Genomic DNA, 57671 nt, shown 5'->3' on the forward strand with positions numbered 1-57671 from the left:
TTCGCGAGGGTAAGGGCTGTGGTCAATTGCAAAATAAAAGGCTCTAAGTATGGGGACTTAGAGCCTTTATAAGCCATCTGTTGGATCGTTCAACCGATCATTTATCTCTTAACTGATCGGCATTAGGCTTCAAGCCCGCTTTTGCTCTTCCCAAATTTAGTTTTACGCTAGTACGTCGGTAGCGACCTTATAGCTTGGATCTTCAATGTGGTTAATTTCAACCAGGCTGCCTGCTTTGGTCAGAAGTGCTAGACAATCCTGCGACAGATGACGAAGGTGCAGTTTCTTACCGGCTTTGTTGTAGCGCTCAGCCAGAGTCTCAATGGCTTCGATTGCCGAGTGGTCAGCGACACGGGATTTGCCAAAGTCGACAATCACGTCCTGCGGGTCGTTTTGCGCATCAAACAGTTCAAGGAAGTTTGCAACAGAGCCGAAGAACAGCGGGCCATTCACTTCGTACACCTTAGATCCTTGGTCGTTGGTGTAGCTTGATGCATAGATATGTTTCGCGTGCTCCCAGGCAAACATCAGCGCAGAAACAATCACACCCACGATAACGGCAATGGCCAGGTCAGTCATAACCGTGACCACGGTAACCAGTACAATCACAAAGAAATCACGCTTCGGTACGCGACGCGCCAACCCGAAAGCCGCCCATTCGAATGTACCGATAACCATCATAAACATCACGCCTACCAGCGCTGCCAGCGGGATCATTTCAATCCACGACGCGGTGAACATGATAAAGCAGAGCAGGGCAATGGCAGAGGTGATGCCGGACAAACGACCACGACCACGACCACGACCACCAGAGTTTACGTTAATCATGGACTGGCCAATCTGATACTTTTTGGGCGCAACGCTGTGGATCACGATAAGGCGCGAAGAAAGACATGGTGTCTGCTGCCGTTGCGATGAGGGCGTTTGCAGGTAAGTAGGAATGAAAAAGGGGGCAATCGGGAGAAAGCCCCAAAGTCACCGAACGGTGATCAATAAAACTCAGTTTCCCCTCTCCGGTAACGGTAGGTTGACCCACTCTTTGTAGAAGGTATCAATGTCCGGCTCAAAATCATGCAAAACGGGATACCATGGGGTAGGCGCTTCAACATCGTGCATGATGCCGCAGGACGGGCAATAATACTCACGGTACACTTGCCACTCCGTATCGGGGTGCATGTTCTCGGGATAGACTTCCAGCATTGAGGCTTTGGTATCGCGCACGTAAATCACTGCGTTAAGCTTCCAGTTGTCGCGGTAGTCACCGAACTCGAAGCCGCATTCGCATTTGTTGACCCACTTATTCGTGTCCGGCTGTTGGGTAATGTAAAGGTGGGGGCCTAGCGGAAGGATGATGCGATCCGGCCAGCTGACTTTAGCCTGCAATGTTTTCAGATACTGCTCAAAGCGGGATACGTCCTTTGGCATGGACAGCATGCGCATGGTGGTTTTCCAGTCCAGCTTGCCATCGACCAGCTTGGTAATTTGTTCATCGGTATATTGTGACATCCTATTGCTCCTGTCTGTTCAAGGCGGCATAGATAGCCCTATGCCGCGTCGATCGGGATTATTCTTCGACCAGCGTGATGGTAGACACGTCCGGCATGCGTGACAGATCCATCCGGTAGTGAGAGCCATAGGAAGGCACACCCAGATCTTCCTCCTTCAACGTCCAGCTGTCCGGCAACTCCCAGAATGCACGGAAGCTGTTGAGGAATTTCTGTGACAGCCCAAAGCTGGTGGCATACATGTGTTTAACCGGTAACGAGGCTTTTTGGGCCAGGATCCGCTCCCTTTCCTTCGCCATCCAGTCGCGGGTAGGAATCGCCCGGGCAAGGCGCGCTTTGCGAATTCTTGCCCGGTTTTTGGCCGTTGCCGCGTCATCCACCGTCCAAATGTTGGTTTCGCCTTCGTGGATAACCGCGCCGTAGACCTTGCGGGCAAATTCCGGCAGCACGAACTTCTCGTTAAGGTCATTGGCGATCGCGTCACAGTCACGGTCAAGGGGGTCACCAAAGCCCGGACCGCCACGTAGGTAGTTCAGGTACAGGTCGTGGTTGTCATAGCAGTCTTCCGTTGTCATACACTGCTGGTCACGCTTGACCCTGGCTCCGGGGGAGAGGTGTTTTTCATACTCGGGCGCGGCAGGGTTGAGATCGGCGCCAAGTGGCAGGGTATCTCCCTGTGCAATACGCTCTTTCAGGCCGGTTGTGTGCGCCTCGAAACGGTATCCAGTGGCTGGGGGATAGCCACCCATCATGCCCCAGTCACTGTTCATGTACCCGTTGCCCATAAAGAACATGGTCCAGTCATGGGAGTTCCAAACCATTCTGAGCGACTCAAAACCACAACCGCCACGGTATTTTCCGTACCCGCCGGAGTTGAATTTCACATTCCGCCCAAGATAGAGAAGCGGCTCTGCCATCTCCCAGATTTCGACATCCCCCATGTCGCCTTCCGGATTCCAGATAGCGGCAGCATGGTTGAGGCCGTCTTTTATCGCACAGGCTCCGGTGCCACAGGAGGACGCTTCAAAACTGTTGACGGCATGGATCTCTCCATCTTGATTGATCCCGCCCCCCTGCAACCAGTTGGACGTATTGGCATTCCCGGCGTTCACTTCTTCCAGATAGCCGCGACTGAAATAACTCTGTCCCAGCCCGCGCCACAGGGCGCTCCAGCCGGAGACAAGGAAATGCCAGGCATAGGCGTGTCCGGTTCTGCGGTCATCAGGGTTCATCCACGCCCCTTTGGGCAGCCGGAATTCGGTGCCATAATACGCGCCATCGTTGATACGCTGGGTGGGCACGAGTGTCTGGGTCATCATTACCCAGATCCCACTGGTAAAGGCTACCTGGTGGGCGTTATAGGAGTGCCAGCCCCAGCGGCTTGCCCCTTCAAAATCAAGCCGCCATGAACCGTCACCACGGATTGTCATTTCAACCGGTGAGTGCATGACAGTATCGAGCTTGGCGAAGGCTGACGGGGTTTGTACGTCAGGGTGGGCGTAGGGCACATCAACAAACGCCACTTTGCGGTAGGTACCAGGGAGTGTCATGGCTTTAATGCGGGTTTGCAGGCCACGGCGGCCATCTTCGACCACTTCATAGGCGAATTTCTGATAGGCCTCGATCCCTTCTTCCCGAATAACTTCCTCTACCAAATCACGTATCATGTGGCACCCAGCAATGCGGGTACGCTCATCAAGGATCCAGTATTTGGGGGTACGCACAGAACGTTGGGATTCGTGCAGCCAGTCGCGGAAGGGTTCGTCATTCACCCCGGTTTTACGGCAGGTTATCATGTAGCCATCGCCAAACCGCTGTACCTGACCGGTAGACATTGACCCCGGTGTGACAGCGCCGGTATCGATAACATGGGTAACGCCGCCCACCCAGCCGATTAACTTGCCATCCCAGAATATAGGCACAATGGTCGCGATATCACAGGGATGCACGTTGCCAATCGAACAGTCATTGTTGGTGAACATATCCCCGTCACAAATGCCCGGATTCATCTCCCAGTTGTTTTCAATCATGTATTTAATGGCTGCGCCCATGGTGCCCACATGGATGATGATCCCGGTGGAAGTGAGAACACAATCACCGGCGGCGTTATACAGGGTAAAGCACAGTTCACCTTCTTGCTCCACGATGGGGCTGGCAGCGATTTTTTTGGCTGTTTCCCGTGCATGTACTAGACCGCCACGGATTTTAGAAAACAGTTTTTCGTAGCGGATAGGTTCACTTTCACGCAGTTCAAGGTGTTCCAGCCCGTTGTAAAACCCTGTTGCTGTTGTTTTGGCCAGGATTTTGTCACGGAAGGTTTTCAGTGACTCGCCAGTACCGAGTAAATCGGCATGGGGACGTACTTGTGTGATGTCATCCATGGTTCAGTCCTCCTTCAGAGACGTGAGGTGGAACAGGCGGTGTTTATCGAGGTAGGTTTCAAATCCATCCGGCACAACGAAGGTGGTGGCGTCAGATTCGATGATGGCAGGGCCGGTGATCCGGTTGCCGGGTTTGAGTAATTCCATCTTGAACAGTTCTGCATCCAGCCACTGCCCGTGACGATAAAACGGACGGTGTCCCAGCCGCGCATTCTCCGGTGGAATAGGACCTTCCTCTTTGTCTTCTGGCAGTGATGGTTTTACGGTTGCAACCAAACCGTGCATGATGGCTCCGGTAACGGAAAAGCCGAGTTCCGGTGAGCGGGCAGCGCTGGCATACACTCGGGAATAGGTATTTTCAAAGGCCTCTACCAGTTTGTCCCAGTCCCCGGCGGTGGCTGCGCTGTTGATAGGGGAATGGATTTCAAGGTCATTCAACTGCCCCATGTACTGCATCCTGAAACCGGGACGGAGAATGACATCTTCTGGCTTGAAGCCGTTGATGACGAACTCTTCGATAACTTTTGCCGCCAGTTCGTTCCAGGCGGATTGCATGATGTCAGCGGCGGCGGTTTTGTCGTCTTCCGGTGCAAACTGTGGCACGGCAATATCGACACTCTTGTCGTAGCGGTATTCAAAATCGGCGCAGGCACAGCCGAAGGCAGAAAAACCGGCGGCCCATGCAGGCACAATGATGTCTTTAAATCCCAGTCCTTCGGTATAGCCATAGGTATGTACCGGTCCGGCACCGCCATATGAGAAACAGACGTATTCCGTAGGGCTGTATCCCTTGGCACCGATATTGGCACGAAGGTATTCGCGAAGCTGCAAATCCAGCAGTTCAATCACACCGGACGCGGCCTCTTCGACGGTAAGGCCCATAGGGTCAGCAATCTGCACTTTGATGTGTTCCCGGGCCCTTTCGACATCCAGTTTGATTGCGCCACCCAGAAAGTTCTGAGGGTTCAGATAGCCAAGTACGACGTGGCAATCCGTCACGGAGACGGTGTCCAGTCCACTGTCTTTCCAGCATGTTCCTACCCGGTAGCCAGCACTGTCAGGGCCAAGGGTGATGGCGTTGCTGTAGGGGTCGATACGCACAAAGCTGCCAGCTCCGGCACCGACAGAGTCCATAACCACCAACGGCAGGGAAAGCACCAGTCTTGCCATGTCAGGGTCGCTGGCGATGGCAAAATTTCCCTTGGTGATCAGCGCCATGTCGAAACTTGTACCGCCAATGTCTGAGCAGGCAATGTTGTCATAGCCCAGCATTTTACCGAGCAGCTTTGAGCCGATAACGCCACCGATGGGGCCGGATACGATAGAGCGTGCCAACTCCTTGGCTTTCCATGAAATGGTGCCACCGTGTGTTGCCATCACCCTGAGATCAAAATGGGCACCATGTTTGTGAAACCTGTCACTGACTTTTTTCAGCGTCTGGCGCGAGGGCTCCGCCGCATAGGCTTCCAGCACTGTGGTGTTCATCCTGTGGCTTTCTTTACGAGAGGGGTAGTAGTCAACTGAAGCAAACACAGGAATATCCACCCCCATGTCTTTGAGCTTTTCCTTGCAGATATCACGCGCAATCTTCTCATTCTGCGCATTTTTATGTGATTGCAACAGACAGATCACGATGGCATCACAACCGGCTTTTACCAGTTGTTCCGTTGCATCGGCGACCTCCTGTTCACGCAGGGGAATGACGATATTGCCCTGCACGTCTGTGCGCTCCGTGACACCGCGGATGCGTGAGAGAGGGATCAGGGGTGGGTCGTATTTATGGGTATTGAGGTGGATACGATCCTCAAGGGCATAACCCAGGTAGCTTTGGATAGCGCGTCCCATTGAATGGGTCTGCTCGAACCCTTTGTTGCAGATCAGACTGACATCCAGCCCTTTGCGTTGTACCACCCGGTTTAACATTGCGGTACCGGAGTAGACGCCGGTAACCAATTCTGGATAAACATCATCTACCTTGCGCTTCCAGTGGGCAAGGGCATCTTCAGATGAGTTGTATATGGCCAGAGATTCGTCGTCTGGGTTGCTTTGGGCTTTCCCAACGACAAAACGTCCGTCCGAACGGACGAAAAATGTGTCTGTCATCGTACCACCGGCATCAATGCCCAGTACCTCAACGGAGCCATCTTGTTGTTGCATGTCGCACTCCTTTTCCCCAGAGGGGAGCTGTAGTCCTTCGGTTAGAGGGCTTACCAAGGTTTAAAACCTGTGGAAAGCGACTCCAGTGCTATTGAGCAAGGGGCGTGCCAGTGAAAAGTATTAATAGATTGATGTTTATAATCAGTGTGTTAATGAATTTTTAGGCGAGATGAAATCGGGAGAGTGTTCGATTGGCGAACGGTATCTGGCTCGGACACCGTCCTGAACCTAGTCGCAGAGTGAGTGGGTTTTGGGGCTCAATGGCCCGCACGGATAGCGTCGACTTCCTGAGTCAGGCCATACTTTTTCAGCTTGAGGTATAGCGTGCTTTTTGCAATCCCGAGCTTTTGCGCCACGAGCGTCAGGTTCCCCTGACATTGATGCAGTGTGGTGCGGATCTGGTGACTTTCCGCTTGCTCAAGCGGCGAGCATTCAGAAAGGCCTGACGCGTGGGCGGGGCGGTTTGTCCAAAGTGGGGTAGCGATTTCTGGTGGAAGGTCTTCGACAGCCAGTGTATCGCTGGTGGACATGAGTAACATCGACTCAATAATGTTGCGAAGCTCCCTGACATTCCCGGGCCAGCTGTAAGCTTCCAACATTGAGAGCACATCCTTGGGCAGGGTTTTTAGTGGCAATTCATGGTGCTGGCAAAGATGCCGGATCAACCAATCAGTCAGCAATGGAATGTCGCCAACGCGATCCTTCAATGGCGGAATACGGATGCTGGTAACGGCAATGCGGTAGAACAAATCCATACGAAACAGCCCTTCATCGACAGACATCCTCAGATCGCGGTTGGTGGCAGCAATCAAGCGGAACCGGACACGTCTGGGCGCATTCTCGCCTAAACGGTAGATTTCCCCCGATTCGAGAACCCGGAGTAAATGCGGCTGGATGTCCATTGGCATTTCCCCGATTTCATCGAGAAACAGAGTGCCTCCGTCAGCGGCTTCGATTTTTCCTGCCAGTCCTCCTTTCCGGGCGCCGGTAAACGCACCGTCAGCATAACCAAACAGTTCACTACTCAGTAAGTCTTTGGACAGGCCGCCACAGTTAAGCGCGACGAAAGGCTCTTTTTCATCCCGGCTGGCCTGGTGTATGCCTTTAGCAAATAACTCCTTACCTACACCCGTTTCCCCCAGAAGAAGCACAGGAACACGTGCTTTTGCCAACTGGTGTGCCTTGTTAAGTGCTTCAATGAGTTGTGGTGACTGTCCTATGATGCCATCTAGGCCAGCAGCATCCGGTTTCCGCCCGGAGGATGATTTGGTTCTGAAGCTGGTCAAGCGTGGAGTGGGGATATGGACGATGCTGCCGATGACGTGACCATTTTTGATGACAGGTTCAACCCATTCAGGAAGCAGCCAGTCAGGGCAGGCTGGGCGCTCATGTTCGGGAGTATCAAGGTTTAGGGCATCAATACGGACGGGGGAGTTCATCGATTTGAACCCTGCCCCGACCAGCACCGGCGTTGCACGTCCATCCGCTTTGACCAGATACCCACGCTGGTCAAACAACAGATAGCCATTGCCGCTTTTTGTTGCCAGCTTGTTGATGCCGCTTTCAACTAAATGGTAGCGATGCTCCATTTCTTGACGGGAGAGCCGGCTTTCAATCCGGGCCGCCGTTGTCATTGCCAGTGCAAGGCTGTGGCGGCTGTAATTCTGGCTCAAGCCGGAAACGTCAATAACGCCCAGAATCGCATTGTCAATCGGATCACGGATCACAGTGGCAGAGCATGTCCATCGCTGAATACCCTCGCAAAAATGTTCCGCAGCATGGATTTGAACCGGCTGTCCGGTCTGGAGCGCGGTGCCTATTGCATTGGTGCCCATTTCCGATTCCGACCACCGTCCTCCCGGCACAAGTCTTGTCGCTTGCAGCGGATCCCTTACCCTGGCGCTGGCATCGCCTTCTACATCGAGAATCGTGCCGTTAGGATCGGTTAATATCATTACCGTCCCGGTGGGAGAGAGGATGTCATGGGATTGTGCCATGCAAGGTGTACTCGCATCGATGAGACGGGCGTGGCGTTGACGAAGCGCTTCAAGCCCATCCTCACTCAAGATAAAACTGGCCTGTGCCAGCATGGGATCAACATGGTCGCTCTGGCAGCGAACCCAAGATTGGTGTATCAGGTGGCGAAGATTGGTTGCTTGAAGCGAAGACGCTTCCAGTGAGGGCATCGCATCGTTAATGAAGGCTTCCCAACTGGCTTTCACTCCGGCGTTTTGTTCTGGGACTGAGTATCTGTCATCCTTGCTTGTCTTTGACACCGTATCATCTCCGTATGGCACACACTGCGGTTACTACGCTGCCTACATCCTGAAGAATATGTGCACTTCGACCTTTGCGCTAATGCTAAGCGGCGTATTGTGAGCCCTTGTATTCAGCCTGTTTTTGTCACTATGCGGGGTAAACTGGCCGCTAGTGACATGAAGCAAAGTCCATTCCATTTATGTGGTTTCTTTAACGTGCTGAATAACCGTATTTTTATTTGTAGGAGCAAACTTCGCTGCGTTCGATTTTTGGTCACTGTCCGATATTCATCCGCGCATCACCATCGTCACTTATCGATGCAGAAAATGGGCATGTGGACTCAATAACGAGAATTATTTGTTGCGGTGCAACAAGTTCCTGAGCGCCAGGCACAAAAAAGCGGGCTTCAAGCCCGCTTTTGCTCTTCCCAAATTTAGTTTTACGCCAGTACGTCGGTAGCGACCTTATAGCTTGGATCTTCAATGTGGTTGATTTCAACCAGGCTGCCTGCTTTGGTCAGAAGTGCTAGACAATCCTGCGACAGATGACGAAGGTGCAGTGTCTTACCGGCTTTGTTGTAGCGCTCAGCCAGAGTCTCAATGGCTTCGATTGCCGAGTGGTCAGCGACACGGGATTTGCCAAAGTCGACAATCACGTCCTGCGGGTCGTTTTGCGCATCAAACAGTTCAAGGAAGTTTGCAACAGAGCCGAAGAACAGCGGGCCATTCACTTCGTACACCTTAGATCCTTGGTCGTTGGTGTAGCTTGATGCATAGATATGTTTCGCGTGCTCCCAGGCAAACATCAGCGCAGAAACAATCACACCCACGATAACGGCAATAGCCAGGTCAGTCATAACCGTAACCACGGTAACCAGTACAATCACAAAGAAATCACGCTTCGGTACGCGACGCGCCAACCCGAAAGTCGCCCACTCGAATGTACCGATAACCACCATAAACATCACGCCTACCAGCGCTGCCAGCGGGATCATTTCAATCCACGACGCGGTGAACAGAATAAAGCAGAGCAGGGCAATGGCAGCGGTGATGCCGGACAAACGACCACGACCACCAGAGTTTACGTTAATCATGGACTGGCCAATCATGGCACAGCCGCCCATCGCACCAAATACTGAACAGGTGACGTTTGCGACGCCTTGACCCACACACTCGCGGTTACCGCGACCACGGGTGCCTGTCATTTCATCGACCACGGTCAGGGTCAGCAGGGATTCAATCAAACCAACTGCGGCAAGGATCAGCGAATAGGGCAGGATGATGTAAAGGGTTTCCAGATTAAACGGCACTGTCGGGATCGAGAAGGTTGGCAATGTACCTGCCAGTGTTGCGTTCTCATCACCACTCATTGAGCGCAGGAAGTCCACCACTGTGCGGGTATCTAGATCGAGCAGGATAACGGCTGCTGTCACACCTACAATCGCCACAAGGGAAGATGGAACCGACGTGGTGAACTTCGGCAGGAAGTGAATGATAGCCATGGTAATAGCAACCAAACCCAGCATCAGATACAGCTGGCTACCCTGAAGCCACTCTAGTTCTCCATTTGCTCCCGGCACTTTGAACTGCCCCAATTGCGCAAGGAAAATCACAATGGCCAATCCGTTAACGAAACCAATCATGACTGGATGTGGCACCATGCGGATAAATTTACCCAGTTTGAATATCCCGGCAGAAATCTGGATGAGACCTGCAAGCATTACGGCAGCAAAAAGGTATTGAACGCCGTGCTCGGCAACAAGACTGACCATGACTACAGCCATTGCACCTGTTGCGCCGGAAATCATGCCAGGGCGACCACCAAGAATAGAGGTGACAAGACCCATAATGAATGCGGCGTAGAGACCCACCATAGGGTCAACACCTGCAACAAAGGCAAAGGCAACAGCTTCAGGTACCAGTGCCAGTGCAACCGTCAGACCTGACAGAATGTCGTTTTTCGCGGAGTGTTGAGGAAACTTGGGAAATTCAAACATCGTGTTCGGTAACTTCTCTGAAAGTGGGGTTGAAGACAAAGGGTGTGATAGTACAGAAAAGTGTGATTTTGTTCAATGTTGGTAACGGTTTTGTAAACCGTACAAGGGCTGGAATAGGTATTCGAACAGGGACTTAGCGCCGTATACACTGGGATGCGGACGGATTTTGTTTCCACGTCAAATAAAAAAAGAGCCATGCAATGCATGGCTCTTTCTGTGCGGTCTACTTCAGATTAGAAGTTAGGCTTGGTTGCCGGAGCCGCTGCGCTGTTAGTCGCAGTCTGGCTTCCCGCTTGGCGCGTTTCTGCACGTTCACTGCGGAACGATGCGATAGACACTTCGATAGCAACGTGGTTGCTTTCCGGTGCTGGCGCTTTTGTCATTGGAGAGGTTGCACGACCCATACGGATTGCGGCAGGTTTTGCCTTTTCAACCGCAGGGATTTCGCTTGCTTCCATCACGCTCTTAACGTTGGTTTCAGCAACAACTTCTTCAACTACTGTTTCTACAGTCGGTGTTTCAACTTCTACTGCAGGCGTTTCCACGATTTCAGGTGCGTTGATCGCGACTGGCAATTCTTCGCTCAGTGCATCTGCGCCTTCTGATTTCGCTTTTTCTTCCAGAATGGTTGGTGCAGGACGGCGAACAATCACTTTACCCATAGCCATTTCAGGGAAGGCAACGCCGCCCAGAGCTGGTGCTTTAACGACTTCAGCAACATCTACTTGCGGTGCTTCAGCTTCCACTTCTGCAACAACAGGTGCTTTCAGCGCCGTTTTTGATGGCCAAACTTTACCCATCGCCATTTCTGGTGAAGCTACGCCTGATTTCAGAACAACCTTGCTACGCTTTTCAACGATGGTTACCGCGGTTTCCATCATGTCCAGCTGATCCAGAGCTTGCTCGGTGTTCGCGCTTTCGTTCTCTTCGCGGTTACCGCGACGACGGCGCTGGCCGCTTGCACGCAGGTGACGAGGAGAGCGACGGTTACGGCGTTTCTCTTCACGTGGCTCGGCGTTGTCAGTTGCTTCAACAACGTCTTTGGTTGCTTCAGCTTTTGCTTCCGCAGCGACAGCTTTACCCATTTCTTGCAGTGGGTTCATTGCTGCTACTTCAGTCTCTTCTGAAACATCACCGACACGGACTTTTTTGTTCAGCTTGCGGCGTTGGCGGCGTTGTTTAACCTTCTCGGTTTTTTCCGCTTTGTCCTGCTTCTCAACCAGTGTTTCTTCTTTTACTGGTTTCGCTGCTTTTGCTTGCTGACGTTGATCTACTTTCTCTAGTTTCTCAGTAGGTTTGCGGCTTTGCTTCTTAGCAGGTTTTTCTTGACGCTCGTTAGCTGCTGCTGCGCGTTCAGTGTTTTCAGGGCGCTCTTTACCGCGACGCTGTTTCTTCTCGCCACGTTCACCGCGCTCGTTACGCTCACCGTTTTTGCTGTTTTCATCACGCTGGTTGTTGCGTGAACCACGGCGGGTACGGTCTTGAGTGCGTTTGTGATCGCGACGGTTACGGTTTTCGCGTTTTGGTTCTTCTTTCTTCTCTTCCTCTTCGCTACCTGCAAACAGCCCGGAGATGAAAGAGACTAAACGTGAAAACAGACCAGGTTTTTCTTCTTCTTTTGGTGCGGCTTTAGCTACAGGCGCAGGAGAAGCTGGTGCTGCAAAGCCTTGAAGTGCCGGCTCTTCGCGTTTCTTCACAACACGCTCTGCTGGCGCTTCATCTTTGCCTTCAGACTCACGCATTGCTTCCAGTTGCTCTGGCAGACGGTAAGACAGTGAAGTCACTTCATCACCACCACGGATACGTACCACTTCAAAGTGTGGTGTTTCCATGTTTGCGTTAGGTACGATGATGACACGAACGTTGTGATATTTCTCAACGTGTTGAACAGAGCGACGCTTTTCGTTCAGCAGGTAAGAGGCAACCGGTACCGGCACAACGGCCATAACCTGAGCGGTGTTCTCTTTCAGTGCTTCTTCTTCAATCAGACGCAGGATAGACAGCGACAGTGATTCGTTATCACGGATAACACCGGTACCTGTACAACGTGGACAGATGTGGTGGCTCGCTTCTGCCAGAGAAGGGCTCAGACGCTGACGCGACATTTCCAGCAGACCAAAGCGTGAGATACGGCCAATTTGAACGCGTGCGCGATCCATACGGACAGCTTCGCGAAGGCGATTTTCAACTTCACGCTGGTGGCGAACTGGTGTCATATCGATAAAGTCGATAACAACCAGACCACCTAGGTCACGCAGGCGCAACTGGCGTGCGATCTCATCGGCTGCTTCCAAGTTGGTTTGCAGCGCGGTTTCTTCGATATCAGAACCCTTGGTTGCACGTGCAGAGTTGATATCGATAGAGGTCAGTGCTTCTGTCGGGTCGATAACAATTGAACCGCCTGATGGAAGACGCACTTCACGCTGGAAGGCTGATTCAATCTGGCTCTCAATTTGGTAGTGGCTGAACAGTGGAACATCACCGTCATAGCGTTTAACGCGGCTCAGGAAGTCAGGACGGGTTGCCTGAATACGCTCACGAGCCTGGTTGTACACTTTCTCGCTGTCGATCAGCACTTCGCCAATGTCACGGCGCAGGTAATCGCGGAACGCACGGGCAATCACATCACTTTCTTGATAGATCAGGAACGGTGCTGCTTTCGACTCTGCCGCACCCTGGATACGTTCCCAGTTGTTCAGCAGGTAGTTCAAGTCCCACTCAAGCTCTTCAGCAGATTTGCCAACGCCTGCAGTACGCACGATCAGACCCATACCTTGCGGCAGTTTCAGGCCAGACATTGCTTCTTTCAGGTCGCTGCGCTCTTCACCTTCGATACGACGGGAAATACCGCCAGCACGTGGGTTGTTTGGCATCAGAACCAGGTAGCTGCCTGCGAGAGAGATAAAGGTGGTCAGGGCTGCGCCTTTGTTACCACGTTCTTCTTTATCAACCTGAACAATCACTTCCTGACCTTCCTTCAACACCTCTTTGATGTTTGGACGGCCTTGATAGCTGTAGTTATCAGGGAAATATTCGCGGGCAATTTCTTTAAGAGGGAGGAAACCGTGACGCTCTGAACCGTAGTCTACAAATGCAGCTTCAAGACTTGGTTCAATGCGGGTGATACGACCTTTGTAGATATTTGCTTTCTTAGATTCGTGACCAGGGCTTTCGATATCCAAATCGTACAAGCGCTGACCATCGACTAATGCGACGCGCAACTCTTCTTTTTGAGTTGCGTTGATCAACATTCTTTTCATATTAAATTGTTCTCGATTATTTGTTGTTATTAGTTGTCGGGTACGAGACAAAGAACTCAATGCTGCCGGGTCCCAAGTCTGATTTAAATGCAGCCTCACGGCTGGAGGATCAGGGACGCACTAGGGCACTACTTTATCCACCCACTGATACGGAAATTTGGATTGTCTCCGATTTACACAGTCGGCTCTTCGCCACAAATGGCGATAGTCTCTATGACACTGGTTATTTATCCCGTCGTGCCAACAAACTAACGGGTGCTATGCTCCTCACGTCTTACGCCGGGTGCTGCGTGATTTAGTTGCCCTTTCTGTCAACTAGTCAGGTACTACAAAGAAATAGTGCTAAGGACAGTCAGGGAACTTGGGCAAAGCGGTAAAGATTTACTCTATTTGTCGGCTTTTTAGCCGTGATGAGCAAAAAAGTTGCAAACTTTTCTGCTTTACGGCGCAACTATAGCAGGGACACTTTTTTGCAGCAAACTACTTTGATGCAATGTAGAATCTACGCCCTATGAATACAGAAAAAACCAAAGTGCAATTCATCGACATCTCCGATGACATTGCGGGCCAACGGATCGATAACTTTCTCCGAAATAGGCTCAAAAACATCCCTAAAAGTATGATTTATCGCGTTCTCCGCAAAGGAGAGGTGCGAGTGAATAAAAAACGTATAAAACCTGAATACAAGCTTCAGGAAGGGGACGTTATCCGTCTTCCGCCTATGCAGATCCCAGAAACGACGCAGGTTGAAGCGCCAAACACCAAGCTCAACCGGGTGGCAGAATTAGAAAAATGTGTGATTTATGAAGATGATCACATGCTGATTCTGAATAAGCCTTCTGGAACAGCCGTTCATGGTGGTAGTGGTCTTCATTTTGGGGCAATCGAGGCGATGCGTGCGTTGCGTCCTGATGCCCGTTTTCTGGAGTTGGTGCATCGTATTGACCGCGATACGTCAGGCATTCTGCTGATCGCGAAAAAGCGCTCGGCACTTCGCCATTTACAGGCACAGTTCCGTGAGAAAACAGTACAGAAGTATTACTTCGCACTCACTATGGGTAACTGGAAGCCTTCTATGAAGAAGGTAACCGCACCTTTGCTGAAAAATGAAGTAAACAGTATTGTGCGCGTTAACCCAAATGGTAAGCCTTCGGAAACCCGCTTTAAGGTTCTGGAGCAGTTTGAACAGGCGACGTTGGTGCAGGCGAGTCCAATTACCGGCCGTACACACCAAATCCGTGTTCACGCTCAATATGTAGGTCACCCTCTGGCTTGGGATGACCGATACGGCGACCCGCGTTTTGATGCATACACGAAAAAATTCGGTTTGAACCGCTTGTTCCTGCATGCAGCGAACATCAAATTCACCCATCCGGGTACGGAAGCATTGATGGATATCTCTGCGCCTATGGATAAACAGCTGGAACGAACCCTTGAAGGATTAAGGAAAGCGCCACGTGTTAACTGACTATAAGTTGGTGATATTTGATTGGGACGGCACCGTGATGGACTCTGTCGCGCGTATCGTTTCCAGTCTTGAGGAGGCTGCCCGTTTGACGGGTGGCCTGCCTTTGTTGTCCGGTGACGAACTCAAGCAGATGATTGGGCTGAGTCTGGATCATGGGTTCGAGTTTCTCTATCCCGGTGTCACATTGGATAAACGGGGTACATGGAAGGCTCATTATGGCCAGCAATTCCGTGTTGATAACACGACGGCTATAGATATGTATGCCGGAGCTAAAGCGTGTTTATCTGAGTTGAAGCAACGAGGCCACCTTCTTGCTGTCGCTACAGGCAAATCCGGTCCTGGCCTTGATAAAGCGATTGCGGACACCCAAACATCACATTTATTCAGTGCAACCCGCACGGCGGATGTCACTGCATCCAAACCTGATCCTTTGATGATCCATGAAATCCTCTCAGAGTTAGGTATCGAGGCAAAAGACGCAGTTATGGTCGGGGACACTACCCATGATATGCATTTGGCACAAAACGCGGGTGTGGATGCGATTGGTATTACCTGGGGCGTGCATGACAGGGATACCCTCAACCGCTTCTCTCCGGTTGCTGTCATCGACAGGCTGGACGAATTACTCTGACGTGAATGGCTTGGGATGGAGCCATCAATCGCGAAGAGACGAAAATGGGGCTGCTTGCCCCTTCGTTTTTATTGGATGAAATCCGCTGATCTAAAGTGTCAGAGCACATCTATACCTTCAGCCCGCAGCATTTCGCACAGGCGAATTAGCGGTAAACCGACCAAAGTGTTTGGATCCCGTCCTTCAAGCTTATCAAACAGAGCAATGCCCAGACTTTCGCATTTAAAGCTGCCTGCACAATCGAGAGGTTGCTCTCTTTTTACATAGCGCGTGATTTCCTCCTCGCTCAGCGAGCGGAAGTAAACATGAAAGGGTTCGACATCTGTTTGAGCAAATCCAGTGGTACTGTTTAACAGGGTTAAACCTGTATAGAAGGTAACATGTTTACCCGCAGCTGCTTTTAACTGCTCAATGGCTTTTTCTTCTGTCCCCGGCTTACCGAGGATCTTTCCATCGATCACACACACTTGATCTGATCCTATGATCAGGGCGTCAGGGAACATTTTTTTGCATGCCTGCGCTTTTTCCAGTGAAAGTCGCTGTACCAGATCTAGCGGTGATTCACTTTCCTTTGCAGATTCATCAATATCCGGAGCGTGGAAAGAGAAGGGAATTGCCAACTTTTTAAGCAATGCTTGGCGGTACTTGGATCCGGAAGCCAGTACAATTGTTTGTTTATTCATCTAACGATGATCCTTACCCTGAATATTCGTATACGCGGGCAAGTGTAATGTTTTACACTTGCGGAGGCGAGTGGGCTTGGTGTGGTATCACAACGATGTCCATTCGATGTTCACAATTGCTAAGTACCTGTAGTACAGAAAGTAACCTTTTTTTGTTTTCGTCAGCTTTCAGGGCTGATGAAAGGAAGTAAAGGCATAAATTTCTTTGACTCAGGCTACATTGGAGGCTAGAATTCGCGCCCTATGCAAAAGGTAAAGCTACCGCTGACGGTTGACCCGTTTAAAAGCGCGCAAAAGCGACTGGACTACGATGGTATCTTCGTAATCAAGCTGCTGGAGCGTCTTACGGAGGCGACTGAAGGTGTGATCAGTGACTGTGAAGCTAAGCTTTCATTTGACATTGATGCTCAAGGGCTGAAGATTGTACGCGGAAACGCCAAGGTCGACGTCCAACTAGAGTGTCAGCGTTGCTGGGAAGTTTTCCCACACCACTGTGAAATCGAATTTATTTACAGCCCGGTTTTCAATGAAGATCAGGTTGGCAATTTACCGGATGCTTATGAGCCGGCATTAGTCGACGAAAATGGTGAGATTAACCTACTTCAACTTATCGAAGATGAGTTGATTGTGGCTCTGCCACAGGTTGCCATGCACGATGAAGAAGACTGTAAAGTTGATTCTGAAGGTATGGTATTCGGGGAAATCCCGCTTGCTGATGAGCGTCCGAATCCATTTGCCGTTTTGAAAAACTTAAAGCAAAGTAACGAGGAGTAGGGTCAATGGCCGTACAACAGAACCGTAAAACCCGTTCTAAGCGTGGTATGCGTCGTTCACACGATGCGCTGGGCACTGCAGCTCTGTCTGTAGATGCAACTTCTGGTGAAACTCACCTGCGTCACAACGTGACTGCTGACGGTTTCTACCGTGGCCGCAAGGTAATCAACAAGTAAGGTTGAGCCTTGACAGGTCTAACCATTGCACTTGATGCGATGGGCGGGGATTTCGGTCCTCAAGTAACAGTGCCTGCCTCCGTGCAGGCATTGTTGCATTTCCCCTCGCTAAAAGTCGTACTCGTCGGTGATCAACCCGAGATCACCCGCCAGCTTGTATCGCTGGGTCAACATACTCATTCCCGCATATCAATCGTTCATGCGGAATCTTCTATCGCCAACGACACAAGGCCATCTCAAGCCCTGCGTGCCAGCAAAGGTACGTCGATGCGTATTGCCCTTGAATTGGTCGCAGAAGGCAAAGCCGACGCCTGCGTCAGCGCAGGAAATACCGGCGCGCTGATGGCACTTTCCCGATCCTTGCTTAAACTGCTTCCTGGTATTGACCGTCCCGCACTGATTTCTGAATTGCCGACGATGGGTAACCATCGGAGCTGGCTCCTTGATTTAGGGGCAAATGTGTCAGTTGACGCGGACACCTTATTCCAGTTTGCAGTCATGGGTTCGGTATTGGCTGAAGAGCAACTTGGTCACAAACCCAGTGTCGGTTTGCTCAACATTGGTGAAGAGGAAATCAAAGGGAACGATTTGGTTAAGCGCTGCGCAGAAATGTTGCAGCAGTGCTCAGCGGTCAATTACATCGGCTATGTGGAGGGTGACCAGCTTTACACAGGAAAAGCTGACGTAATTGTCTGCGACGGATTTGTCGGCAATGTGAGCCTTAAAACCAGTGAAGGTGTCGCCAGACTGTTTTTGGAAAGCCTAAAACTCCATCTATTAGCCAATCCATTTAAGAAAATGATGGCTAAATGGTTATTTGGTGGTCTATTTCAGCGGCTGAATCACCTGAACCCCGACCAGTACAATGGCGCAAGTCTGTTAGGATTGCGCGGCATTGTAGTAAAAAGCCACGGACGTGCTGATACATCCGCTTTCCAACATGCTATTGAGGAAGCGGTCCACGAGGTCGAACGGCAACTACCTAATAAAATATGTGACCGTTTGGAAGCCGTACTACTCGAGAGGCATTATTAGTCTTCATGTACAGTAAGATTCTAGGCACAGGCAGCTTTCTGCCTGCGCAAATCCGCACTAATGCGGATCTCGAAAAAATGGTAGAGACCAGTGATGAGTGGATCACTGCGCGTACCGGTATTAAAGAGCGCCGTATTGCTTCCGAGCAAGAGACGGTTGCAACCATGGGGTATCACGCAGCGTGCCAAGCCATTGATATGGCAGGTATCGACAAAAATGATATCGACCTGATCATTGTGGCAACCACCAGTGGTGAGAGTGCATTCCCTGCAGCGGCGTGTGATGTTCAGGCAAAGCTTGAGATTGCAGGCTGCCCAGCGTTTGATATCGCGGCGGCATGTTCTGGTTTCGTCTATGCGCTTAGCGTTGCGGATCAGTATGTGAAAACCGGCATGGCACGAAATGCGCTGGTGATTGGCGCAGATCGCCTTTCACACATGTGTGATCCGGAAGATCGCGGCACGATCATCCTGTTTGGTGATGGTGCGGGCGCGGTTGTTCTAGGTGCAAGCGAAGAGCCGGGTGTCATTTCTACCCACCTGCGTGCTGACGGCAAATTTGGCGAATTGCTCAACCTGAAATATCCAAAACGTGCCAAAGCACGCAATCAGGTTGAAGAAGAAGCGTGGCTGGAAATGGCCGGTAATGATGTTTTCAAGGTGGCGGTAACGCAACTGGCAAACATCGTGACTGAAACGCTGGATGAAAATCAGATGGACAAGTCAGAAATTGACTGGCTGGTTCCTCATCAGGCGAACTACCGCATCATCAAAGCAACAGCGAAGAAGCTGGCTATGTCGATGGATCAGGTAGTGATCACGCTTGACAGACATGGCAATACCTCAGCCGCTTCCGTACCGACTGCATTCGATGAAGCAGTGCGAGACGGACGCATTCAACGCGGCCAAACGGTATTGCTGGAAGCCTTCGGCGGTGGTTTCGCCTGGGGCTCTGCACTGATTAAGTTTTAATAAGGAAAAAACAATGTCTAACTTTGCTGTGGTATTTCCAGGCCAAGGTTCGCAAGCGGTAGGTATGCTGGCAGATCTGGGTGAGCAGTTCCCGATTGTTAAAGAAACCTTCGCTGAAGCGTCAGAGGTGCTGGGTTACGACCTGTGGGCACTGGTACAAAATGGTCCTGCTGAAGATCTCAACCAAACTAACCGCACCCAACCAGCACTGCTAACTGCCTCTGTGGCAATCTGGCGTGTATGGCAACAAGAAGGCGGTGCAATGCCTTCTGTGATGGCGGGTCACAGCCTGGGTGAATACTCTGCGCTGGTGTGTGCTGGCGTCATTGACTTCAAACAAGCGGTTAAGCTGGTAGAACTGCGCGGTGAACTGATGCAAGAAGCGGTTCCTGCGGGTGTAGGTGCAATGTCTGCCATCATCGGTCTGGACAACGACGCAATTGCAAAAGCATGTGAAGAAGCGGCGCAAGGCCAGGTAGTTTCACCTGTTAACTTTAACTCGCCAGGCCAGGTGGTTATTGCTGGTAATAAAGAAGCGGTTGAGCGTGCAAACGAGCTGTGTAAAGCAGCCGGTGCAAAACGTGCTCTGCCTCTGCCGGTATCAGTGCCTTCACACTGTGCACTGATGAAACCTGCTGCGGACAAACTGGCGGTAGCGCTGGAAGAAATCACTTTCTCTGCGCCATCTGTACCTGTGATCAACAATGCCGATGTTGCGACTGAAACTGATCCCGCTGCTATCAAAGATGCGCTGGTTCGCCAGCTTTACGGCCCGGTTCGCTGGACTGAAGGCTGTGAAAAAATGGCGAATGAAGGCGTTGAACTGCTGCTGGAAATGGGACCAGGTAAAGTACTGACCGGTCTGGCAAAGCGTATCGACAAGCGTCTGAACGCGGCAGCAGTAAACGACACAGCTTCTCTGGAAGCGGCAAAATAAATTCGGGATATGCAGCCATTTGCCTGGCTGCCTTTTAAAGGAAAAACACCATGAACCTGAACGGTAAAATAGCGCTGGTAACTGGTGCGAGCCGTGGTATCGGCCGCTCAATTGCTGAACTTTTGGCTGAACGCGGTGCAACCGTCGTAGGTACTGCCACTTCTGAGAGCGGTGCCGCAGCAATCAGTGAATATCTGGGCGAGAATGGCAAGGGTTACGCACTGAATGTAACGTCTGCTGAATCTGTTGAGGCAGTGCTGAAAGCAATCAAGGAAGAGTTTGGCGATATCGATATCCTGGTAAATAACGCAGGTATCACCCGCGATAACCTTCTTATGCGTATGAAAGATGAAGAGTGGCAGGATATCCTGGATACCAACCTGACTTCTATCTTCCGTATGTCGAAAGCTGTACTGCGCGCGATGATGAAAAAGCGCAATGGTCGCATCATCAACGTAGGTTCTGTAGTAGGTACTATGGGTAATGCTGGTCAGGCAAACTATGCAGCTGCAAAAGCAGGTGTTGTGGGCTTTACCAAATCTATGGCACGTGAAGTTGCATCGCGCGGTATTACTGTAAATACTGTTGCCCCAGGTTTCATCGAAACCGATATGACAAAAGCGCTGAACGATGATCAGCGTGCAGCGACACTGGCGCAGGTACCTGCCGGACGTTTGGGTCAACCACGTGAAATTGCAGCAACAGTCGCCTTCCTGGCTTCTGATGATGCAGCTTATATCACAGGTGAGACACTGCACGTTAACGGCGGCATGTACATGATTTAAACATTAAAGTTGCACCTCTAAATGATTCAGGTCAAAATCCGGTGGTTTATCAGCCAAATCGTGGTTTGACCAGCATTTCGGGTGTTGCAACTTCCACGTTATTGAATAAACTACTGCACATATCGCATCTGCGAATCTTGTAAGGACTAGTATTAATATGAGCAACATCGAAGAACGCGTAAAAAAAATCATCGTTGAGCAACTGGGCGTAGACGAAGCTGAAGTTAAAAACGAAGCATCTTTCGTTGACGATCTGGGTGCAGATTCTCTGGACACCGTTGAGCTGGTAATGGCTCTGGAAGAAGAGTTCGATACTGAGATCCCAGACGAAGAAGCAGAGAAGATTACTACTGTTCAAGCAGCTATCGACTACGTTGTTAGCGCGTCTGAGTAATCAGAACAAGATCCTACCAGGCGGTCACCTTGACCGCCTGAGTTTTTTCTAACACCCCGAAATTTCAAAGAATCACCTTTCTCCGGAGAAAATCATCGTGTCTAAGCGTCGTGTTGTTGTCACTGGCATGGGGATGTTATCACCTGTAGGTAACACCGTTGAATCATCTTGGAAAGCGTTGCTGGCAGGTCAAAGCGGCATTCAGCCAATCACGCATTTCGATACCACTGACTTCGCAACTAAGTTTGCTGGTCTGGTAAATGATTTCAACAGTGAAGATTACATCTCTAAAAAAGATGCCAAGAAAATGGATCTGTTCATCCAGTACGGCATCGCTGCAAGTGTGCAAGCACTTAAAGATTCTGGTCTGGAGATCACAGAAGAAAACGCAGAACGCATTGGCGTAGCCATCGGTTCTGGTATTGGTGGTCTTGGCCTGATTGAGTCGAACCATCGCGCGTACCTTGAAAAAGGCCCGCGTAAAATTAGCCCATTTTTTGTACCGTCGACCATCGTAAACATGATCGCCGGTCACGTATCGATTAACTACGGTTTGCGCGGTCCAAACATCGCGATTTCTACCGCATGTACCACTGGCCTTCACAACATTGGTCACGCAGCACGTATGATTGCATACGGCGACGCAGACGCAATGGTTGCAGGTGGTGCAGAAAAAGCATCTACCGAGCTGGGTATGGGCGGCTTTGCGGCAGCGAAAGCACTGTCTACCCGCAATGACGACCCACAAGCAGCATCTCGTCCTTGGGACAAAGACCGTGACGGTTTTGTGCTGGGTGACGGTGCGGGCGTAATGATCCTTGAAGAGTACGAGCACGCGAAAGCACGTGGCGCGAAAATCTACTGTGAGCTGGTTGGCTTCGGTATGAGTGGCGATGCTTACCACATGACCTCTCCAAGCGAAGACGGTTCAGGTGGCGCGCTGGCAATGAAAGCAGCAATCCGCGATGCTGGCATCAACCCTGAAGACATCGGTTACGTGAACGCACACGGTACCTCTACTCCTGCGGGTGACGTTGCGGAAACCAAAGGTATCCGTTTGGCACTGGGTGCTGCGGCTGATAAAGCCATGGTTTCTTCAACCAAGTCTATGACTGGCCACCTGTTGGGTGCGGCAGGCTCTGTAGAATCTATCATTACCGCGATGTCTCTGGTTGATCAGGCTGTACCGCCGACAATTAACCTGGACAACGTAGGTGAAGGTTGTGACCTTGACTACGTTCCGCATGAAGCACGTCAGGTGAAGATGGAGTACGCACTGTGTAACTCTTTCGGCTTTGGTGGTACCAACGGCTCACTGATCTTCAAAAAAATCTAAGCACTTTTCGTAGCTTAGTTTTTTGGCAAAGAAGTATTTTTGCTAGAATAGAGCGGCCCGGTAATTCGTTACCGGGCCGCTTTTTTATCCCGCGCTCAAGGAACGATCAGATGCTTTTGATAAACGGACAACCCGATGACAAACTGGCGGCGGCGGATCGTGGCTTCCAGTATGGCGACGGCATCTTTACTACCATGCTGGTTAGGCGCGGCGTAATCGATGCTTGGTCACGTCATCTTGAACGGATGAAAAACAATATCGCAGCGTTGCAGATTGAAGGCGTCGACTGGCAGCTCGCCGGGCAATGGGTGGAGCAGGTCGCTCGCTCTGTTCAATCCGAGCCTAACGCTGTGATGAAAGTCATCATCACTCGCGGTATTGGCGGGCGAGGGTATAGCCCCCAAGGATGTGTAAGTCCCACCGTCGTGGTTTCTTCTCATCTATTTCCGCCCCATTACCTTCAGTGGAAAGAGCAGGGGATCACGCTTGGACTTTTAAAGCAGCGTATAGGCTTGTCGCCTCTGGCAGGCTTAAAACACCTTAACCGTCTTGAGCAGGTGATATTGAAAAGCGAAGTCGAAACCCTGGGTGTAGACGACGGCATTGCTTGTGATATGAACGGTTACCTAGTTGAAACTTCCGCGTCCAACCTGTTCTGGCGCAAAGATCGCACCTTGTTTACGCCAGTACTGGATAATGCCGGCGTGGCAGGTACAATGCGCGCGCGCGTTATAGAAACCGCGAAATTACTGGGCTACAAAGTGATCGAATGTCGTGAGCAGGCATCAGTGATTGATGGGTCTGACGAAATATTCATTACCAACGCTGTGATGGGGTTGGTTCCGGTTCGACAATACCACAACAAAAATTACAACGATTTCGAGGCTTGCAGAGCCATTACCCTGAGGTTAACTGCGTGATTAAAAAACTTGCGCTTATTGTGTTGTTCTTATCACTTGCTGCAGCAGGCGCCGCTTATTGGGGTTTTACCCAGATTGAAGACTATGTAAACGATGATATCGCTATTCAAGAGCGTACACTGGTCACCGTCCCTGAAGGTGCGAATTATCACTCCCTGACACGCCAATTGGTCTCCGACGGCGTGATTGAACCTTCTCAATGGGCGAGATGGGCGGCGAAAACCCACCCTGAACTTACCCGATTGAAAGCGGGAACGTTTGAGGTGGAGCCCGGTATGACGCTTGCCGGTTTGTTTGCACTTATCCGCGAAGGCAAAGAGCATCAGTTTGCGATTACGTTTGTGGAAGGCAGTACGTTTAAAGAGTGGCGTGATCAGCTGGCAGAAACGGACAACCTCAAGCACGAAACAGCGGGTCTGACTGAAGCGCAAATCGCCAAGAAACTTGGCCTGGATAATGAAAAGCTGGAAGGTTTACTGCTCCCTGAAACCTACCACTATGTAGCGGGTGAAAGTGACCTGTCAATCCTCAAACGTGCATCCAGACAACTTCAGGCGTCATTGAATCAGGCATGGGAAAGCCGTGACCAGTCACTGCCGATTGATTCCCCTTATGAGCTGTTGACGCTGGCCTCCATCATCGAAAAAGAAACGGCCGTAGACAAAGAGCGTACAAAAGTGGCGTCGGTATTTGTAAACCGACTCAATAAAGGTATGCGACTGCAGACAGATCCAACCGTGATTTACGGCATGGGTGACAATTACGACGGGAATATCCGCAAGAAAGATTTGCGCACACCGACACCGTACAACACCTATGTTATCTTTGGTTTGCCACCAACGCCGATTGCGATGCCGGGTAAAGCATCCATTCTGGCCGCCGCACAACCTTCCGACACGCCATATTTCTATTTTGTGGCTGATGGATTGGGCGGACACACATTTTCTAAGACACTGGCGGAGCATAACCGTGCAGTGAGACAGTATCTCAAAGTATTAAGAAGCCAATGAATAACGGAAAATTTATCGTCGTAGAAGGCTTGGAGGGCGCGGGTAAAACCACGGCCATTCAAAACGTGATTGCAACGCTGAAAGCACATGGCATTGAGTATATTGAAACTACCCGTGAGCCGGGTGGTACGCCATTGGCAGAACAAATGCGTGCACTGGTCAAAGAAGGTCATCCAGACGAGCCTTTGACAGACATGGCTGAACTGCTGTTGCTATACGCTGCGCGTATCCAGTTGGTGGACAATGTGATTAAACCTGCACTGGCGAAAGGTGCGTATGTGGTTGGTGATCGCCATGATATGTCTTCACAGGCTTATCAGGGCGGTGGCCGCGGTTTCGATAAAGAACTGATGCAAAACCTGCGTGATACCGTGCTGGGGGATTTTCATCCTGATTTCACCCTGTACCTGGACCTTGACCCGGCAATTGGCCTAGAACGTGCCCGTGCCCGTGGCGAGCTGGATCGCATTGAGCAGATGAAGCTGGATTTCTTCCACCGTACCCGCGCCCGTTATCTGGAATTGGCGCATGCGAACGATAACATTGTGATCATCGATGCATCCCAGACCATTGAGCAGGTTTCAGCAGACATTCGCACAGCGTTGGAAAACTGGTTGAACCATGCAGGCTAAGTTGTATCCCTGGCACGCTGATATCTGGCAAAACTGGCAGCAATTGCTGGGGCAGGAGCGTCTGCACCACGCCATTTTGCTCAGCGCGCCAAAAGGAAGCGGTAAGCTGGAACTTGCTGCCATGCTGGCGAAAACCATCCTTTGCAAGAATGGTATTACTGAGCCTTGTGGTATGTGTCACAGCTGCCAGCTATTCGATGCAGACACCCATCCTGACTTTCACTGGCTTAAGCCTGAAGCGGAGGGTAAACAGTTAGGCGTCGATGCGGTTCGTGCCGGTAACCAATATGCGTGGGAAACCTCCCAGCTGGGTGGTCAGCGCGTCATTCTGATCCAGAATGCGGATCGCATGGGCGAAGCGGCGGCAAACGCCTTGCTGAAAACCCTTGAAGAGCCGCCTGCGAACTGTCACTTCATTTTGCTTTCCCGCTCCATGGATACCATGTTGCCCACAGTGGTCAGCCGCTGTAACAAATGGAAACCGCGGTTACCGGAAGAGAGTGTGGTGAAGCGCTGGGTAGAAAGCGATCTGTTTGAAACGGTGCCACTGCAAGTGCTGCGAATTAACCGTGGCGCACCTCTGGCGGCGAAGGATTTTATTGAGCACGGCGGTGTTGGTAAACACGAAGCGCTCATTGAAGCTTTCATGCAGTTTGTCACAAAGCGACAAGGCTTGTTCAACCTGACTGAGCTGGTGGTTAAAGCCGAGCAAGAAGGTTTGCAGTGGCTGAGCTTTCTGCTGCTGGATGTACTCAAAGTACAACAAGGTTCCCAAGAGGCGATAGTCCACTGCGACTCTATGGACGCAGTCAACCAGCTGGCCAAAACCCTGCCACAATCCGTTGTGATGAACCAGTTGATGGCACTGAACCGAATGAAAGCAGAGCTGGCGCGTCATACCGGCCTTAACAGCGAATTGCTGATCAGTCGCTGGTTGACTGATTTCACCCCTCAGGCATAAAACATCAATGGGCGGGGAGGTGAGCCTTCCCGCTTCATCTATCGTATAATCACCCGCTTTAGAAAAACTGAACTGGAGAAAGTGACGTGCTAGTCGACTCGCATTGCCACCTCGACAAACTAAATTATGATGATTTGCACACGGATGTCGCTGCAGTGGTAGACAATGCCAAGCAGCGTGGTGTGGATTATCTGCTGTCTGTAGGTGTGACACTCAAAAGCTTCCCTAACATGATGGAGTTGATTCGCCCGTTTGATAACGTTTTCGCCTCCTGTGGTGTGCACCCGCTCGATATCGAGGAAGGGTTTGATTACGACACCCTGAAAAAGTTGGCATCGGACGACCGCGTAGTTGCAATCGGGGAAACCGGTCTGGATTATCATTACCAGCCGGAGCTAGCGGAAAAACAAAAGGATGCGTTCCGTCAGCATATCCGTTTGGCCGTGGAGTTGAACAAACCGCTGATCATTCACACCCGTATGGCGCGTGAAGACACCCTGCAAATCCTGCGCGAAGAGAATGCGCAGAAAGTGGGTGGTGTGCTGCATTGCTTTACCGAAAGTTTTGAGATGGCAGAAGCGGCTATTGAACTGGGGTTCTACATCTCTATATCAGGCATTGTCACGTTCAACAAAGCCTCTGAGCTGAAAGACGTGGTTCGCCGCTTGCCGCTTGAAAAGCTATTGGTAGAAACAGATTCACCTTATCTGGCGCCGGTTCCATTCCGTGGAAAAGAGAACCAACCAGCCTATGTTCGCGAAGTTGCTGACTATGTGGGTTTGCTGAAAGGTGTTTCAGGCGAGGAAGTGGCAAAAGTCACGACTGAAAACTTCTTTAATCTTTTCTCCCACGCCAAACAGCGATAGTTGAAAATGATTAACTAAATGAAGCCGGGGATTTCCCCGGCTTTTTGCTGTTAGTTGGGTAAGTTTGTAACATTGAAACGAGTAATGTCGCCGCTGGTAAACTGGTACATAAACTGCTGCAACTCCTCTAAGGTTAAGTCTTTCAGCATGTCTTGCTGGGCGTCAATGTTAAGTAAATCGGAACGGAACAACGCATCGTTAAAAAGCAACTGTGTCCGTATTTTTGGCTTATTGGCATTTATCTTCAGCGTAGCGGGTTTGCTCAAGGGTCATTTGCGCTCTTACTTGCTCATACGCTCTCTTATTGAAAGTAGCGTTTTGATAGGAGTGGTGGATGACAGACAACAATATCGGCAAAGCATTTGCGGGTGATTCACCGGCGAAGTAGTGCAGGTTTTCCTCAACATGCGGCTGTACATAGACTTGTTTAGCAGACATCAGACGTTTTAGCTCTTCGTTTGTCAGGCCCGCCAAACCAGTTGACAGGTAGGTAGCCGGAAGCATTCGGGCAGCGGCGCGCAATGCAGGCGGCAATGAAGCCAGTCCACCTTGAGACCCTGAATAGACATAAACGCTATCTTCGCTGTCAGGCAAGGTATGGAGATAAAGCGTGACACCGTTACTGAGCTTCCATTCAGTGATGTTCTCTTCCACCTCAACGATAGACACTATTTCGTTCGCCAGACTGAACAGGATCAGGGAGATTTTTAATGTCTTCGGACAATGCAATTTCTTGCCCGTGTTACAAATGAGGTTTCAATGTAATTGAGGTTACGTATTCATTCCCAGTGTGACAAAGTTGCTGCGATCCAAACTGCTTTGCCATGTAACTAATTGAAATCTATAGATAAGAAACCAAGATCTTAGTGTGGAAATCACAGATACAATCAGTTAATTGTAATCTTATTTCGTTACATAAAAAAACAAAGCGACGGGATTTTTGAGGATGGGTGAAAATCATGCTGATAATTGTGTTATTTAAATTTAATTCAATCAAAACAGATGGTTATGAAGTATCACAAATGCAATATAGCGGTAATTGTGTGTGATCTATATTTAGTTTCTGATCACTTAACCGCTGTTACGTAGTGTCGGTAAAGAAGCAGTTTTATATTACTCAGCGAATTACATAGTTACGGGGTTGTCGAGAGCTCACACTTGAATTGAGTATCAGGACAACTCGACATTAATCAGGAGCGTTTTTATGTTTAAAAACCTGTTTGCAAATATGCAAAAAGTCGGTAAGGCGCTGATGCTTCCAGTATCAGTAATGCCAGTAGCCGGTATTTTGCTGGGTGTTGGTGCTGCGGATTTCTCATGGCTGCCAAGTATTGTTTCAACCATTATGATGAACGCGGGTGACGCGGTATTCGGTCATATGGGTCTGCTGTTTGCTGTTGGTGTAGCGCTGGGCTTCACAAACAACGACGGTGTTGCAGGTCTGGCTGCTATCGTTGGTTACTACATCATGACCAACACCCTGAAAGTAATGGCGGGTGTATACGGTCTTGAAGGTATCGAAACTGGCGTACTGGGCGGTATTCTGGCGGGTGGTGTTGCTGCATGGGCATTCAACCGTTTCTTCCGTATCCAACTGCCTGACTACCTAGGCTTCTTCGCAGGTAAGCGTTCTGTGCCAATTATCACCGGCTTCCTGAGCATCGGTCTGGCAATTGCACTGTCTGTTATCTGGCCACCAATCGGTTCTGCAATCGCAGCATTCTCTGAGTGGGCATCTGTACAGAACCCAGAAGTTGCATTCGGTATCTACGGTCTGGTTGAACGTTCACTGATCCCATTCGGTCTGCACCACATTTGGAACGCACCATTCTTCTACGAAGCGGGTCAATGTGTAACACCAGCAGGTGAAGCACGTACCGGTATCCTGACTTGTTACATGGTTGCTGACGAAGCTTCTCGCGCAGCAGGTAACGGTTTCGGTCAGCTGGCTGGTGGCTTCATGTTCAAGATGTTCGGTCTGCCAGCAGCTGCAATCGCAATGTGGCACACTGCTAAACCAGAAAACCGCGCGAAAGTGGGTGGTATCATGGTTTCTGCAGCACTGACTTCATTCCTGACAGGTATTACTGAGCCAATCGAATTCGCATTCCTGTTCGTTGCTCCAGTACTGTACGCAATCCACGCTGTTCTGGCGGGTACTGCATACGTTCTGGTTAACATGCTGGGTATGGTTCACGGCACCTCTTTCTCACACGGTCTGATTGACTTTGTGGTGCTGTCTGCGAACTCTCAGAAACTGTGGCTGTTCCCAATCCTGGGTCTGATTTACGCAGCGTTCTACTACATCATCTTCCGCGTAGCTATCGTTAAGCTGGACCTGAAAACTCCAGGTCGTGAAGACGAAGACGAAAGCGCAGCAGCGGTTGGTGGCGAGTCTGAGATGGCGAAAGAGCTGGTTATGGCATTCGGTGGTAAAGAGAACATCACTAACCTGGATGCATGTATCACTCGTCTGCGTGTTGCGGTAGCAAGCGTTGATAAAGTTAACCAAGACCAACTGAAGAAACTGGGTGCAGCAGGTGTTGTTGTTGCAGGCGGTGGTGTTCAGGCAATCTTCGGTACCAAGTCTGACAACCTGAAATCAGACATGGACGAGTGGATCCGCAATAACTAATAGCAGCAATGTTCCCCCGCATTGTTGAACCCCAAAGGAGAGCTTAGGCTCTCCTTTTTCTTTTCCAGACACCAAACGCTTGGGCTGTCATAGCCCCAGCTTTCGCTTTTCACTATTCAATTCCTTCTCCCTTAACACCCACGATTTCTGCCAAGTGGAACAGTCCTAACGCGTTATTGCCTACTTAAGTGTTGAGCAAAGTCGGTACCGGCCTTCAAATGCTGTTAGACGACGATATCGCGATAGCCTGGTTTGAAACTATGTATATACCTAAACGACTTGAATTCTGCATCTTCAGGTCGTTTAGGTATAAAAGGGGAAGGACGTAGGGCGATGTTTTAACGCATGGCAGGTGGGGTATAGGGGAGCTAAAAAAAGCCCACCGAGGTGGGCTAGATCATGTAAGGATTCATTCAGTAATGCAGCTACAGCGCGACAAAAAACAGCATCAATATCGGAACCAGCAAGCTCAGGATAAAGCCGCTTACAATGGCGATAGGAACGCATTTCACACCGCCGGTGGTCTGGATAATAGGGAGGGTGAAATCCATGGCGGTAGCGCCGCCGTAACCGATTGCAGTGAGCGGATAACGCGCTATCAACAATGGGATAAGAATGATGGCGACCAGCTCTCTTGCCAATTCGAGCAGGAATGATGCGCCGCCATATATAGGCCCCAGCGAGTCTCCCATCAAAATTCCGGCGAGCGAGTACCAGCCAAAACCGGATGCCATTGCCAAACCGTAGTTATAGGGCAAATCAAGCAACCAGGCAGCGAGCAGTCCGCCCAGCCAGGAAGTCAGGATAATCACCAAAGCAATACTCATGCCTTTCTTGTTGATGATGATCTGCTTCAGGCTCATGCCGCTGTTGCGCAACTGAATACCAATCAAAAACAGTAACACCAGCAAAATAGCTTCACTGGCCGGGTCTACCCAGTTCAGGCCAATAGGGAGTATCAAACCAAGAATAAGGCCGCCTGCCACAACAAAAACCAGTTTTACCGACTCCATAATCATGTGGGAAAGCGGTACTTCCCGTTTATGTTGTTTGGTTTCCGTCCTCATCACTTTATCAAGCAGCGGAAGCGCAAGCAGATTGGCAACGCCAATGCAGAGAAAGAAGGTGACGGCCAACAAAAGGATTTGGTTCAAGTTGTTGAAAAGGTCGTCTAATCCGGCAAGGCTAAGCCCCATCAAGCCGAGAATGATGAAAACTAAGCGGGAAGTAGAAGTGTTGATTTTTTCCAGCAGATTGGCATTTTTTATCGTGATGAGATAACCAAACACCAAGGGGAGGAAAATGTACAGCATGCCGGGGAGCATCACGCTAAGACCTTATTGATTAAAAGAAAATTGTGATGAGATTAACAGCCACAATTCAATCAGGTCAATCGATGCGCCCCGTCAAATCGTCAAAAACCGCAATTATTCACTATGTTAGTCAATTGAGAGCGGAAGTCTTTTTCGTTAAGGTTTGACAGTTCGTAGAGTGCTTCTGCTCCTGCCAAGGTGATTTCAACCTCATGATCAGCAATATCTTCGTCATTTGCACGAAACAGGAGGAGATGATTTGCCATTTTCGCAATATCTAAATATGTGATGTCATCCTCGGCTTTCCGTATGCGACGATTTACTGACACCTCAACAAAGTCGATGTCAAAATCCCAACTCTTTAGAATAAAACGGCTGGCTTCTTTACTTACGGAATAGAAAACATGGCTGGCAATCTCAAAATCAAGGTAATTGCCTTCATCGGTATAGGCTTGGTATGCCTTTACGGCACTGTAAATACCGATATCTGCCAGTAAGCCTATCAATAGCGACTTTTCAACTTCCAAATGCGTATTTTCGTCATCATAACTACGCACCTTTTGACACAGCAGCGCCATCGTCGAACCAAACTCTCGCGATGCCAGTGCACTTTTACGAAGCAATTCATTGCATTCAGCAGTAAAGGGAGAGGTGGTTTTCAGCGTTTGAATAGCGTGCGCTGTGGCTAACGCCAGTACACGTTTCATACCCAGACGGGATACTGCCATTGAAATGTCATGGCAGGGTCGCTGGTTACGGGGGCTGAATACGGCTGAGTTGGCTGAGCGAATGACTGATGCGGTTAGCGTTGCATCATCTAGCAACAAGGTCGCGACATTCCGAATGGTGGTATTGGGATCGTTGCACATACGCTGGAGTGAGATGACAACGTCTGGGATTGGAGGGAGCTCCAACGTACCGTCTTTCACAGAGCGATAAACGCGTTGGAAGAAGTCAGTTTCTATTGCTTTTAGGTATTTTTCGCGGTTGGGAGAGACCCAGAATAACGATAGGTGATCCATCTTTTTAGACTCAAAAGAATGCTTCCCGAATAGTAAACGTCGCACGCCTCAAAAGAAATACATCTGTTGTCAAATTTGAACAAAAAGCAATTTGAATTTTACTGCCTAGACATCCAGTCACCACCTTAGGTGACAATATTATTAATAGATAAAAAGCAAGTTGCTGTCCCTTTGAGTTTTATTTTTTGAAGTAGCATAACGTTTAATCGGAAACTTCGGTGCAAAAAAAGGCATCAAAATGCGAGTGCCATGGTGCATTTAACAGGCTGTAAACATAAAAATTACATCAATTATTCGTGACGGCTGTTGCAAAATAGCGACAATATTTTGGCGGTAGTGATCTAGTGCATGGTTTTCTGTGCCTTAATCGGTCATCATTATTTTGCGTTGAGAAATTACACTTTTTAAACCGATATTTTGGTTTAGTTTTGGGGAGAAAGGAGGCTTAAGTGTTGGAAGTTAAAAGTGGTTTTGTGGATTATCTGTCTCAATTTGGCGAGATGGAAAAACGCTCCATGTTTGGCGGCACAGGCTTTTTTGTTAGCGGCGCAATGTTTGCCCTTATCAAAGAAGATCGTATCTACCTTCGTGGTGGAGCGGAATTGACCCCTAAACTGTTGGACAAACAGTGCAAAAAGTATGTACACGTCAAGAAAAGTTCGACGGCTATCGTCAATTACTATGACATCACCGACCTTTATGAAGGGGAGGATAAGTCGCTAGGTGACATGGTAAAAAAGTCCGTAGACACGTCTGTAGCGGAGAAGGAATATCGCGATTCCAAACTCAACAAACGTCTGCGCGATTTACCCAACTTGCGTTTGACCATTGAACGCATGCTCAAAAAAGCCGGTGTTGAAGACGTGGACACATTCTTTTCGATGAGCCCGGAAGAACTCTTCCGTAAAGTGCAGGAAGCACATGGCTATGATGTTGACGTGAAACTGCTATGGATGTTTGCAGGTGCGCAAAACGGTACGCATTGGACATTGCTGAGCGAAGAAACTAAACAGCAACTGCTTCGCGCAATTTAATTACCCTTTTTAAAACAGAAAGCCGCTGCTCTCAGCGGCTTTTTTTGTTTTCTGACATGGCCAGCTTAGCAATGATGGGATCGGGTGGTCACTCAAGATTTCTATAAAGTGTAACGACAGAGAATTATTGTTAAAGTCAGTAAATTATCTGAAAACTGTCGAAGCGTCATGAAACTGCCTCAACTTTCTTCCTCTTTGCTTGCCGGGCTTCACTGCTTTTCCGTGGTGGCTGAAACCATGAGTTTCACCCGTGCCGCGCAGGAACTCCACCTCACCCAAAGTGCGGTTTCCCACCGGATTAAAAAGCTGGAACAACGGCTGGATGTTTCACTCTTTGTCCGTCGTCCCCGCCATCTTTCGCTGACCAATGAAGGGGAGCAACTGAAGCTGGTGGTGACGGAGCAGTTTTCAGCGATAAGCATGAAGTTGCAAGAAATTAACCGAGCTAAGCCTTCGGGTGATTTTATTGTTTCAGCCCCGCCAACCTTTGCCCAAAAATGGTTGGTTCCCCGTTTGCACGCTTTCACCGAGCGCTTTCCGGATATTACCTTTCATCTAAGAACCCGCAACGACCTGATTGATTTCAAAGCGGAAGCGTTCGACTGTGCCATTTACTTTGGCCATGGGCGGTACACAGGGCTTGTCAGCCAGCACCTGATGGACGATGCCATCGTCCCGGTTTGTAGCCCAAGGTATGCCGAGCGCCATGGTCTTTTCGACCAACCTGAAAAGCTCGCCCAATGCCAGCTCCTGCATGATGCCGCCCCTTGGGCCAGCGCCAGCTTGAGCGACGAATGGTCATATTGGGCGAACACCAATGGCATCACTTTAAATGGCACCAATCACAGCTTTGATCGGGCAGATCTCGCATTGGAGGCGGCCTGTGGTGAAATGGGTGTTGCTATTGGCCGGATGGCCTACATTCAGGATTATCTGAGTACGGGTCGTCTGGTTGCGCCGGTAGATTTACCCGTTAAATCGCCATTTAGCTTCTATCTGGTTTATCGCGAAGAACATCAGGGCAATGCCAAAATTCTCGCTTTCAGGCACTGGCTGCAAAACCAATTGGATGAAAAATGATAGAACGGCCTAGCCTTTTTCAATCATTTATCATTTACATCACAAAATAAGGGTACAATCGTAACCGTTTTAATCGCCGATTGGCAGGAAAGCCAAGGGATCCGGTGATAAAGGAAATGTCTGGGAAGTAAAACGGATGGCGAAAAATACTAAAGAGGGCGCGCTGCAAACAGAGGCGCTGGTCTATCAATCGATTATTGAGATCTTCTTTCAAGACGGCTGGGATGCCGTTACTTATGGAGCCATAGCCAAATATACCGGTTTGAGCCGCAGTGGAATTCAGCGGGTGGTTCCAAGTAAAGATTCGATGGTGGATGCGTTTCAGGGGCAAGTCCTTGACTATGTGAGCGGCCTCATTGATGCGAGTAGTCCTGAAACAATCAAAGCCTCTTGGCTGGCAGGGCTGGAGCAGGAAAAGTTTGCCCATTGCGTGCGTTTTTTGTTGGGGTCAGTCTATATGGAAACCCAGGCAAAAAACAAAATTGGCAATGGCGTAGAAATCCTGATCGACAAATACGGCGAAAAGGTCATTATCGAATTGATCGGGCTTTCGGCACTGAGTTTACTGGGTGTGGAAACCGGAAAGAAGAAAGGCCTCGATTGAGGCCTTTTTTACACTAATTGCTTTTTTATCAGTATTTGAAGCGGGTAGTGAACATGAACTGGTCGCCGTACACGTCGTTGAAACGCATTTGTGAACCGATAGAGAACAGTTCTGTTGCGTGGAAGCGGGCGTATACCGAACCGAAAATGTCCTCGTCATCTTGGATAGACAAATGGCCAATCTCGCCACCTACTTCCAGTTGTGGGCTCAACCACTGACGCAGACCCAGATTAACTTCAACACCAAATTCGGTGTCATGGTTGAAACGGCCACGTTGTTTCACAGTACGCATACCCAGCTCGCCGTATACGTCTGCCCAGTTGTTTACTGGCGCATGGAAGCCGATTGCGGTTGAAACGTCGTAATCAGATTCAAATTCAGTGTCAATCTCTGCACGAATGTGAGCATTTGGGTGGATAGAGGTGCTGAAACCCACACCGTAAGTCACAGGGCTGACACCCACGCGAGCCTCAAAATAGTCGTAGCCGAAGTTGCTCATGGTTGGATCGTTCGCAAGGCTTGCAGCCGAAAAAGCAGACGAAGATACCGCCGCGATAATAATACCGGCAATCTTTGATTTGCGCATGAAAGGTCTCGTGAAGAATAAAAAGTGTGACTGGTATTCTAATAGAAGTGGCTTTTGTGAAACAACAGCATAGCGGCTTAAATATGCAGCTATGCTGTCAAAATTAGGCAAAAATTCGCCAATTAGTGAGCACTATCTGTTTAACGATTCTGACAATAGGGCTTGGCACTAATTATCTGAATAGTTTAGACGGTTATCACTGATCGCTTTCAGGATGCGTTCAGCATCCAGCACACTGATCCAGGGCATCAGATTTGGGTCTTGTTGGATAACAAAAGTGCTCAATTGATCAATGACCACGTTTCTCAACGCATCCCCCTGCCAAGGCTTCGCAATATAGTAATCCAGGCTGGAGTGATTCACTGCCTGAATGGTCTCTTCAAGGCCAGCCTGACCGGTCAACAGCAGTTTTCTTGCCGCTGCAGTAGCCGGTGACTGGCTGAGTTCGATAAGAAAATCGACCCCCAGATCTTCCGGCATAATATGGTCACAGAGGATCAGTGCCAGTTGCAGTTCATCGGCGTTGGCTTCTGCCAGGATTTCTCTCGCTTCTGCGACGGACTCTGCTGCTTCAATCACGAAATGTTCTTCCAGTTCTGCCAGATCATTGACCACGCTGTCCAGAACGTCGCGTTCATCATCCACGCACAAAATCAGGTACTTGTTCATTGTTCCTCCATTAATGGCGTGATTATTTGGGTGTAAGGTAGGGTCACTGTCATTGCCGTAAACTCACCGGGTGACGAACTGACAGAGATGGTTCCGCCGTGATGCTCAACGATTTGTCGGCAAACTGACAGGCCAATTCCCAGGCCAAAATGGCCTTCCCGTTTGGTGGTGTAATTTAATTCGAAAATCTTATTCTTGATGGATTCAGGAATACCTGAGCCGTTATCCCGCACCGTCACTTTTACTGCCTTCCTGCTGCGAAAAACGGTTTCGCGGGTGGTTACATGAATTTCACCGTTTTGGCTTATAGCGTCCAGCGCGTTGGAGATAAGGTTTGTCCATACCTGTTGCAGCGCGATGGGTTTGCAGCGGATTGGCCTGAGGTCCCCATAATCTTTGACCAGCTTGATACGTTTTAGCTGGTTCTCAAACATGATCAGGGTGTCTTCAATGCCTTCATGAATATCCACCTCGTGCATGGTTTCATCATCCTGTCGGGCATAGGTTTTGAGGCTCTTTACCATGTCGGCAATCCGCTGGGCGCAGACGTTGGTTGAACGAAGCAAACTCCCTGCCTGTTGGAACATATCCCATTGGTTGAGGGTGTTATGAAATTCACTCCCCAACTGTTTGTTCCATCGTTGGATTTCCGCCCCGTCAATTAGCCCCATGTTGACCGCTTTACGCGCCAGGTTGCGGTTGCCAATCATGGGTTCAATTTCTTTCGCCATTTTACGTGCATCGGCGGTAGAAACCGGACGGGAGAGCAGGGCATTGGCCATGATTTGGTTTGCCTTGTCCCTTGCATCATCCGCGAGTTCGACATTGATCAGGGTGCCGATATTGTCTTTCAGCGTATCGCTGTTGCGCAAAATGGCAGACACGGGATTGTTCAGCTCATGGGCAACCCCGGCCACTAGCTGACCAAGCATGGCCATTTTCTCTTTTTCCATCAGCTGTTTGTGCGCCTGCTCGAGCGAGAGCAACGTCTGCTGGAGTTTGACTTCCGTATTGATGCTTCGCTTGAGGCGACGGTTGAAGTGTCTCAGTAGGTAACTGGAAAACAGCGGTAGCAGGTCGTTGCGCGCACGCATTACCTCAGAAAAGAGGGAGCGGTTGAGCTTTAACACCCGGGTGGGTTTTAGTGTAATGCCAGTAGAAAACGAGACATCCCCCGTCACAAATGACATGCCCCCAATCAAGCTGCCTTGCCCTAATCTCGCCACTTCATGTGCGGCACCGGTTTCATCGCGTTTTATCAGCGCAACTTCACCTTCAACCACAAACCACAGGAAGGTATTGGGTTTGCCTTCATGGGTCAGGATATGGTTTTCGCTGTAAGTGCGGTTGACGTGATGGTCATTGTTCGCGCCAAAAAAGTCATCAATGCCATCAATCAGTTCTTTGGCAAGGTCTTCGTCCGATACGCCCAAGGAAGATTCGATAAAGCCGTGCCGGTATTTCGCCAGCTTGTTTTCGATGTGGGCATCGAGCAGCCTTTTTTGGTCAAGCATATAGCAATACTTGAGCAGGTCGTCGTTGCAAAAGGTGAGGACATATTGTGTCAGCTCTTTCTTTGCAATGGTGATCAGTTCGTTGTCTGCCCAAGGCTTTGTCATGCAGTAGTTGAGACGGCCTTCGTTCACTGCCTGCATGATTTTTTCCAGATCCGGCTGGTCATTCATCAAAACAGTGCGTGCACCGTGGGACGCAGGGTGGTTATCAATGTTGATTAGAAGGTTAATGCCTTCATCTTCACCAAGGGTGTGGTCGCAGATAAACAGAGCCACGCGACGATCGGCCGCCTGAAGCGATTCAAGAATTTCATTTGCAGCGCCTGCGCTGGTGGCGCAAATAATGTCAAACAGCTCGTTGAAACGCGAAAGCTCGCGTTCAATTTGGGCTAAAACAGAAGGGTCGTCGTCCAGACAAAGGATGACTCGCTGGTTCATGTTGATACCGTATGTCCGTATTTTGTGAGAGTGTATCTTTTTGGGCGTCTTCAAGCTGAGAAGAACGCTGCAAACTGGTACATAACTTTCTGAAACCTCAACTTCCCATGGGGTTATGTGGCCGTTTGGTTTACACTTTTTGCGAACTAAAGCCGGATGCTACGGAGTAAAAATGATATTTGGAAAATATGCGGCTATTGCGGGTGCAGTAGCGATTGGGGCGATTTGGCCATTTGCTACGGGACAAATTGGACAATCCCTGTACGAGCAAGAAATTGAGAGCATGAAGTCTCCGTACTTGACCGTCGAAACTGAGTCCTATGACCGTGGGTATTTGTCGTCTGACGTGGTAACGCGCTTATCCCTGACCGGCGAAATGAAAGCGTTGTATGAAAGTGAAGGCTTGCCAAGCAGCTACACCATTCTCAGTCATGTCGAGCATGGTCTGTTGGGTGTTAGCTCAATCTCAACATTGGGTATGACACCCGAACTGACATCATTGACTGAAAAACTCTGGCAGGGTGATGAGTCACCTCTGACAATCGTTAGCGAAACCTCTCTATTTGGTGATACGCAGCTAGATGTCACTGTCCGCGCGATGGATGGGGACAATGAAGATTTCAAAATCACCAGTTCACCGGCCAATATTTCAGGCACTGTTGATAAAGACCGCAACATTGTGTTTGAAATGGAAATGCCCAACCTGACCATAGTCTCACCAGAAGATGAAACACTGTCGTTCAATGAAATCACTGGCAGTGGTCAAGGTAAAATGGTCGATGAAATGTGGGTAGGTGTCCAGCAATTCAACATTTCAAAGAGCGCTTTTACCATTGATGGCGAAACCATTGATATCGCCAACCTTGGTGTGAATGCAAAAAATGTGGTTGTCACCACTGACGGCAGTGATGTGGCGACCGCCACTAAAGATGCACTGCGCATAGACAGTATCAACACACTCTCTTTCCAGGAAATAGATGTTCCTAACATCCTGTCTCTGCAGAATTTCAAATTTGGCATGAATTTGTTGAAGCTTGACTACCAATCCCTGATTACATTGGCGACCATGTCTGATGCAATGGGAGAGGAGCCAAGCGAAGAAGACGTCAACAAGCTGGTTACCGTGCTGGACACTCTGGTGGAGAAAGGCCTGACGTTCGAAATCCTGCCACTGGAAATGGACACACCGGAAGGTAATGTTAATGCCAGATTTGACCTGACTATCGAGCCAGGTTTAGGCAGTGTTACCCAGAACATTACTTTGCTGACCAGTAAGTTGAAAGGCAACTTGTTTGTGAATGTGCCTGCTGCGTATGTGAATGGTGTACCAGAGATTTCCGCGTCTATTGCAAACCTTGAGCCTTATGGTTTTATCAGCGAAACCGCCGATGGAATGACGCTCACAGCGAAAATTGAAGGCGATCAGGCTGTTTCGCCGAGTGGCCAGCGTGTACCGATTGGTCTGCTGATGATGATGTTCATGTAACACCCTCTATAAAAACTGAGCCAGTACATAGATGTACTGGCTTTTTTATGGGTTTTTGCAAATTTCCGTCGCATCGCTCTTTCATTTGTGACAAAGCGTAAAATTACTTTCATCTTGGCTAGTATTTTTATCATCTTGGACGAAACTGTAGTTGTTAAGCACAGAGATTTATTCCCTGTTCTATAAAAATGTCTCATAACCAGGGGGATGCATGGAGTCGATAAAAGTCAAAGATTACATGAACAAACGACCTGTCACGTTTAAAGTTTCCATGCCGCTATCGATCGCCATGGGAAAAATGTTGAATGCGCAGCAAACAGGCGGTCCTGTTGTCGATGACAACAACCACGTCGTGGGTTTTTTATCTGAACAAGACCTTATTCATAAACTGCTTCGTGTAGGTTATTACTGTCAGGACAGTGACAACGTTGCGGACTGTATGCGAGGCGACGTAAAAACAGTGAGTCCGGATGAAAGCGTGATTAAGCTGGCTGAAGAGATGCTTCCTGCCAAACCGAAGGTTTACCCTGTGGTGGATGAAGACGACAGACTGATCGGTGTCATTTCTCGGCGCGACATCTTACGGGCAATCGCGACCCAAATTGACGACTGCTTCCATCATCAGGTTTAGTCCTTCAAATAATTTGAATAACTTGTATCAAAGAAGGTGCTTGTAGCACCTTTTTTTTGTGACAAGATAAACGGCCATTTTAGGCCATTGTTCCATCATTGATTGGCGTGGAATGAGTGGGGTAAGCCGCAGGCGCCAATCAGTTTCAGGGATGTACAATCAGGGAAGGCTATGCCAGGTCAGCAGCAAGCGAAATTTCTCACCGGCTCAATCATGCGCCACATTACCATTATGTCCACATCCGGTGCAGTCGGCCTCATGGCACTTTTTCTTGTCGATCTGGCAGACATGTTTTTTATCAGCTTACTGGGTCAGGTCGAGTTGGCGGCAGCGGTTGGTTTTGCGGGAACCATTGTCTTTTTTTCCACGTCCGTGTCGATTGGTACCTCGATTGCCATGGGCGCCTTGGTCAGTCGCGCATTGGGCGCGGGTGACAAAGATCAGGCCAGGCGGATGACCGCCAGTGTGATGATTTTTTCTGCCTTGGTCAGCATTGTTACTGTTGCTGTGATATTGCTGTTTCTTACGCCGATCCTTTCCCTGATAGGTGCGACCGGTGAAGCCGCCGAAAAGGCAGCGGACTTTCTGCATATCTTGTTACCCGGTGCTCCCCTTATGGCAATGGGGATGGCGGGTGGTGCGGCACTTCGCGGAGTAGGGGATGCCAAGCGTTCAATGTCAGCGACCTTAGCCGCAGGCGCAGTTAACGCCATTTTGGATCCTATCTTTATTTTCGGTCTTTCGATGGGGGTTGAAGGTGCTGCAACCGCGTCTTTGATTTCCCGTTTTGTCCTATTCGGTGTGGCTTTCCAAGCGGTATATAAAAAACACGACCTTATCGCTACGCCCAGTATGACAGACATGAAAAACCATGCTCGCGCGATAGTGGGCATTGCGGGGCCTGCAATTATTACCAACACAGCTACACCCATAGGTAACGCCATAGTGACAGCTCAAATTGCAAAGTTTGGTGCAGATTATGTTGCGGGTTATGCGGTTATGGGGCGGCTGTTACCTGTCTCGTTTGCCCTGATTTTTTCACTATCCGGCGCGGTGGGACCTATCCTCGGTCAAAATTACGGCGCACTACGGTTTGACCGCGTTCGCCGGACTCTGAGCGATTCCACCAAATTTGTCACCGGTTACTGCATTGCTGTCGCTGTCATTCTCTATTTAGCACAAAACCTGATTGTGAAGGCGTTCAGCCTGGATGGTGACGCCGCGTCAATCATCACCCTGTTTTGCACTTATATCGCTATCACTTTCATTTTCAATGGCACGCTGTTTATTTCCAATGCAGCGTTTAACAACCTTAACCGCCCAGCCTGGTCAACCATTTTGAACCTTGGTAAAGCGACTGTCGGCACCATCCCGTTTGTTTATGTCGGAGGGCATATTGCAGGGGCAGAAGGTGTGTTGATAGGGCAGGCTATCGGTTCAATTTTGTTTGGGATTGCTGGCTATGTTCTGGTTAAACGTCTTATTGACCAACTGGCACGTGATCATGAGCTGAAAGAAGAAGATTTGGTGCCGGTAGAGCCCATGGTGCCAGCGGCGGGCTTAACCAGTTGTCGTGAAGTGATGGCAGATGAGGTTGAGGAACTTATCGCAGACAGTGAAACCGGAAAAACAGAAGGAAGGTAACTGACTGAATTGGCTGCCTGTTTATTGATCTATTTCAGGGCTTCCTGACATCAATACGCGCAGAATGATCCCTATTGCTCACGGAGTGTGAGCCTTTGCTTTTTAGGGACGACGAGCGATTATGCGCATTCAGGCAAAATACCTTCTACCGGTTTTAATTCCTTTGATTGTGGTGCTGCTACCGGCATCAGTATTTCCTTTCGAGACACTCACCGTCATGCAGCAACGCGCAATTGCACTGTTCTTGTTGGCCGCGCTTTGCTGGGTGCTGGAACCCATCCCCATTTATGCCACATCCGTGGTGGTTATCGTTCTGGAACTTCTCTTTCTTTCGGACAAGGGGCTTATCTGGTTCCGGGCTGACGCAGGTACCCCAGCATTTGGTGAGTCATTGCACTACACCAGCATTATGGCAACGTTTGCAAGCCCGATTATCATGCTGTTTCTGGGTGGTTTCTTCCTCGCTATGGCGGCGACCAAATACCGTCTGGATATCAACCTTGCCAGGGTGCTGCTCAAACCATTCGGTCACCAACCGAAAATGGTGATGGCCGGTTTAATGTTGATCACCGCCGTGTTCTCCATGTTTATGTCTAACACGGCGACCACGGCCATGATGTTGGCGATACTTACGCCGATCCTGGCGATATTTAAACCCAATGATCCGGGTAAAATTGCCTTTGCGTTGTCAATTCCTGTTGCTGCAAACATCGGTGGTATCGGAACCCCAATCGGCACGCCGCCAAATGCTATCGCACTGAAATATATCTCGGCGGAAAACATGATCACCTTTGGTGAATGGATGGCATTCGGTGTCCCATTCGTGGTCGTGATGCTGGTTCTGGCCTGGGCATTGCTAAGCTTTATGTTTCCTTCCGATGAATCATCAATCAGCCTTTCGATTAAAGGGCGTTTCCTGAAAACACCGAAAGCGATCACCGTATACGTCACATTCGCTGTTACCGTATTGCTGTGGTTGATGGGTTCAAGCCATGGCATGAACTCTTACACGGTTGCCCTTATTCCTGTCGCGGTATTCTCCATGACGGGGATCATCAACAAAGAAGACCTAAAGAAAGTGTCTTGGGACGTGCTTTGGCTGGTGTCAGGTGGTTTCGCGTTGGGTCTTGCGCTGGATAAAACGGGGCTGGCCAGTTTGCTGGTACACAGCATTCCTTTTGAAAACTATGCGGCAGAGCTTGTCTTGGTGGGTGCGGCGGCACTTTGTCTGATCATGGCCAACTTTATGTCCCACACTGCTACGGCTAACTTACTGATGCCAATTATGGCGGCGCTTGGATTCTCCATGACGTCATTGGCACCCCTTGGCGGTGAAACAACCCTGATCCTGATTGTGACGTTTGCAGCGTCGCTCGGTATGTCTTTACCTATCAGTACTCCGCCGAATGCACTGGCGCATGCTACCGGTCATGTAAACAGCAATCAAATGGCTAAAGTCGGTGTGATATTGGGTATTGTAGGTGTTGCACTCAGCTTTGTGATGGTGTGGATACTGCACCAGATTAATTTCCTATAACAGTAACTGGGGAAACAGATGGAAAAGGTAAACATTATTTGTGTTGATGATCAGCGTGAAGTGCTGGATGCCGTACTGAAAGATCTCGCTTCCCTTTCGGTTGCCTTTCATATTGAAGATTGTGAATCTGCGGATGAAGCATTGGATCTTATTGACGAGCTGGATGCGGAAGGCGAGCACGTCGCGCTCATTATCTCTGACCATGTCATGCCAGAAAAAACCGGTGTCGAATTGCTGACAGAAGTGTCTCTGGATCCACGTTTTCGCCATACCCGCAAAATACTGTTAACCGGTCAGGCAACCCATGCCGATACCATTGAAGCGATAAACAATGCGGCAATTGAACGCTACTTTGAAAAGCCTTGGAAGGCGGATGCCTTGCTTGATGCAGCGAAGCGTCTGGCAACCCAGTATGTTTTTGATGCCGGTCTGGATTACCGTGACTATCAGGAAGTGCTTGATACCCAGGTGATTCTGGATCGGTTGAAATAAAGAGCAATACTTTGACAAAACGTCTTGACCTTGGAGTTATCTCCAAGGTTTAGACTGTAGGCATCAATGAGAAAAGGAGAGTCCTTTATGTGTCATTCATGCCATTCAACTAAGTGTAATCAAACCATCCAGCACGCTGCTGTGCCCGAGACAAACACCGGGACGGGAGCATGCAGTGCTTCCAGCAGCCACAGCCATTCATCGTGCTCCGGCACAGAATCAGCGGAGTCTGACACTGCTGATCCTGAGTCGCATGGCTGTTGCAGCAATCATAGCTGCAGCAGCGAAGCTCAAGCAGAAGATAACGTCCCTGTCTCATCCTGCAACCTTGTCTGGCAGGTGACCAAAATGGACTGCCCCAGCTGCGCAGGTAAGCTTGAAGCTGCACTGTCGCGTCTTGATGGCGTGAAAAGCGTTCAAGTCAGGTTCTCCAGCCAGAAACTGGTGGTAGAAGCTGAACAGTCTGCGCCCGCCGACTTAGCAGAAGCCATTAAACAACGTGCTGAAAAAACCGGTTTTCCGCTGGTGGATATTTCCCGTAAACCTGCCGATATCGAAACGTTGACGCTTTGGGACAACATCAAGCGTGACGGGATACTCTTTTCGCTTATCGCCGTCATGGCAATTGCAGGCATCGTCTCCATCTGGCAGCCGGATACTGGCGCTATTCTGTTTACGGTAGCCACCATTCTGGGCTTAATGCCTATCACCAAAAAAGCGTTCACATTAGCCCGTAACGGTTCTCCTTTCTCCATTGAAATGCTGATGTCCATTGCGGCATTTGGCGCGCTCTACCTTGGTGAAACGTTAGAAGCGGCCATGGTGCTCGTATTGTTCTTGATAGGTGAACGTCTGGAAGGGTTTGCCGCCTCTAAAGCACGCAAAGGGATTCAATCCTTGATGGCGCTGGTGCCGGAAGACATTGTCCGCAAACATCCCGACGGCCGCCGTGAAACGGTGCCAGTTTCCTCACTGGAACCCGGACATAGGGTTGAAATTGCACCGGGCGGGCGTTTACCTGCCGATGCCGTTTTACATGAAGACAACGCCAGTTTTGATTTGAGCGCACTGACGGGAGAGTCGATTCCCGTGGTGAAACAGCGCGGTGAAAAAGTGCCTGCCGGTGCCTTGTCTGTTGATCGCGTTGTGGAAATGGAAGTGGTTTCCAAACAAGGTGAAAGTGCTATCGACCGCATCCTCACCTTGATTGAAGAGGCGGAATCCCGTCGCGCACCGTTTGAACGTTTTATTGACCGCTTCAGCCGCTGGTATACACCGCTGATGATTCTGGTTGCCGCATTGGTTGTCACCATTCCACCTGTGTTCTTCGCTGAAAGCTGGGATACCTGGGTCTACCGTGGACTGGCACTGTTGTTGATTGCTTGCCCGTGTGCCCTGGTCATTTCAACACCCGCGGCCATGACATCCGGTCTTGCCACAGCTGCGCGCTTTGGTGCCTTGTTCAAAGGCGGCGCAGCGCTGGAAGCGCTCAGCAAAGTGGAATGGGTTGCTTTTGACAAGACCGGCACCCTGACTGAAGGGAAGCCAGTGGTGACAGATGTAGTCACCTGGCAGGGTGATGAAAGTTTCCTCTTGTCTCTTGCTGCAGCGATTGAGCAAGGCTCACATCACCCATTGGCAAAAGCGCTGGTGGACAAAGCAGAAGAGGCAGGGGTTTCAATCCTCAAGGCCGACAATATCTCGGCAGAGGCGGGCAAAGGGGTTTCCGGTGTTGTCGAGGGTATAGCGGTTTCGCTGGTTGCGCTGGATAAACTTGAGTCTCATCACAGCATCAACCAACAGCAGATGCAGGAAGCACAGGCGCTCGCAGAGAGCGGCAAAACCGTCGCCGTGCTGTTTGAAGAAAGCACCGCAAAAGGCGCGTTTGCCTGGCGTGATGAATTGAGAGCGGCATCGTTTGAAACCATCGACCAGTTGAACCAAAAAGGCCTGCACACCGTGATGCTAACCGGTGACAACCCGAAAGCGGCCGCTGGTTTAGCAGGTAGCCTTAAGATGGATTACCGCGCCGGATTGATGCCGGAAGGCAAGGTCGATGCGATTAATGAGATCGCGAAGACCCAAAGTGTCGCCATGGTGGGGGATGGGATTAACGATGCGCCGGCAATGAAAGCGGCAACCATTGGGATCGCAATGGGTGGTGGTACGGATGTAGCTCTGGAAACTGCGGATATCGCCCTGAGTTCAAACCGTATTGAACGTATTCCCGATATCGTCGCCTTGTCGCGCGCCACCATGGCAAATGTAAGACAAAATGTCACCCTTGCTATTGGTTTGAAAGCGGTATTTCTGGTCACCAGTGTGCTTGGTATCACCGGCCTGTGGGTTGCTGTGCTGGCAGATACCGGTGCGACAGCATTGGTAACACTCAATGCACTCCGCTTGCTTCGATTTAAGAGCGGTGAAGTACAAACAACGCCGCAGCGGAAAGGGGAGATAGCGTTAAATAAGTCGATCTAGATCACTCCACATTGAAATGTAATGAAATGAAAATATTTCAAAGGTGAGGTGAGTCACTTTTATTTTCCCGCTGTTCGGTATGGTAACAACATCAACATGCGCTCTGAATTGCAGGGCGCATGATTCCAATACTTCTCTGACTGCAGTCAGTTAGAGACGCGAATATTTGAGAGTGAGGAGATAACCATGACCGAGCAAACCGTATTCCATCTGGGTGTCACCAAGTCTGATCTGGACGGCGCAACCATGGCAATTATTCCGGGCGATCCGGCGCGTGTGGAGAAAATTGCCAACCTGATGGACTCACCGAAGTTTCTTGCCAGCCACCGTGAGTACACTGTGTTTCTGGCGAAGCTCGATGGTCACTCTGTCGTGGTTTGCTCGACCGGTATTGGTGGTCCTTCAACATCTATTGCGGTGGAAGAGCTTGCACAACTGGGCGTGCGTACTTTCCTGCGTGTGGGCACAACCGGCGCTATCCAGCCAAATATCAACGTGGGCGACATGATCGTTACCACTGGCTCTGTCCGTCTTGATGGCGCGTCACTGCACTTTGCACCTATGGAGTTCCCGGCTGTTGCAGACTTTGATGTCGCTACTGCCATGAAAGCGGCAGCGGATGAATCTGGCGCGGCCGTGCACACTGGCGTAACAGCATCAAGCGACACCTTCTATCCGGGTCAGGAGCGCTATGACACCTTCAGTGGCCGTGTAGTGCGCCGCTTCCAGGGTTCAATGCAAGAATGGCAGGAAATGGGTGTGCTGAACTTTGAAATGGAATCCGCGACTTTGCTGACCATGTGCGCTAGCTCTGGTTTGAAAGCGGGTTGTGTGGCGGGCGTTATTATCAACCGTACCCAGAAAGAAATTCCGGATCACGCCACGCTTGCCGAGACAGAAGCGCGCTCTATCAAGGTAGTGGTGGAGTCAGCCCGTAAACTGCTGAATGCGTAACGACGGGTACAAATGAAGAAGCCGGCTTATGCCGGCTTTTCTTTTGCTTATTAAAAGGTTAAGCAAATACGTCGTTACGTGCACCGCCTGCGGCCAGGAACCACTCGTGCAGGTGGGTTTTCAGATCAGAAAGTTGGTCTGGGCCAATCAATGCCAATCCTAAATCCGTTGCGCGGGTAATGTCGTGCTGGCGCAATGGGCGGAAGCTGACCAGCATGGCGCGCGCCTGCAGACCACCAAGCAGGTCGCGGATAGATTCCAGCTTATACAGCGTATCATCACCGTCGCTCGACATGCCCTTGGTTTTACATTCGATAATGTGGAGCTTGTTGTTTACCACGGTCGCGACATCAAGTTCATTTCGCACTTCGCGTTCACCAATCTGGCGGTAAACCTGTACGCCCAGCGACAGATCCTGAATGGTTAACAGCTCATGTTTGATCTCTTCCACGATGTGGTGAACATACCATTCCAGCCATTCGCCGTTAGCAAAACGGCGCGCCGCTTCACTGGAAAACGTCAGTACGCCGTTTTCATAGTGCGAAAGACCGGCCTCATTGAGATCATCCAGCAACATACCCAGCTCGCGGTAGCCTTGTTGCTTGTCACTCAACTCCACATCCAGCTTCTGTTCTTTTCGGCATGTGGTGGCAAGGTAGTTCAGCGTGGCGAGGCCGGGGCCCAATTCATAGGCATTGCTTGCCCATTTATGACCCAGCGTTTTGATGGTGCTGTCCAATACGCTGCGGACATCTTCATCAGGAAGTTCGCAACGTGCGCCGAAGATAGTGAGGTAATCGCTGATGTTGATGTGATCTTCCACCTGCTGTTGCTGCTGCCCGTCCGGGTACAGCCAGCAAAGCTCGTCACTGAAAGGCTCGATAACGTAGATTGGCCAGTGGTAGGTGCGGAAGATTTCGTAGGCGGTAAGAAGGCGGTGACGCAATCCACAACTGGCATTGAAGAAGACTTTGCTGCCGCTTTGCTTCAGACGTTCTGCAAGTTGTTCTATCTTGTGCTTGATCAACGGAATATTGATATCAGACGGGATCTGGAAGAACTCAGTTTCAAGTCCCTTAGGTTCCAATACCTTACTCAGTTGTTCGTACTGTTGTTTCTGACACTCAACACCAATGAAAATCATTTTCTCGGCCTTGAATTTTCGGTGCAGCAGCGCAGTGACCAAACGGACTGGATCCTGGTCAATAATACCGACATGTGTGGCCATATTTACTCCATTAGATACAGTATGAGGTTCTACCCCCAAGCTGTTCTTTAATTATTCTTCCACTCTATATCTGGGCGCAAAGCGCTAGATTCAAGTGTTTACCCTTTTTTATACCTGCTTTGACGGGTAACAGACGGATTCGTTTCATTTCTTTCATTAAATTTTGATACGAACAGCGCTGATTTTCCTAATCTTAATAGAGTCATCCGTGTCATCTGTGAGCACAGCAGGGCTGTGAACGCGGGTATTGTGTCTCGAAAATTCTCAATGTTGAGCTTGAGATGTAAGTAGTTGAGTTGATGTAAGACAGCGAAATAGAGGCTGGTTACACTCTTATGAAACTTTTAGGACATGGATTCGCGTTAGAAAGCGAACGAAGGTTGGGATAATAATATGATCGGTCATGAGTTTGATTCGGGTTTAAATGTTGAACAAGTACAGGGACAAGCTTACGTTGTCGACAATGATTCAAGAATAACTCCCTTACAGCCCGGCATGCAGATTGCGCCAAATCAAGTCTTGCTGACAAATGAAAACAGTTCACTGGTTGTCAGCCACGATGGAGAGCGTTATTTCGTTGATAGCCAATGTGCCTCCTGCCTGGTGCCCCTTGATGACAATCAGCGCGGTTTCGTCAGTTCAGCAATCAGTGCCACCTTTAACCCAGATGCACTCGACAGTGACAGCGCGTTTGATCTCGACGTAGCCCAATTGCAAAACCTGATAGCCCAAGGCGTCGACCCGACTGAAGTATTTGAAGAAGCCGCCGCCGGTGAGAATGCCGGGTCGTCCAATGCTGGCTTTATTGTTGTTAATTACAACTACGATTCCACACTGACCGAGGCCGGTTTCGACACATTGGGTCCATTGTCTGGTGATGACTCCCCGGAAGACTTCCTTGGCGGGGAACGAGGGGGAAGCGGCGGCATTGCCCAAGATCCTAGCGCCCCAACGGAAGATGTTGATGCCGCGGGTGGTCAGCTTATTTCACTGGCCGTTGACGAAGGGGATCTCGATACGTCTCCTTACGGTACGCCGGATACCCAGCGCTTTGCGATTGAGGCAGGGACAGATCGCCTGCTTCCCGGGTCACTGCAGATCGCGCCGGATGCTCTTGCGGCTTTGGAATCGGAGCTGGCACAGCTAACCTCCGGCGGTGAAGCCATCGTATTTACCCGCCAGACCAGTGTTGATGCCAATGGCGTCGGCACTTTTATCCTTACTGGCACCCTTAACGGTGAAACCCTCATCGAGCTGGAAATAGTGGCGACCCAGAACGGCAACAACCTCGACATTACCGCCATACTCACTCAATCCGGTCCACTTGACCACACCTCTGGCAGCGGCACATACATTGAAGTGAATGGTGACCGTATTGCGATTGATGTGCCCCTGCAGGTGGCAGATACCGGCGGTGATTTGATGAAAACCCCCGCAACCATCTCGCTCACCAGCGATGATGGTGCAGCACCTTCGCTCAGTGAAGCGTCAGTCGATATCACAGAAACGCTCGGCAGCACGGTCACCAACCAGCTATCCAGCAACGATGGTATTGATCTGGGCAGTGATACCATCGCGAGCATTAATTTTGATACCGCTGCTGCGGAAGCAGCGTTTGCCGGCATTACCAGCCATGGCCAACCGACCACGGTGGACACGTCAGTTCCCGGCGTCATCACCCTGTATACCGACAATGGCGGCACGCCAGAGAAAATCCTCGAAATTAGCCTGGAACCGTCGACCACCCCGGGTGAGGCAGCCGAATATCAGGTGACGCAATATCAACCCATCGACCAGCACAACGCCAGCGATGGTGATGCAGATGACGATAACACTGCAATTGTGCTGCCATTCACTGTGACTGACGCGGACGGCGATGTCAGCAACAGTTCAGAAATTACCTTCAACATTAAAGACGGTGAAGTGGCACAAGGTGGCGAACGTCTGGATGGCGACGGTAAAGAGGTCGATATTCTCACTCTGGCGGAGCAGGGCACACCAAACGGTGTTACCACACCGGTTACCAATTCAGTGGAAGGTACAGTGGTGCTGGAAGCCGCAACGGACCGGTTGGATCCGAAAACCCTGTATATCGACCAAGTTGACGCACTGAAAGCCGAGCTGGAAGAGCTGAAAAACAATGACGGTGACAACGTTGATGCAGTGACGGTCACGGAATCCACTGACAGCGATGGAAATCCAGTGATTACGATTCTGGCAACCGTCGGTGGAGAGCCCGCGCTTGAAATTGTGCTGACTGCAAACCAAGCGCCCGGTGAGCTTGATATCAACCTGGAAACCAAGCTGACCCAGTTTATGCCGCTGATCCACCCACAAAATCCGGATGCAGACCAAAGCTCAGGTCTGGTGACGGCAGATGGTGAACGCATTCTGGTTAAGGTACCGGTTCAGGTTGCTGATACAGACGGAGACCTGCTGGTTGACCCTAACGACCCAACGTCTGAAGCGGCGAGAGTACTTACCTTTGCTGTGGTTGATGACGACTCCGCCACATCCGGTGTTGGCCTCACAGAGCCTGTGCGTGTTAACGAAAGCAGCATTGATGATGGTGACAGCGCCAACCAAGGCTCGGTCGCCAGTGGCACATTGAATTTCGATGATACTGATGATGCGGGTCAGCCGCTGACACTTGATACCGAAAAAGTCGCGGGAGATACCGTCACTGGCTTTAATTTTGTGACTGACTATGTCGAAGGAATTCAAAGCCCTAACGGCGATCTGATACTGGCAAGTGGATATCCGATCTTCTTAGAGCAGCGCCCTGAAACGGAGACGTACCCAAAAACCTACTTTGGCCACGCAGATGACGGTACCGGCGAGCAACGTGATGTGTTCAAGGTCATCCTCAATCAGGATGGGACGTTCAGCTTCGAATTGTTGTCAGCCATTGATCATGCGCCGGGCGATGGCGAGAACGAACTGACTTTCAGTCTGGAAGCGTTTGCCGTTGATGCCGATGGCGATGAATCAGGCAAGATCACGGTACCTATCATCGTCACCGACGACATTCCCCACACGCAGGGCAACCTGACCATGGAGCTGGACGACTCGCCCACCGGTGCTGTTTCCGCAACCATCGATGTGTTTGATCTCACCAACCCAGGCACCGTTCCCGGCGTGGAAGACCTGAGCGGTGCCGATGGCACCACCTTCATTACCTCGATTTTCAACGGTGTCGAATGGGTCGAGGTGTCAACAACACGCCCTAGCAGCATCGACATCTACCTGGAAAGTGATCCTTCGGTAAAACTGGGAACCGTCAGTATCGACCCCAGCAGCGAACCGGTTGGTGAGCTGACGTTTACCATCGAGCAAAACCTCGCTAATCCATTAGAAGTGCTGACGCAAAACATCAAATACGAAGTCACAGACTTTGATGGCGACAAGGCACAGGGTGAAATCGCGCTGACGATTAACGATCAGACGCCGACCATAACTGTTGCGCCGGATAACGGCGGCGACATTATTGGTGTGGAAGATCAAGGCCAAATCAATACAGACACCGAAGATGAAGGCGTAAACGGTGCCAACGGTATTCCAATCAATCTGCAGCTGAACCTGGGTGATAACGATCTGGGCGAAGCGTATGAAGATGCCGGCAGATTGGTACTGAACGGTGAGGTGACTCTGGCTACCCGTGACAGTGCTGGTGATATTGGCGGTACCTTCTATTTTAACGGCGTCGCCCTCGTGCCGGATATCGATGGCAATATCGTCCTGACTTCGGACATGTTTGAAGCGCAGGGCACCGGTGAGCCCCTGATTTTTGACTTGACCGGCGTCACCTTTGTGCCAGACCCGGATTACTCCTCCTACGATGGGAGTGATGTGATTGAGTTTGATGTCGAGCTGGAAGTCAATGGCCATGCGCCAGTGACCGCAGATGCGCCCATGACCATCACGGTCGAAGGTGTGGCGGATGTGCCAACCCTTGATTTGATTGGTGAAGCGGTCGATGGCGTGTTTGAACTCAAAGAAGATTTTGACCCATTCAACACGCCTGTTAACGACCCATCACAGTTTGTGCTGGGCGATCTGATTTCCGCCGATCTGCAAGATACTGATGGGTCAGAAACCTTGCGACTGGAGTTCACCCTGACGCCAGATCAAGGCACTTTGAAAGGCGGCTTCATTACCCAAAATTCCGATGGCGTTTGGGTGCTGGAAGACCCATCGCAACTGAGCAAAGTGCGATTTATTCCGACCGACGATTTCAGCGGCGATATTGAGCTGAAAGTGACGGTCATTTCGACTGAAAGTGACCCGGCGGTGGTCAAAGAAGCGCAGAGTGAAGTGAACTTGACGCTGCGTGTAGAGCCGCAAGCGGACAACGCACGCTTGTCGGTCACCCGTGTATTCGACAACGAAGATGCGGGGAACCCTGACCCTGACTTGGCAGAAGGCGATGCCATTTCCCTGGCTGACAAAATCTCGCTGACGTCGCTCGGCACAGATACCGATGGCTCGGAGTCGCTGTTTATCCGCATCTACGACATTCCGGATGGGGCGGTATTGCAACTGCGTGATGGTGCCACGGTAACGCCGTTGACCGACACTGACCGCATTTCGGTTGATGACATCAGCAAGCTGGAACTCATTCCACCGGTTCACAGCAATGAAAACTTCACCCTGATGGTGGAAGGCATTGTTGTTGACAGTGCGCCAAACGCACCGACCGATGAGCGGATTATTCCTGCAGAGCCACTGGATGTGATTTTGACCGGTGTGGCCGATACGCCGGAATTTGAAGTGGAAAATCCGGGGACGGATCCCGGCCAGTGGCAAGTCGATGCCACTACCGGCGTTGTGTCGACCACAGTGCCTGAAGACGGTATCAACGGTGACGGTTTGGTGGCTGTCGATTTCACGGTAATTTCCGGTGAGAAAACGGAAGCGCCGTCAGATACCTCTGAAACCCTGTCCATGCTGATCATCGACCCACCGGAAGGCCTGGGGCTGGTGGTCAAAAACAGTGACGGCTCATTCAGTGATGTTGAGCTGGCATTTGCGGGATGGCAGACCGACGGTTCAGGCATGTCTGTCCCGAGCTACTCAGTGGATATAGCCGCCCTGAACGGCAAGGACGTTTACCTCAAACTGCCACCACACACCACAGAAGACCTGTCCATCCAGACGCGTTTGGTGGCAACGGAGAACGATGGCGACAGCACCTTTATTGATACCACCATCGAAGTGATTATCGACCCACCAGTGGTGGATGCAGCAGATACCTATACCGCAACCTCGGAAGGGGTGGAAGATGCGTGGAACACGGTCAACTGGCAGCCTGATCTCACCATTGCCGGCGCGCCGGATTCCACCGCACAAGGCGTGGTGGAAAAAGTGGTGGGGGCGACCATTTCAGGCTTTGCGGACACAGATTCTGTGCGCCTGAACAACGGCAGCGACATCATTGATGTCACCCCTGTGGGTGGCGAGATCACCCTCACCGAAGCGCAAATTGAAGCGGACTATCAGGTGCAGGTTAAACGCGAAGAACACAGTGATGTGGACTTGACCCTGACCACCACAGTGACAGTGCGCCAGGAAGATTTCGAAGGTGTCAGCCAGGACGAGAAAGTCATCGCAGGTACGGTGAATGTCGACATTCAGGCCAAAGTGGAAACGGAAGAGGGTGAGCTCCAGGTGCTGGATGGTTCTGGCACGGCAGTAACTGAACTGACAACCGACAGCAAAGGCCATATCGACTTCAACAATGCAGTGGTGTTTACCCACCCGGATACCTCTTCCAGTGAAGAGATTGTCCGCATAGTTATCACGGATCTTGCTGAAGGCTTCTACGTGACCAATGCGATTTACGATGGTCAGATGGGCTGGATAGTCAACGACCCGAACGATTTCACCATTGTGGCACCAGCGAACACGCCGGATCTGACCACCACAACCTTCACCATCAGCGCCATGGTTATCGATCAGGGCGATGCGGGCGAGGGGGATGCGAGCAATCCCGAAGTGGTTTCCAGCGCCCAAATTACACTGAACTACCAGAACACAACGAAAAGCCCGCACGAAGCGTATCAGGTTATCGTGCCGACAGATCCGGTTGTGATTGAAGGTGAGGAAGACAACCCAATATCCCTTGAAGCATTGGGGACTGCGATCAACTATCCAAACGGTGCGATGGGCGATTTCGTCTTTGACCAAGTGACGATAGTGATCAGTGGTGATGATATTCCACCGGGTACCGTTATTGGTGGCGCGCGTTACCACATCGACAACGACACCTATGTGTTCGAAGTGCCTGACAGAAAAGAAAATGGTAACCCATACCCGGATGGGTTGGATCTATCGGGTCTCACCATTACACCGCCGGATGACTATGCCGGTGAACTCACCATTCCGCTGACCATTGTCAGTGTCGACACCCGAAGCGGTGATACGGAAACCTCTTCAGCTTCCGTCCAGCTGGACGTAAAACCGCTGGTGGATTTGCCCGCGCCGACCGGAGGTGAACAACCCAGCGACAATACGTTGGAGACGGCCTTCGAACTGGGTGTGAATGGAACCAGTGGCCTGAATGATGAAACGCCACCGCAGCCTGTTGAGCCGGGGGACACCGAGGCCTTCTATGCAGGCCAAGCGCTTGAGGACGGTATTATCTCGCTCAACCTGAGCGGTTCGCTGGCAGATACGGACAGTGTGAACGGTGAAGAGACCATCACCTCCGCCATTCTGACCGTCGACCCTTCAATGGGTGTATTTGTATTGCCAGATGACTCGGAAACCAACCTTCTGATGCTGGATGAGAGTGAGCTGGGCGATATTCGCTTTAAACCGGCTCAAGACTTCAGTGGTGAGGTAACTATTGATGCGCAAATCACCATTACGGATACGGCGACCACGGGCACAGACTCGCGGGACATCACCACAGAGCTGAAGTTCGACGTTACACCGGTTCACGATGAAGTGACCTTCTCCCTCGAAGGCGTCGAAGTGGCAGATGGCGATACCATTGAAATCGAAGCGACAGAAGACACCGGTATTTCCCTTGGGGATATCGGCGCTGAGTTCACCGATATTGATGGCTCTGAAAGCCTGGCATCTATTTCTATCGCCAATGTGCCGCAGGGTTTCACCCTTTCCGTGCCTGCGGTTAACGCAGGTAATGGACAGTGGATCATCCCCGCCAGTGCGGTCAGTGATTTGTCATCCCTGTCTGAAATCACCTTAAACCCGCCGAAAGACTTCAGTGGGGATGTGGATATTGTACTCACCGTCTTCACGCAAGAAGAAGGACTGGCGTTTATCCAGGGTCAAAGCCAGCCAATCACTGTGAGCTTTGAAGCTGTGGCCGACGGTGCCAGCGCCTATGTGGAATCCGCAGTGACGGGTGATGAAGACACCGACATTGATATCGATATGTCAATCTCCGCGAAGGATGACAGGGATAGCCTGCCTGCCACGCAGCCGAGCGGTGTTTCCACCACAGAAAATGCGCCTGAAACATTGCTTATCTCGATTTCAGGCGTACCGGATGGCGGTAAAATTGTCCTGCCAGCGGGCGTGACAGGAACCGTGACACCGGAAATTTCAGACGGTGGAGATATCGTCGTAACCGTCGACAGCACGCAGCTTGATGGACTCACTTTTGTGCCACCACAGGATGCTAACGGCCAGTTTGTGTTGGATTTGGCGATTCAGACCGTAGACAACGGCAATGAGTCGGCGGATGTGGTGAACAAGCAGGTGACGGTCAACGTCACGGCGATAAACGATGCACCGGTAAACATTCTGGCGGACAGCTACGAAGCGGAAGAAGACACAGTGCTGACCATCACCGACCTTGCGGTTCAGGATGTGGATGCCCTTGATGGCACGGGCACTGTTTTTGTTGAGCTTGCTGTTGGTGCCGGCAGCATGTTGGATCTGGTCGGGGACGATCTCAGCATCACCATCAGCGGAGAGGGCACCAATGTGCTGACGCTTGAAGGTGACCTTGATGCGATCAATGTGTTGTTGGCGCAGGGTGTGAACTATCAATTCGCCGGAGAAAATACTTCCGGTGACGATACCCTGACCATGACGACCCGCGACAGGGGCAATACCGGTCTGGGCGGACAGAAATTTGACCGTGATACGGTATCAATAGTCGTTGCACCAAAATCCGATATGCCAGAGCTTAGCTTTGCGCCACAACTGGCTTCCATGCGGGCTGCAACCGGTGCACTTATACCTCTGCTGGGGCTGATGGCGTCAGTGGTTGACCCAATTGATAACGAGTTTACCCTCACGTTCAGCGGATTGGGTACCGTTGGAGAGCTGGTGGATGGCAATGGCGATACCATAGGCACGGATAACGGTGATGGCAGTTGGACGTTTGATCAGGCCGAGCTGCAAACGTTGACACTGGCCGATCTCAACCTGCGCTTCAGCGGCCAACCAGCCGGTGATGTTGTGGTGACAGCCCGCTCTGATGTGGGTGATGGTGATCCTAAAGAGGCTGTTCTGACCATTGGTGTGAACATTGTTGATACCACAACCACACCTGTACTGAATGATACGGATAACAGTGCAGACAATCTGGTGGTTGACGACGCAAACAATACCCAACTGGTGGGCGGAGCGGGTGACGATGTTCTGGTTGGCGGATTGGGTGAAGATATTCTCATTGGCGGTGCTGGCGACGATGAAGCCTGGGGAGGCGATATCGGCGGCATGGGTGATGGTGAATCAGACACCTTTACTTGGCAAGCCGGGGATTTCGGCTCAGCGGGCAGTGCCGCTACCGACACCATCAAAGACTTCGAACCGGGTATTGATGTGATTGATATCTCTGATGCATTCAGTACAGAGGGTGTGCTCACTTTCACCGATCTGGCGAACAGGCTGGATATCCAGACGGTGGGCAGTGATACCCACATTCAGGTCTTTGATAATGTAGGTTCGGCAATTCAGAACATCATTGTCGAAGGGCATACACTCAACGAGTTGCTCGGCATGGACGCAAGTTCACTGACTCAGGATGAAGTGCTGGAGTCCATGTTAATGGCAGGGCAACTGGTGGTGTTCGATGCGACGAAAACCCAGTTCGGCACCGAAGCTGATGATGTTATGACAGCTGACGATAGCGGAGAGCAGCTCTTTGCCGGTGATGGCGATGATACGCTGACCGGTGGACTGGGCGATGACATTCTGGTGGGCGGA

The 57671-nt window shown here is 50.4% G+C and carries 41 protein-coding genes and 1 pseudogene (1 of these 42 running past the window's edge); 27 read left to right on the forward strand and 15 right to left on the reverse strand.

Annotated features, from left to right (window positions below):
- Positions 1–162 precede the first annotated feature (162 nt).
- The 7 genes and pseudogenes from KU854_RS15200 to rne form a co-directional block, all read right to left on the reverse strand.
- A pseudogene (locus tag KU854_RS15200) lies at positions 163–840 on the reverse strand (SulP family inorganic anion transporter); the annotation flags it as partial.
- 159 nt (positions 841–999) lie between these two features.
- On the reverse strand, positions 1000–1506 hold the full coding sequence (locus tag KU854_RS15205; RefSeq protein WP_218359310.1) for an acetone carboxylase subunit gamma: 507 nt from the start codon (positions 1504–1506) through the stop codon (positions 1000–1002).
- Between the two features lie 58 nt (positions 1507–1564).
- On the reverse strand, positions 1565–3886 hold the full coding sequence (locus KU854_RS15210; RefSeq protein ID WP_218359311.1) for a hydantoinase B/oxoprolinase family protein: 2322 nt from the start codon (positions 3884–3886) through the stop codon (positions 1565–1567).
- A 3-nt stretch (positions 3887–3889) separates the two neighbouring features.
- The gene (locus KU854_RS15215; RefSeq protein ID WP_218359312.1) at positions 3890–6043 is read right to left on the reverse strand and encodes a hydantoinase/oxoprolinase family protein; all 2154 of its coding nucleotides are present in this window, start codon (positions 6041–6043) and stop codon (positions 3890–3892) included.
- A 257-nt stretch (positions 6044–6300) separates the two neighbouring features.
- On the reverse strand, positions 6301–8319 hold the full coding sequence (locus KU854_RS15220; protein ID WP_218359313.1) for a sigma-54-dependent Fis family transcriptional regulator: 2019 nt from the start codon (positions 8317–8319) through the stop codon (positions 6301–6303).
- A gap of 422 nt (positions 8320–8741) precedes the next feature.
- Positions 8742–10298 (reverse strand): SulP family inorganic anion transporter, encoded by a 1557-nt coding sequence (locus tag KU854_RS15225; protein WP_218359314.1) that lies wholly within the window; start codon positions 10296–10298, stop codon positions 8742–8744.
- Between the two features lie 233 nt (positions 10299–10531).
- A complete protein-coding gene (rne, locus tag KU854_RS15230; protein ID WP_218359412.1) occupies positions 10532–13549 on the reverse strand; it encodes a ribonuclease E in 3018 nt (1005 codons plus the stop codon).
- 520 nt (positions 13550–14069) lie between these two features.
- Between rne and rluC the strand changes: the two genes are divergently transcribed.
- Together rluC and KU854_RS15240 are read left to right on the forward strand one after the other, a co-directional pair.
- Positions 14070–15026 (forward strand): 23S rRNA pseudouridine(955/2504/2580) synthase RluC, encoded by a 957-nt coding sequence (rluC, locus tag KU854_RS15235; RefSeq protein ID WP_218359315.1) that lies wholly within the window; start codon positions 14070–14072, stop codon positions 15024–15026.
- A complete protein-coding gene (locus tag KU854_RS15240) occupies positions 15016–15657 on the forward strand; it encodes an HAD-IA family hydrolase (protein WP_218359316.1) in 642 nt (213 codons plus the stop codon). Before rluC ends, KU854_RS15240 begins: the two co-directional genes overlap by 11 nt.
- Positions 15658–15755: 98 nt before the next feature.
- On the opposite strand, the gene KU854_RS15245 is transcribed toward KU854_RS15240, so the two are convergent.
- Positions 15756–16340, reverse strand: a complete 585-nt coding sequence (locus tag KU854_RS15245; protein ID WP_218359317.1) for a Maf family protein — start codon at positions 16338–16340, stop codon at positions 15756–15758.
- 243 nt (positions 16341–16583) lie between these two features.
- On the opposite strand from KU854_RS15245, the gene yceD reads away from it, so the two are divergent.
- From yceD to KU854_RS15310, 13 genes are all read left to right on the forward strand, one after another.
- Positions 16584–17114: a 23S rRNA accumulation protein YceD gene (gene yceD, locus KU854_RS15250; RefSeq protein WP_218359318.1), complete on the forward strand. Its 531-nt coding sequence runs from the start codon at positions 16584–16586 to the stop codon at positions 17112–17114.
- A 5-nt stretch (positions 17115–17119) separates the two neighbouring features.
- The gene (gene rpmF / locus KU854_RS15255; protein WP_005505973.1) at positions 17120–17290 is read left to right on the forward strand and encodes a 50S ribosomal protein L32; all 171 of its coding nucleotides are present in this window, start codon (positions 17120–17122) and stop codon (positions 17288–17290) included.
- A 9-nt stretch (positions 17291–17299) separates the two neighbouring features.
- The gene (gene plsX, locus KU854_RS15260) at positions 17300–18325 is read left to right on the forward strand and encodes a phosphate acyltransferase PlsX (RefSeq protein WP_218359319.1); all 1026 of its coding nucleotides are present in this window, start codon (positions 17300–17302) and stop codon (positions 18323–18325) included.
- Positions 18326–18330: 5 nt separating this feature from the next.
- On the forward strand, positions 18331–19296 hold the full coding sequence (locus tag KU854_RS15265) for a beta-ketoacyl-ACP synthase III (protein WP_218359320.1): 966 nt from the start codon (positions 18331–18333) through the stop codon (positions 19294–19296).
- A gap of 13 nt (positions 19297–19309) precedes the next feature.
- The gene (fabD, locus tag KU854_RS15270; protein WP_218359321.1) at positions 19310–20233 is read left to right on the forward strand and encodes an ACP S-malonyltransferase; all 924 of its coding nucleotides are present in this window, start codon (positions 19310–19312) and stop codon (positions 20231–20233) included.
- A 50-nt stretch (positions 20234–20283) separates the two neighbouring features.
- Complete coding sequence (gene fabG, locus KU854_RS15275) at positions 20284–21018, forward strand: 3-oxoacyl-ACP reductase FabG (RefSeq protein ID WP_054778196.1); 735 nt, start codon at positions 20284–20286, stop codon at positions 21016–21018.
- 157 nt (positions 21019–21175) lie between these two features.
- Complete coding sequence (acpP, locus tag KU854_RS15280; RefSeq protein WP_002541727.1) at positions 21176–21412, forward strand: acyl carrier protein; 237 nt, start codon at positions 21176–21178, stop codon at positions 21410–21412.
- A gap of 97 nt (positions 21413–21509) precedes the next feature.
- Entirely contained in the window at positions 21510–22748 is a 1239-nt protein-coding gene (fabF, locus tag KU854_RS15285) for a beta-ketoacyl-ACP synthase II (protein WP_054778197.1), read from the forward strand.
- 110 nt (positions 22749–22858) lie between these two features.
- On the forward strand, positions 22859–23668 hold the full coding sequence (gene pabC, locus KU854_RS15290; protein ID WP_218359322.1) for an aminodeoxychorismate lyase: 810 nt from the start codon (positions 22859–22861) through the stop codon (positions 23666–23668).
- Positions 23665–24678: an endolytic transglycosylase MltG gene (gene mltG / locus KU854_RS15295; protein WP_218359323.1), complete on the forward strand. Its 1014-nt coding sequence runs from the start codon at positions 23665–23667 to the stop codon at positions 24676–24678. Before pabC ends, mltG begins: the two co-directional genes overlap by 4 nt.
- A complete protein-coding gene (tmk, locus tag KU854_RS15300; protein WP_218359324.1) occupies positions 24675–25310 on the forward strand; it encodes a dTMP kinase in 636 nt (211 codons plus the stop codon). The genes mltG and tmk overlap by 4 nt, the downstream gene beginning before the upstream one ends.
- Positions 25300–26271: a DNA polymerase III subunit delta' gene (holB, locus tag KU854_RS15305; protein ID WP_054778198.1), complete on the forward strand. Its 972-nt coding sequence runs from the start codon at positions 25300–25302 to the stop codon at positions 26269–26271. The genes tmk and holB overlap by 11 nt, the downstream gene beginning before the upstream one ends.
- 86 nt (positions 26272–26357) lie before the next feature.
- Entirely contained in the window at positions 26358–27137 is a 780-nt protein-coding gene (locus KU854_RS15310; protein ID WP_218359325.1) for a TatD family hydrolase, read from the forward strand.
- A 228-nt stretch (positions 27138–27365) separates the two neighbouring features.
- On the opposite strand, the gene KU854_RS15315 is transcribed toward KU854_RS15310, so the two are convergent.
- Positions 27366–27866 (reverse strand): peptidase M16 family protein, encoded by a 501-nt coding sequence (locus KU854_RS15315; protein WP_218359326.1) that lies wholly within the window; start codon positions 27864–27866, stop codon positions 27366–27368.
- Positions 27867–28341: 475 nt separating this feature from the next.
- Between KU854_RS15315 and ptsG the strand changes: the two genes are divergently transcribed.
- Entirely contained in the window at positions 28342–29772 is a 1431-nt protein-coding gene (ptsG, locus tag KU854_RS15320; RefSeq protein ID WP_218359327.1) for a PTS glucose transporter subunit IIBC, read from the forward strand.
- Positions 29773–30197: 425 nt separating this feature from the next.
- Here ptsG and KU854_RS15325 read toward each other — a convergent pair whose 3' ends face one another.
- Positions 30198–31097: a LysO family transporter gene (locus KU854_RS15325; RefSeq protein ID WP_218359413.1), complete on the reverse strand. Its 900-nt coding sequence runs from the start codon at positions 31095–31097 to the stop codon at positions 30198–30200.
- A gap of 89 nt (positions 31098–31186) precedes the next feature.
- Entirely contained in the window at positions 31187–32107 is a 921-nt protein-coding gene (locus KU854_RS15330; protein WP_218359328.1) for an HDOD domain-containing protein, read from the reverse strand.
- Between the two features lie 449 nt (positions 32108–32556).
- On the opposite strand from KU854_RS15330, the gene KU854_RS15335 reads away from it, so the two are divergent.
- The 3 genes from KU854_RS15335 to KU854_RS15345 all read left to right on the forward strand — a co-directional run bounded on the left by KU854_RS15335 (position 32557) and on the right by KU854_RS15345 (position 34825).
- Positions 32557–33141 carry a TfoX/Sxy family DNA transformation protein gene (locus KU854_RS15335; protein WP_218359329.1) on the forward strand — a complete coding sequence of 195 codons (585 nt, stop codon included), beginning with the start codon at positions 32557–32559 and terminating at the stop codon, positions 33139–33141.
- 168 nt (positions 33142–33309) lie between these two features.
- Complete coding sequence (dsdC, locus tag KU854_RS15340) at positions 33310–34221, forward strand: DNA-binding transcriptional regulator DsdC (RefSeq protein WP_218359330.1); 912 nt, start codon at positions 33310–33312, stop codon at positions 34219–34221.
- 136 nt (positions 34222–34357) lie between these two features.
- Positions 34358–34825, forward strand: a complete 468-nt coding sequence (locus KU854_RS15345; protein WP_218359331.1) for a TetR/AcrR family transcriptional regulator — start codon at positions 34358–34360, stop codon at positions 34823–34825.
- Positions 34826–34853: 28 nt separating this feature from the next.
- On the opposite strand, the gene KU854_RS15350 is transcribed toward KU854_RS15345, so the two are convergent.
- The 3 genes from KU854_RS15350 to KU854_RS15360 form a co-directional block, all read right to left on the reverse strand.
- Complete coding sequence (locus tag KU854_RS15350; RefSeq protein ID WP_054778209.1) at positions 34854–35411, reverse strand: outer membrane beta-barrel protein; 558 nt, start codon at positions 35409–35411, stop codon at positions 34854–34856.
- Between the two features lie 168 nt (positions 35412–35579).
- Positions 35580–36080 (reverse strand): response regulator, encoded by a 501-nt coding sequence (locus KU854_RS15355; RefSeq protein WP_218359332.1) that lies wholly within the window; start codon positions 36078–36080, stop codon positions 35580–35582.
- Positions 36077–38032 (reverse strand): hybrid sensor histidine kinase/response regulator, encoded by a 1956-nt coding sequence (locus tag KU854_RS15360; RefSeq protein WP_218359333.1) that lies wholly within the window; start codon positions 38030–38032, stop codon positions 36077–36079. The genes KU854_RS15355 and KU854_RS15360 overlap by 4 nt, the downstream gene beginning before the upstream one ends.
- Before the next feature lie 172 nt (positions 38033–38204).
- On the opposite strand from KU854_RS15360, the gene KU854_RS15365 reads away from it, so the two are divergent.
- The 7 genes from KU854_RS15365 (at position 38205) to udp (ending at position 47257) form a co-directional block, all read left to right on the forward strand.
- Positions 38205–39518 (forward strand): DUF945 family protein, encoded by a 1314-nt coding sequence (locus KU854_RS15365; protein ID WP_218359334.1) that lies wholly within the window; start codon positions 38205–38207, stop codon positions 39516–39518.
- Positions 39519–39729: 211 nt separating this feature from the next.
- Positions 39730–40149, forward strand: coding sequence for a CBS domain-containing protein (locus tag KU854_RS15370; protein ID WP_218359335.1), 420 nt, complete (start codon positions 39730–39732; stop codon positions 40147–40149).
- Between the two features lie 171 nt (positions 40150–40320).
- Positions 40321–41793: an MATE family efflux transporter gene (locus tag KU854_RS15375; protein ID WP_218359336.1), complete on the forward strand. Its 1473-nt coding sequence runs from the start codon at positions 40321–40323 to the stop codon at positions 41791–41793.
- A gap of 121 nt (positions 41794–41914) precedes the next feature.
- Entirely contained in the window at positions 41915–43330 is a 1416-nt protein-coding gene (locus tag KU854_RS15380) for an SLC13 family permease (protein WP_218359337.1), read from the forward strand.
- 18 nt (positions 43331–43348) lie between these two features.
- Positions 43349–43822, forward strand: a complete 474-nt coding sequence (locus KU854_RS15385) for a response regulator (RefSeq protein ID WP_218359338.1) — start codon at positions 43349–43351, stop codon at positions 43820–43822.
- 87 nt (positions 43823–43909) lie between these two features.
- Positions 43910–46303, forward strand: coding sequence for a zinc/cadmium/mercury/lead-transporting ATPase (locus KU854_RS15390; protein ID WP_218359339.1), 2394 nt, complete (start codon positions 43910–43912; stop codon positions 46301–46303).
- A 186-nt stretch (positions 46304–46489) separates the two neighbouring features.
- Positions 46490–47257: a uridine phosphorylase gene (gene udp / locus KU854_RS15395; protein ID WP_218359340.1), complete on the forward strand. Its 768-nt coding sequence runs from the start codon at positions 46490–46492 to the stop codon at positions 47255–47257.
- A 58-nt stretch (positions 47258–47315) separates the two neighbouring features.
- Here the strand turns inward: udp and KU854_RS15400 are convergent, their stop codons facing one another.
- Complete coding sequence (locus tag KU854_RS15400; protein WP_218359341.1) at positions 47316–48485, reverse strand: Card1-like endonuclease domain-containing protein; 1170 nt, start codon at positions 48483–48485, stop codon at positions 47316–47318.
- Between the two features lie 393 nt (positions 48486–48878).
- Here KU854_RS15400 and KU854_RS15405 point away from each other — a divergent pair, with 393 nt between their 5' ends.
- Positions 48879–57671, forward strand: the 5' portion of a protein-coding gene (locus KU854_RS15405; protein ID WP_218359342.1) for a retention module-containing protein. 387 nt of this gene lie beyond the right edge of the window; 8793 of the gene's 9180 nt are visible here — the first part of the coding sequence; it begins with the start codon at positions 48879–48881; its stop codon lies beyond the right edge, outside the window.

It is taken from the genome of Enterovibrio paralichthyis, assembly GCF_019209835.1.
Lineage (GTDB): Bacteria > Pseudomonadota > Gammaproteobacteria > Enterobacterales > Vibrionaceae > Enterovibrio > Enterovibrio paralichthyis.

Excerpts from the sequence above, each read along its gene's own strand:
- KU854_RS15205 (WP_218359310.1), bottom strand. The coding sequence starts at position 1,506 with ATGTCACAATATACCGATGAACAAATTACCAAGCTGGTCGATGGCAAG.
- KU854_RS15210 (WP_218359311.1), bottom strand. The coding sequence starts at position 3,886 with ATGGATGACATCACACAAGTACGTCCCCATGCCGATTTACTCGGTACT.
- KU854_RS15215 (WP_218359312.1), bottom strand. The coding sequence starts at position 6,043 with ATGCAACAACAAGATGGCTCCGTTGAGGTACTGGGCATTGATGCCGGT.
- KU854_RS15225 (WP_218359314.1), bottom strand. The coding sequence starts at position 10,298 with ATGTTTGAATTTCCCAAGTTTCCTCAACACTCCGCGAAAAACGACATT.
- rne (WP_218359412.1), bottom strand. The coding sequence starts at position 13,549 with ATGTTGATCAACGCAACTCAAAAAGAAGAGTTGCGCGTCGCATTAGTC.
- rluC (WP_218359315.1), top strand. The coding sequence starts at position 14,070 with ATGAATACAGAAAAAACCAAAGTGCAATTCATCGACATCTCCGATGAC.
- KU854_RS15245 (WP_218359317.1), bottom strand. The coding sequence starts at position 16,340 with ATGAATAAACAAACAATTGTACTGGCTTCCGGATCCAAGTACCGCCAA.
- yceD (WP_218359318.1), top strand. The coding sequence starts at position 16,584 with ATGCAAAAGGTAAAGCTACCGCTGACGGTTGACCCGTTTAAAAGCGCG.
- rpmF (WP_005505973.1), top strand. The coding sequence starts at position 17,120 with ATGGCCGTACAACAGAACCGTAAAACCCGTTCTAAGCGTGGTATGCGT.
- KU854_RS15265 (WP_218359320.1), top strand. The coding sequence starts at position 18,331 with ATGTACAGTAAGATTCTAGGCACAGGCAGCTTTCTGCCTGCGCAAATC.
- fabD (WP_218359321.1), top strand. The coding sequence starts at position 19,310 with ATGTCTAACTTTGCTGTGGTATTTCCAGGCCAAGGTTCGCAAGCGGTA.
- fabG (WP_054778196.1), top strand. The coding sequence starts at position 20,284 with ATGAACCTGAACGGTAAAATAGCGCTGGTAACTGGTGCGAGCCGTGGT.
- acpP (WP_002541727.1), top strand. The coding sequence starts at position 21,176 with ATGAGCAACATCGAAGAACGCGTAAAAAAAATCATCGTTGAGCAACTG.
- pabC (WP_218359322.1), top strand. The coding sequence starts at position 22,859 with ATGCTTTTGATAAACGGACAACCCGATGACAAACTGGCGGCGGCGGAT.
- tmk (WP_218359324.1), top strand. The coding sequence starts at position 24,675 with ATGAATAACGGAAAATTTATCGTCGTAGAAGGCTTGGAGGGCGCGGGT.
- holB (WP_054778198.1), top strand. The coding sequence starts at position 25,300 with ATGCAGGCTAAGTTGTATCCCTGGCACGCTGATATCTGGCAAAACTGG.
- ptsG (WP_218359327.1), top strand. The coding sequence starts at position 28,342 with ATGTTTAAAAACCTGTTTGCAAATATGCAAAAAGTCGGTAAGGCGCTG.
- KU854_RS15325 (WP_218359413.1), bottom strand. The coding sequence starts at position 31,097 with ATGCTCCCCGGCATGCTGTACATTTTCCTCCCCTTGGTGTTTGGTTAT.
- KU854_RS15330 (WP_218359328.1), bottom strand. The coding sequence starts at position 32,107 with ATGGATCACCTATCGTTATTCTGGGTCTCTCCCAACCGCGAAAAATAC.
- dsdC (WP_218359330.1), top strand. The coding sequence starts at position 33,310 with ATGAAACTGCCTCAACTTTCTTCCTCTTTGCTTGCCGGGCTTCACTGC.
- KU854_RS15345 (WP_218359331.1), top strand. The coding sequence starts at position 34,358 with ATGGCGAAAAATACTAAAGAGGGCGCGCTGCAAACAGAGGCGCTGGTC.
- KU854_RS15350 (WP_054778209.1), bottom strand. The coding sequence starts at position 35,411 with ATGCGCAAATCAAAGATTGCCGGTATTATTATCGCGGCGGTATCTTCG.
- KU854_RS15355 (WP_218359332.1), bottom strand. The coding sequence starts at position 36,080 with ATGAACAAGTACCTGATTTTGTGCGTGGATGATGAACGCGACGTTCTG.
- KU854_RS15360 (WP_218359333.1), bottom strand. The coding sequence starts at position 38,032 with ATGAACCAGCGAGTCATCCTTTGTCTGGACGACGACCCTTCTGTTTTA.
- KU854_RS15365 (WP_218359334.1), top strand. The coding sequence starts at position 38,205 with ATGATATTTGGAAAATATGCGGCTATTGCGGGTGCAGTAGCGATTGGG.
- KU854_RS15370 (WP_218359335.1), top strand. The coding sequence starts at position 39,730 with ATGGAGTCGATAAAAGTCAAAGATTACATGAACAAACGACCTGTCACG.
- KU854_RS15375 (WP_218359336.1), top strand. The coding sequence starts at position 40,321 with ATGCCAGGTCAGCAGCAAGCGAAATTTCTCACCGGCTCAATCATGCGC.
- KU854_RS15380 (WP_218359337.1), top strand. The coding sequence starts at position 41,915 with ATGCGCATTCAGGCAAAATACCTTCTACCGGTTTTAATTCCTTTGATT.
- KU854_RS15385 (WP_218359338.1), top strand. The coding sequence starts at position 43,349 with ATGGAAAAGGTAAACATTATTTGTGTTGATGATCAGCGTGAAGTGCTG.
- KU854_RS15390 (WP_218359339.1), top strand. The coding sequence starts at position 43,910 with ATGTGTCATTCATGCCATTCAACTAAGTGTAATCAAACCATCCAGCAC.
- udp (WP_218359340.1), top strand. The coding sequence starts at position 46,490 with ATGACCGAGCAAACCGTATTCCATCTGGGTGTCACCAAGTCTGATCTG.
- KU854_RS15400 (WP_218359341.1), bottom strand. The coding sequence starts at position 48,485 with ATGGCCACACATGTCGGTATTATTGACCAGGATCCAGTCCGTTTGGTC.